This window comes from Mucilaginibacter sp. P2_A4 (assembly GCF_056405015.1).
In genome coordinates, this window is record NZ_JBFUCX010000019.1 from 57,672 (window position 1) to 115,342 (window position 57,671).

Genomic DNA, 57,671 nt, shown 5'->3' on the forward strand with positions numbered 1-57,671 from the left:
GCAGGCAAGAACTTTGGTTGCGGCAGTAGTCGCGAGCATGCTGCCTGGGCCATTGCCGATTATGGCTTTGATGCCGTGGTAAGCAGTTTTTTTGCCGATATTTTTAAAGGCAACGCCCTAAACAACGGCTTGCTGCCGGTACAGGTGAGCGATGACTTTTTAAAGAAGATCTTTGATGCGGTTTATGCCGATGAGCATGCCGTGGTTGAGATTGATCTGGTTGATCAGTTTATTAAAATTGTAGCAACCGGCGAGCAGGAAACCTTTGAGGTTAATCCCTACAAAAAAGCCTGTATGACCAACGGCTATGATGATATCGACTACATCCTGAGCAAAAAGGAATTGATAGCCGAATTTGAAGCAAAGAGATAGTCGATGGTCAATGGTCGATAGACCATGGAAAAAATACCATGGACCATCGACTATGGACCATGGACTAAACTAATAAACCTGTGAACTAATGAACAAAACAATCCAACGAGAAGGAAAAGGCACCGCTAAGTTATTTGACGAGCGAAGACTGGAGGCTGATTACGCAACGTTATCGCCCCTCCTCACTCCTGGCCTCAGGGTTTTGGATGTGGGTTGTGGTACGGGTGCTATCTCTAAGGATATAGCTGCTAAGGTTGGTTCTGCCGGTCATGTAACGGGGATTGATAACACCGAGTATTTTATCCAAAGCGGTAAGGAAACTTATGCTGATGTTAAAAACCTGGAGCTGATTTATACCGATCTGTTTGCCTATGAGCCGGAAGAAAAGTTCGACCTGATTGTAGCGGCAAGAGTTTTGCAATGGCTAAACAACCCTGTTGAAGCATTGAAAAAAATGTACTCGTTGTTGAAACCGGGCGGAATAGTATCTATATTAGATTATAACCACGAGGCGCTGGAATGGCAGCCACAACCGCCGCCAAGTATGCTGCGGTTTTATGCTACCTTTTTAAGATGGCGCGGTGATGCCGGTATGAATAATCACATAGCCGAGGATTTGCCCGGTTATTTTGAAGAGGCCGGTTTTACGGGCATTGTTTCACTTGATGCGGATGAGGTTTATAAAAAAGGCCAGCCGAACTTCGTCAATAAAGCAGGTATCTGGGCAAAGGTAGCCATGTCAAAACAAATGGTTGAAGAAGGCTATATTGATGATGAGTTGCGCCTGCTGGCGATAGATGAGTATACCGAATGGGTAGAAAATGACGCGGAGCGCATGACAATGAAATTAAAAGAAATACGCGGCACAAAACCCGCGTAACAATATCTAATTATAACAAAAAAATTCCCCCTTTAGGGGGTTAGGGGGCTCATGAAGAAACATATTTTAGTAATACCCGGCGACGGGATAGGCCCCGAGGTTACCACCTGGGGTAAAGCGGTTTTAGAAAAAATTGGTCAGGATTTTGGCCATGAGTTTACCTTTGACGAAGCCCTGATGGGCCATGCAGGTATCGAAGCTACAGGCAATCCCCTGCCCGATGAAACGTTAGCAAAAGCAAAAGCCAGTGATGCCATATTATTTGGCGCTATTGGTCATATTAAATATGATAATGATCCATCTGCAAAGGTGCGCCCGGAGCAGGGATTATTGAAGATACGTAAAGAACTGGGCTTGTATGCCAACCTTCGTCCCATCATGTTATTTGATGAGCTGCTGGATGCTTCAAGCCTGAAACCGGAAATTTTGAAAGGAACCGACATTCTTTTCTTCCGGGAGCTTACCGGCGATGTTTACTTCGGTGAGAAAAAACGCAGCGAGGACCGCAACACGGCTTCCGATCTGATGATCTATTCCCGTTACGAGGTGGAGCGCATCGCTATAAAAGCATATGAAGCTGCCATGGTACGTGGTAAAAGATTATGTTCTGTTGATAAAGCCAACGTGCTGGAGTCGTCACGCCTGTGGCGCGAGGTGGTTCAGGAAATGGCCAAAAACTATCCTGAGGTTGAAACCGAGCATATGTTTATTGATAATGCAGCCATGCAACTGGTTAAAAACCCTAAAAAGTTTGATGTGGTATTAACCGCCAACCTTTTTGGTGATATTTTAACTGATGAAGCATCGCAGATTGCCGGTTCAATGGGGATGCTGGCATCGGCATCAATTGGCGATGGCACGGGCTTTTTTGAGCCTATCCATGGTTCGGCACATGATATTGCGGGTATGGATAAGGCCAATCCACTGGCATCTATATTATCCGTAGCTTTGATGTTAGAGATCAGCTTCGGGCTTAAAGATGAAGCCAAACTGATCACATCGGCTATTGATAAAACGTTGAAAGATGGTTACCGCACCGGCGATATTGCTGATGCCAATACCGATAAAAGCAAAATTTTAGGCACCAAAGCCATGGGGCAAAAAGTGCTGGAGTACTTATAGGTTAAAGGCAAAAAGTCAAAGGCGAAAGGTTAAAACCCTGCTAAGTAAATGACTTAATTACCAATAACATAATGACTAATAACATGAAGTGGAACGCTGATCTATACGACCAGAAACATGCCTTCGTATTTCAATACGGAGAAGATGTATTGGAATTATTGAATGTTAAACCTGGTGAGCATATCCTCGACCTGGGCTGCGGTACGGGTCATTTAACCAAGCTAATACAGGATAAAGGCGCCATAGTTAAAGGTACAGATCTATCGCCTGATATGATTCAACAGGCAAAAGAAAAATACCCTGATGTTGATTTCGCGGTTGAGGATGCTGTCGACTTTTTTGCCGATGATAAATACGATGCTGTGTTCTCCAACGCCGCCCTGCATTGGGTAAAAGATCAAAATGGCATGATGCGCAGTGTGTACAATGTGCTTAAACATGGCGGTCGTTTTGTTGCCGAAATGGGTGGCAAAGGCAACGTGGCCAAACTGGTTGAAGCAACGCAATTGGTGCTGCATAACCATGGCTACCACGTGCAGGCAGATACCAAAGTGTGGTTCTTCCCTTCTACCGGCGAATATGCCAAAATGCTGGAAGAGCATGGCTTCAGGGTAACGTTTGCGGCGCATTATGATCGTAAAACACCGCTTCAGGATGGCGACCAGGGCGTAGCTAAATGGGTAACCATGTTTGGCGCACAATATCTGGAAGGCATTGCCGAAGACGAAAAAGAACAAATACTAAAAGAAATAACCGACAAACTTGAACCTTATTATAACGAAGGCGGCCAATGGTACGCTGATTATAAACGATTGATGTTTGTGGCGGTTAAAGAATAATATTAGTAGTTAGTATCAGGTATCAAGACTTTTAATTGATGCTTGAATTAACGATATTTATAGATTAATTAAACACACAACGGTAGTTATATACACATACAAAGCAAAAAATCTTGTTACTTGATACTTGCTACTATGTACTAACAATAACTACCTGCTACTAAAATAAAAAGATATGTTACACGATCCCAACCGCGTTTATGTTTTTGATACCACGCTTCGCGACGGCGAGCAGGTACCAGGATGCCAGTTAACAACACCCGAAAAGATTGAGATAGCAAAAGAACTGGAATTACTGGGCGTGGATATTATTGAAGCCGGTTTCCCGGTTTCAAGTCCGGGAGATTTTCAGAGTGTTGTCGAGATTTCGAAAGCAGTAAAGAACCCTACCGTTTGCGCCTTAACCCGTGCCAACAAAGGTGATATTGATGCCGCTATCGAATCATTAAAATACGCCAAACACCCACGCATCCATACGGGGATTGGTTCATCAGATATGCACATCAAGCATAAATTCAACAGCACCCGCGAAGAGATCCTGGAGCGTGCGGTTGAAGCTGTAAAATATGCCAAACGCGCCGTTGAAGATATCGAGTTTTATGCCGAGGACGCCGGTCGTGCCGATGTGGTGTTTTTGGCACAGATGGTCGAGGCCGTTATTGCTGCCGGAGCCACCGTAGTTAATATCCCGGATACCAATGGTTATTGCCTGCCAGATCAGTATGGCAGCAAGATCCGTTTCCTGAAAGAGAACGTTAAAAATATTGATAAAGCCATCATCTCGGTACATTGCCATAACGATTTAGGTTTGGCAACCGCCAACTCTATAGCCGGCTTACAAAACGGCGCCCGCCAAATTGAGGGTACCATCAACGGTATTGGCGAACGTGCGGGCAATACCGCTATTGAAGAAGTCGTGATGATTTTGAAAGTGCACCAGGTTTTGGGCTTACATACCAATATCGATGCAAAAAAATTCTTCGAGCTGAGCCATATGATCAGTACGCAGATGCGGATGCCGGTACAGCCCAATAAAGCTATTGTAGGCGCCAATGCATTTGCACACAGCTCTGGCATTCACCAGGATGGTTTCCTGAAAATGCGCGAGAACTATGAAATTATTCGCCCTGAAGATGTAGGCTTTCCGAGCGCCACAATAGTGCTAACCGCGCGCAGCGGCAGGCATGCTCTGAAGTTCCATTTGGAACGATTGGGTTTTGTTTTAGATAAAGAAGAACTGGCCAACGTATACAGTAAATTTTTAACGCTTGCCGATGTCAAGCTTGATATCAATGACCTCGACCTGCAGGCTTTAATGAGCCACAGGCTGGTAAAAAATTAATAATGGAAACTGAAACTAAAAACCTGCTTGATTTCGAGTCGGCTTACGAACGATTGAAAGGGGTTGTTAAGCGCACACCGCTGGAGTATAACGCGGGCCTATCGGCAAAATACGAGTGCGAGATATATTTAAAGCGCGAAGATCTGCAAATTGTACGCTCGTACAAACTGCGCGGCGCTTACAACATGATCAGCCAGTTAAACGAGGAAGAACTGAGCCGCGGCGTAGTTTGCGCCAGTGCCGGTAACCACGCGCAGGGCGTGGCTTTTAGCTGTAGCCGACTGGGCACCAAAGGCGTAATTTTTATGCCCGAGATTACCCCGAAACAAAAAGTTACCCAAACCGAAATGCATGGTAAGGGTAATATCGAAATTATATTAACCGGCGATACCTTTGATGATTGTCTGCGTGAGGCTTTGATATATACCGAAGCCCACAAGATGACGTTTATCCCTCCCTTTGATAATTACCGCATTATTGAAGGCCAGGGCACCGTAGGTGTGGAGATATTGCAGGACCTGCCCAATGTAGAAGCCATTATTATGCCCATAGGTGGCGGTGGCTTAGCAGCCGGAACAGGCAGCTATCTCAAGCAAAACGTACCCGGTATTTACCTTGCCGGTGTTGAACCCGAAGGCGCCCCCTCCATGCTGGAAGCATTTGCACATGGCGGCCCCATTACCCTGCCCGAGATTAACCGTTTTGTAGATGGCGCTGCGGTAAAACGCGTAGGCAGCCTAACCTATAACCTTTGCCAGGAAGTACTTGACGATATGCTGCTGGTACCCGAAGGTAAAGTTTGTACCACCATATTAAAGCTATACAACGAAGATGCCATTGTTGTTGAGCCCGCAGGCGCGTTATCTGTAGCGGTGCTTGATGCCTGCAAGGATAAAATCAAAGGCAAAAGAGTAGTGTGTGTGATCAGCGGTGGTAACAATGATATTGCCCGCATGCAGGAGATTAAAGAAAAATCATTGCTGTATGAAGGCCTTAAACACTATTTCATCGTCCGCTTTCCGCAACGACCAGGTGCCTTAAAGCTGTTTGTGAACAACGTATTAGGTCCGCATGATGATATTACCCGGTTTGAGTTTATCAAAAAAACCGAGAAAGAGAACGGCCCCGCCCTGGTAGGTATCGAACTAAAAACCGCAGATGATTACCCCGCTCTGTTACAACGCATGGCAGCCCACCGCTTCAATGTAATTGAGCTGAATAAAGATCAAACGCTGTTTGAGTATTTGGTGTAAGGGCGAAAGGTAAAAGGTGAAGGGAGAAAGGTAAAGGGTGAAAGGTAAAAAGGACCGGTCATGCTGAGCCTGTCGAAGCACGCGGGCAAAGGCCTCTGCACCATGCTTAACCGCCATACCTTCCCCACCCATCATTGCGAGGAACGAAGCAATCCCCGGCTATACAGAGCGAATTTGCAGGTTAACCATTACCTCCCAACTATAAAAGCCTCCCGAAGCTAAAAACTCCGGGAGGCTTTTTGTTTTGCCACATGCCCTTACTCACCCCTAAAGTCATGCCGAACTTGTTTCGGCACCCCACAGGACAGGTAAACCGCATGCAATGTTCGCAGCCTGGCATCACCTACTTGATACCAATTACTTGCTACTAACAAGGGCGTTCCCTGCGGGCCGGGTTTTACGCTCATACTGCACAGGCCTTAGCCACATTGGCCGGTATCCGCTGCAACCCCTAACGCGAGAATGTGCGGTAGAATTGAACTTTTTGCGCTTATAAGACCCTCGTGATTTGCATGTGGGGGTATGCGGCAGGTGTGCACTAGCTGCGGTAAAACATTTCATTAAAATGGCGAAAGGGAGTTCACATTACTGCTTGCTCCCTTTCTGAATGATCTCATTATATAGTGTTTATCTTGTTTTCAAATAAGGTTTGTGCCTTATTTCCTGTTGTTATACAGGACTATCCACGTCGTCGCCAGTTGAAGAACCGCACAAACGGCCCCGGCGACTATACACGTTGTAATCATCGTTCGCGAAAGTATGAAAAAATCAGATAGTACAGGATGAGCGCCTCAATTATTAAATCAATAAGTATTGTCATAATATTTCACAGAGAGCGTGAAGCTGATTCTACATGTTGTAACTGTGATTAAATAGCCGTCTACAACTTTGAACTATTGCTCATTGGTAAATTGGTTGATGTGTATCTCAATTGGTATAGCAGTACAGGTAAAGCTTACGTGCGATGGTTCGATACCACCCACAATCATCAAAATGTATAGTAATCTGAATTCGGCTCGACGCAACATTTTAAAATAAAGGCGTAAACAGTGGGGTATGGTGTTCATTGGTCTTCAGGCACGAATAAATCATGACAGATGTATAATGTCGCACGTAAAAGGCATTTCTTAAAAGAAAAAATTTACGTGAGGGTTTTCTCTGGTTTCCGCAATTACCCAGGCTGCAATTGTAGTTATCAGTATAATACCTAACCTGATAATGCGGGGGATAAACTACCTCGCTATCTGAAGTATTCCCCGCTGTTCGAATGTCTCTGACTTCAAACGACTATGCCTGTAATTTAGAACTACTTTATATATAAGCTAAGGCCACGGCACAAGTAGCCTAGAGACTACCTAACATATTAGTTCGAAGTCGGAGGTTTCGAACAGCTTGGGATCGTAAGTTATTTTATAACATCATCTAATAAGTCTATTTTCTTTAAAAGAAAGCCTAAATTAAAGCTTTTTTTATCTGTAGTTTTTAAATTTATTAAGGCATTTAGAAGCTGTTGATCCGAATCTTCATTTTTAAAGCCAGATGTAATTAACAATAAATCTTTGCCATGTTCATCCCTTTTAAGAAGGTTAGATATTCGAGATTGCTCAGAATAATAATTATTGTAAAATTGCAAAAAGTTGGCTTCTTGATTTATAAAATAACTTATATCATAAGCATCAATATTCGCTGGAAAAAGCTTTATTAATTTGTCAGCTACATCTTGAATAGTAAGTGTCTTATTCACTATACTTTCGTAGAAATCTCTCTGTGAGTCTCTTATAAAAACCAACAGAAAAAAAGTACCGGGAAATACGTAATTATTAAGTTCAAATAAATTTAAAACAAGCCTGGCATGAGCGAAGATTTTCTCTTGTTGCCTCAGTGTAGTTTTGGCCTTTTCAAATATTTTTGTTGCAATGGTTATAAAGTTCTCGTTATCATTTCTTAATTCTTGAAATGAACTTCGTTTTGGGGAATTAAAAAACTCATTAAAGTTATAATAGCCGTGAAGATATTTACAAAACACCCCCGTTACAGGTGCAGGGATTGAATATTCAATATCAATAAAACGTCTAAGATATTCATTGGCGTCAATAAGGTCACTACCGTAAAATCCTTTTATAGCGCTACTTAGTTGTAGCTTATCTACTGCTAAAACAAAGATGATCCCAGGTACATTGAAAAAGTGTTTTACCTGTTCTAATACTTGTACCCCGTAGTTAGGTCTGCATCTGTCCAATTCGTCAATTATAAATACTAGTGGTTTTCCATCGGTATTCTGCACCACAAATTTTTCTAACTCCTCCCTAAATTCGATAAGACCTTTCTTTTTATTTGTGTATTCATCAACCTCGTCTTTTAGAATATCCACTGCTGACTCAGCTAAATTTCCTATGACTTCGTTTAGTACTTTTGTATCGATATATTTTTCTGCTATTGCCTTTACAAGTCCAGGAACCATCTTTTTAGTTATAACGGCTCCCTTTTTTAATAATGATTTAAAAGTTTCATCGCCTTTGCCGGTAGCTATTGTTTTTAGTTCTGCTAATAATGCCACCAAGGGGCTATTATCAAAATCATTTGCCCAAGCATTAAAATATAAAGTCTTGTAATCTTGATTTTCAATATGCTGTTTCCACATTTTAACAAATGTTGTTTTTCCTGTTCCCCATTTACTATCAATAGCTAACACGAAACCATCTGAATAGGAACCGATAATATCAGTTAAAATTTCACCATATTTCTTCCTATCCAATTTGCAAAATTTGAAAGGTTCATTTTCAGGAATATCTATATCGTTGTGTTTAATTTTCATACTTTTTTTTTTAAATATAACACTAAAATCCATCTGCCCCATCCGTTCCCCCTGCTCCCGCAAGCATTTTTCGCTGCCGCAAGCCTCCAGGCTTGTGTGCCCGCATGCAAGGTATTGAATATGCAAATCCCGGATGTTTATTTTGATCCGGGATTTTGTATTTTTAGAGGGACGCATTAATTTGAATTGTAGCCGACTGTATCGGAACATGGCGTATACTTAGCATCCGGAACACAAGGGTGGGCCCTTAGCGCGATAACAGCATTAAACATGGAACAATACGAAATATTAATTCAATTAATAAAAGAAAAACCAGACGATATCAATTTCGGAGATTATGGAAAAGGGGCTTCTGATGAGTGGATAAATAAAGCCCAAACCAGACTTAATACAAAATTCCCTCCATCATATATTTGGTGGTTAAAAAATTATGGAGGAGGAGAAATTTATGGTGAAGAAATATTTAGTGTTTATGAAATTGATTTCGATGAGGTCGTCGGAGGGGATATTGTTTATGTAAATGAATTAAACAGAAACAATAAGACTTTTACGGACAGTCAATTAGCCATTATGGAGAATAATCAGGGCGAAACTTATTTTTTCGATTTAAACCAAAGTAATGATAAAGGAGAATATCCTATTTATAGTGACATGACATTAAAAAGATATGCTGACAATTTTATTGAATTTTTGATCTCAAAAATAGCGCTTGCTATCTGAAGTATTCCCGCTGTTCGAATGTCTCCGACTTCGAACGATTTAAAACTCCCCCCCGCTCCCGCAAGCATTTTTCGCTGCCGCAGCCTCCAGGCTTGTGTGCCCTTACACTTTTACAGTTTATTCTTCATCGATATGGATAAACTGTAAAACCGATAAATTTTTTTATCCAACATTTGTATTTTGAAAAATTAAAGTTAATTTACAATTAATTAGAAATCAAATTGTAAATTATAAATTAATGTTGAGAGGTGAAGCTTTCTGGTAAAGTTATCTTTCTCAATTGCTGGCCAGCCAAATGTGATTTTTAAGAGGGAAACTTTATGAAAATAACTTAACACAAAAAATCATGAAAAAAAAGGTATTACTAACAATTGCTTTAGGTGTAGCTTTTGGTGCATCTATGTTCTTTTCCTGTACAAAGAACAACAGCAAACCGGCTCCAAAGAGCGACGAGGTTTCGGCCGATGTATTAAAAAGCATAGCCAACCTTGGGTTTAGTACTGATGAGGTCAAAAAACGGGACGGTGGTTATTTGGTTGAGGGCGATATTCTCTTAACAACAGCCAACTTATCTGAAACCAGCACCAGCCCCAATTTAAGGATTGCCGAAACAGAGCAATACCGAACCACAAACCTGGTTAAAAGCCTGCCAAGAACAATTACGGTCTCTGTTTCTAATTTACCAACAGTTTACGCAACGGCTACCAGTAATGCAGTTGCCCGCTACAATGCTTTAGGCCTAACCATCACTTTTCAGATAGTAAGCAGCGGCGGCAATATCCAGGTTATTGGGTTTAACGAAGGACCAAGCGGTGGTTATATCACATTGGGCTCTTCGGGTTTTCCTACATCATCAGGCAATCCTTACAACCAAATTCAAATGAATACCAATGCCCAGGCTTATGGCACCAACCCGGATGTAAATTACCTTACCTCGGTTTTGCAGCACGAAATAGGGCATTGCATTGGTTTTAGGCATACCGATTACATGAACCGCGCATTTAGCTGCGGCGGACGCAGATCAAATGAAGGAAGCGCTGGTATTGGTGCAATTAATATCCCAGGCACCCCAACTAAAGCTGATGCGGCGTCATGGATGCTGGCTTGCTCTGACGGTACCGACCGTACTTTTAATCCAAACGATAAAATTGCTTTAAATTATTTGTATTAAAAAAGTACTCAGCTCATACATTTGTACAATATGATATACTATAAGGGAGGGCATTGCCCTTCCTTATTTTTATTTATTAAAGCATGGGTAAAAAGTTCCTGTTTTGCGTTATTCTAATTTTATGCTTTAAATATTCCTGGTCGCAAAAACCCATCAGCGATAAAATGGTTATTGATCTTTACGCATCGGCAAATAAAATACCAGCAGCCGATTCGCTTAAATATTATGTTGTTAAATTCTTAAAACCGACAGTCGCCGGGCTGGAAAGAAGTCGTATTGTTAAAAGAATTTCATATAACTATTACATAGTAGCCTCAACTATACCTGTTGAGCCAGGCGGGAATGTGGCTGCCTCGGCACCGGCTAATTCCTTATGGAAAGCATCAGATAACCTGGTTCTGTTTTCTCAAAAACGTCCAAACAGCAATAAGCGGATTGATGTTGATATTACCGTAAGTAGTATTGCCGCTATCAACCAGGTGGCGCAGTATGGTAATATAACAGCCACAAATGGAAATAGAGTTAAAGTAAGCATTCCAATAAATAGGTTAAAGGAAATATTGCAGCAGCCATATGTGGTTTTTGCAGATAATAACCGGAAGGCACATGAAGAACTGTCAATAAGCGATATTGACCTGGGTGCCAACGCTATAAATGCTATAGGCAGTAATTATCCCGAAATTAATGGACAGGGGATAAATGTAAGTATTAAAGAAGACAGGTACGATGATGATCTTGATTTGCTTGGAAGGTCATTTGATTCTTTTCCGGCATCTGCAACAAATTCGGGGCATGCCACCACTATGGCCACACTCGTTGGCGGTAATGGAAACTCATTTATAAAAGGACTTGGTGCTGCACCCCACGTGCGCTTTACATCTTCAAACTTTAGCAATTTATTCCCCGATAGCACAGCCATTTTTAATGCATTTCATATCAGTCTGCAAAATCACTCCTATGGAACAGGCATAGAAAACTATTATGGAGCCGAAGCCGTAGCCTATGATAAACAGGTAGCAGATAATGACACCATCATCCACGTATTTTCGTCTGGAAATGTTGGTACAACGGCGCCATCAACCGGGGTTTATAGCGGTTTAGCGGGTACAGCAAATTTATCGGGCGATTTTAAACAGGCTAAAAACGTTTTTGTAATAGGCGGAACAGGTCGTACCAATGTACCGGAGGACCTGAGTTCTGCCGGCCCGGCTTATGACGGCCGTATAAAGCCCGAACTGGTGGCCGATGGTGAAGATGGAACCTCGGGCGCGGCAGCGCTGGTATCGGGTACTATTGCCTTATTGCAACAGGCCTATAAATTACAATATGGGCGCTTGCCTTCGGCTGCTTTAATTAAGAGTGTACTTATTAATGCAGCGGATGATATTGGCAATACGGCGGTTGATTTTAAAACCGGCTACGGCAGGCTAAATGCGCTTGAAGCTTTGCGTACCATAAAGGAGAACCGTTTTGGCAATGGCCCGGTAACTAATGGCCAGCAAAAAGACATCAGTATAACGGTGCCATCAAATTGCCGTGAACTTAAAATATCAATTGCATGGACTGATTTGCCTGCGGCGCTCAATGCGCCCAATGCATTGGTTAATGATCTCGACCTATCTGTTTCAACTCCCGATGGGAAAACTATTTTACCCTGGACGTTAAGCTCCTACCCCGCTATTGACTCCCTGCAAAAGCCAGCGCAACGGCAGCGGGACACATTAAATAATACTGAACAAATATCCATTATAAACCCAGCAGCCGGTACATATACCATACATGTAAAGGGAAGCAAAGTTCCTTCGGGTTCGCAAATGTTTTATTTTGTTTACCAGGCAGCTCCAGCCGATAAGTTTGAGTGGATATATCCGACCATCAACAGTCAGTTTTTTGCAGCTGATGATAATTACCTGCGCTGGCAAAGCACATTTACCACCACAACCGGCAAGCTTAGCGTAAGCTATGATCATGGCTTAACCTGGCGGGCCATCAATACAATCAATCTAAAAAACAATAATTATACCTGGACAGCTCCAGATATATTTAGCACTGCTATGTTTAAAATGGATATTGATGGTAAACCACTGGTGAGCGCAGAATTTAACATTTCAAAACCCATAAATCTTAAGGTGGGTTATAATTGCACAACCGGAACCTTACTGCACTGGTTGCCCCAACAAGGCAATACAGGCTATGTTGTTTACAGCATAAAGGATAACCTGTTACAGCAACTTAAAACAACAACCGATACTATGCTCATTATTCCGGCAGAGCAGCAAACCTCAAAATATTTTGCGGTAAGCGCTAAAGGGAATGGTTTTGAAGGCTTAAAAAGCTATACCATAGATGCTACGGTGCAAGGTGTTGGCTGTTATGTTAAAACATTGCTGGCAAACGTTGCTGATAATAAAGTGTTGCTAAACCTTAGCCTGGGAAGTGTGTTAAACCTTAAAACAATCACCTGGGAAAAAATGACCGGGGCCAATACCTTTACAGCAATAGGTACAACGCCCATAGTAACCAACCAGCTTAGCTACCAGTTTACAGATGCGGCACCAAAGCATGTTCAATACTACCGGGCCAAATTAACAACAACAGATAACCAGGTTATTTATTCGGACCTGGTGAGGGCCATTGTTTTGCAAAGCAGGCAATTTGCCGTTTTTCCCAATCCGGTAAACACAGAGTTTACTGTTTTAAGCGGCGATATTAACAATTATGATTTTAAACTTTATGATGCAAGTGGTAAGCTTAGCATGACCAAAGTACTCAATAACCTTCAAAATGTTATTCCCGTAAATCTTAATCCCGGCATCTATGTTTATGTAATTGCCTTAAACGGGAACGTTGTGTATAATGGCAAGATGATTAAGCTTTAAGCTTAAAAAGAATGAACAGTTCCCTGCTCCCGCAAGCATTTTCGCTACCGCAAGCCTCCAGGCTTGTGTGCCCACTTACAAGGTATTGCAGATGCAAAATCCCGGATGTTTATTTGATCCGGGATTTTGTATTTTTAGAGGCTATTGGTACGCATTACTAAGATACAAGGCTTTGCATTGGAGTTGATAGACTACCCATTTTATTCGTTTCAGATAGTTGAAACAAGGCTGTAATTTGGCTAAAGAGTGTTAAGTTTGTTCAAACTATATGCGTACAAAGTCGGCAAAAAAAACTCTTTATTTACCTTATCTTGATGGCTTAAGGGCAATTGCCGCGGTATATGTCGTTCTTCATCATACAATCTCACAATTTCATTTTGATTACGCTAACTTAACAAGGCTTGAAAAGTATAGTATAATATGCTTTTTTTACGGTCATTATGCAGTTAATTTCTTTATAGTACTATCGGGCTTTTGCTTAACAATTCCACTAATAACGCATAACAGCTTAAATCTAAAAGGCGGTATTTTGTTGTTTTACAAGAAAAGATTTAAGCGAATTGCAGTACCGTATTACTTTGCTTTGGGATTGTCGCTTTTGCTAATTGTAAGTGTAATCGGCGTAAAAATGGGAAGGCATTGGGATCTTAGCTTGCCGGTAACTGGTAAGGATATTATAGCACACATATTGCTTATTCAGGATGTGTTTAGCGATACAATGTTTAAGATCAATCATCCGTTTTGGACTATATCAATTGAATTTAGAATTTATCTGTTTTTTCCGTTGCTTTTGTGGATATGGCGTAAGTTCGGTGTGTTTGCTACTTTGTTATCAACCGTATTTATTTCAACATTGATTTTTGGTATTGCTACGTTCGCAAACAAGCATTTTAATTGGGGAATTGAGCAAGGTTTAGACGGCGTAAACCCTTATATAATTTTGTTCGCTTTAGGTATGTTAGCCGCGTACATATCGTTGTCAACCGATAAGAGAGTGGTTGAATTGAGAAATAATTTACCCTGGATTGCAATTTGTGTTGTCCTGCTAATCTTAGTATTTATCATACCGCGTCTATCTATAGTTGCCGATTGGCCTTACTTCTTTGAATTTTCCGACGTGTTGTTCGGTTGCTGGTCGTTAGCCCTTTTAATATTAATAAGTGGCGATAAAGTGCCTATTATTAAACGTGCCTTATCCATTCGGCCTTTAGTTTTTGTGGGGACATTTGCTTTTAGTATCTATCTTATTCATGCCCCGCTTATACAGCTTATTTGGCAATATATAATCAACCCTATCCGTTTAAGCGAAGTCGCTTCGTACTATCTTATGGTATTTGTAGGTACTCCGTTAATTGTGCTTGCGTCCTATCTATTTTACCGACTTTTTGAACTGCCTTTTATGAACCACAAAAAGCCAAATTAAAAATCTTTTAAAGTGTATTTAAAACCGACTAAAACGGGGGCCTTTGCCCACATGCTTCGACAAGCTCAGCAAGACAGCCCTTTTTAAAACGTCATTTCACCTTCAGAGTTTCTCTCAGCTGCCGCAAGCCTCCAGGCTTGTGTGCCCACATGCAAGGTATTGAATATGCAAATGTAAATAAAGGTGTCCGCAACCGTCCGCAAATGTGCCGACACCCGGAAACGGACGGACACCCGGACGGTGGGGGCAATTCTTCGCAATAGGGATGGAAATGGGTACCGGCCCTGTGACTAAGGCCGGTGTAGTATGAATGTACAGCCCGGGCCACAGGCATTGCCATTGTTTTTGGACAAAGGACTTTTGGATGAAGGACTTTTGGACAAAGGATTAAAAGCTGTGTTATTGCTGATTTTAAAATGGGGTCACCTCCGAGCCAAATGCCTTTAAAAAGGTGTTATCCTGAGTTGATAAAATTCAGAATTTTCGGAAGGAGAAATGGCAAGCGGCGAAAGACTTACGAAGTTTTTAAAACTTCGTAAGTCTGGGATTCTACAACTTGTCATCCTGAGTGGCAAAATCCGGTGGCCTCTGAAGGGGAAATGACGTAACAAAACTGGCTGTCATCCTTAGCCTGTCGAAGTATAGCGGGCAAAGGCCTCTCTGCGCGAGTCTTCGACAGGCTCAGACTGACAGGCCGACACGCCTCAAAATCCAATACGTCATGGGTAGGAACGAAGGATCTATTCATAGACTATACAGGGCGAACAAGCATAGCGTAGAATAGATCCTTCAGTCCGTTCAGGATGGCAAAAAGTTTTTTAGCAAATGCAGGTGGAATGACAAGCGATAGCGTTTCTTTTATCGCAACTCTAATGCATTGATTCTAATTTTTCTTCTCCCTAAACCGCTTATAAATCTTCACCGCTATCATCAATATTACCGCGAAAGCCACCAGCCCCACAACGCCAAATATCCAGCTGATTCCGTTTTTGAGAACTGCGAGGAAAACTATCGCGAAGAGAAATATAGTAGCCAACTCATTCCAGAGGCGTAACTGGGTTGAAGTCCATTTAAATACGCCCTTGCGCATTTGCTTCATTTTGTTTTCGCAAATGTGATGGTATACGGCTAAGCCAACTACAAAAACCAATTTAATTTGAAGCCAGGCCATGAGTAGCCAACCTTGTTTAAGGTACACCATGGTTAAACCCGCAATAATGGTGATTAACATGGATGGCGTAGCGATGATATACCATAGCTTGCGCTCCATGATCTCGAACTGGGCAGATAGGATACTGCGGTCGGGTTCGGGCTTGTTCTGCGCTTCGGTATGGTAAATAAAAAGGCGCACCATGTAAAACAGCCCCGCCATCCAGCAGACTACAAAAATGATATGAATGGCGAGAACGTATTGGTACATGAAGCAGAGCCCCCTAACCCCCTAAAGGGGGAACTTTTTGATTTGCATTATTTATTTTACCCCAACGATAACTCCCCCTTTAGGGGGGTCGGGGGGCTTAGTTCCTGTATTCCTTTATAATTTCTACCGCGTACTTTACATTATCAAAAGGGATATCGGGCATAATGCCGTGACCCAGGTTGAAGATGAAGCCGGGCTCGTCTTTCATACGGTCGAACAGGCGGTAGATGCGGTCTTTAATTACTTTTTTATCGGCGTATAATATATGCGGATCAAGGTTGCCCTGTACAGCTATGCCGGCAGGTAAACGCTTTTTAATATCCAGCAGATCAACATTCCAGTCTATCGAGATCACATCGGGTTTGGCTTCGGCCATTAAGGGTGCAAAAACCGAGCTGCCTTTACAGAAGGAGATCACCGGGATATCTTTCCTGTTCAGCTTGCTGATGATCTGTTGAATGTAATAATGACTAAATTCTTTATAATCATCCCATGCCAGGGCTTGTGCCCAGCTATCAAAGATCTGTACGGCATTTACACCGGCTTCAATTTGCAGGTTAAGATAATCTGCCGTAACGGTGGCAATTTTTGATAACAGCTGATGGGCCATTGCAGGCTCATTATGCAGCATCAGTTTGGTAAGTTTAAAATCTTTTGATGATCCGCCTTCAACCAAATAACTCATCACGGTAAATGGCGCGCCTGCAAAACCTATAAGCGGGATGCTGCCATTTAAACGCTGCTGAATTACTTTAATGGCATCGGCCACGTATTGCAGCTTGTCGCCCACATCGGTTTGCAGGTTATCGATGTCTTTTTGAGTACGTACCGGGTTGGCAAACTTAGGGCCAACACCCTGGTTAAAGCTCAGATCGCCACCCATGGCTTCGCCTGTAACCAATATATCCGAAAACAGGATGGCGCCATCAATACCCAATAAATTAACCGGCAGCATAGTAACATCAGCAGCAAGCTCTGGTGTTTTGCACATTTCCAAAAAGGAATACTTGTTTTTGATATCCCAATATTCTTTCATGAAACGGCCAGCCTGGCGCATCATCCATACTGGCGGGCGTTCTGTTTTCTCGGAAAAAGCTGCCTTTATTAATAACGAATCTCTCATATTTTTTAAAAGAGAGTCAAGAATTAAGAATCAAGAGTTAAGACTTTTTGTAAGGAGCGATCATGGCCTGAGCCTATCCGCTATACATTTTCCAGTCTTTATTCTTGACTCTTGATTCTTAACCCTTATTTTTTGTTTTAATTTCCTTGTGAAGCTTGCTGATCACATCCTTCATTTTGGCTGTAATTTTATCATCGTGCTGCTCGGCCAGTAGCAGGTAGGCATTGGCTTTTTCATAGTCGCCATGCCTTATACTAATATTGGCTACGGTAACCAATGCCGCCACATGATCATTTAATGACTGTAGCGGATATTGCGCCGCTGTTTCATAATGCTTTTCGGCGGCTTCAAAATCCTGTTTATTAATGCAGATACCACCGTAGATATACTCATAATAACCGCGACGTTTTTTGCTAAGCCACCGCGGGTTACTCATCTCCTTCAGCAAGGCCTCGGCCCTGTCAAAATCCTTATGGTGAAAAAACTTAGCCGCAACCACCAGGGTGCCTTGCCTAAAGTAATCCCAGATCAATAAAATAATCATCAATACCGCTACCGCGGCCAACTCATAAATACCAAGGTACAGCAGTAAACCCAACGATAACAGGAAAATAAAGGCGATGAATATACGTGTCCTGTTACTGAACATTAATGCTGATTATCTGTAAATTTATAGCCCACACCGCGGATAGAGTGAAAATAAACCGGGTTTTTAGGATCTGGTTCAAAATACTTGCGGAACGTAAGGATAAAGTTATCAATGGTACGTGTTGACGGATAAACGTCATAGTTCCAAACAGTTTCCAATATTTGCTCACGAGATACCGCGTCATTCCTGCGCTCAATTAAAAGCTTAAGCAGCATGGTTTCTTTTTTGGTAAGCGGAGTGATTGATTCATCTTCATTAACCAGTTCAAACGAGTTAAAGTGAATGGTTTTTTCACCTATCTTATAGCTGTTAAACTCTTTAAGGTCATCACCTTTCAGGCTGCGTTTTACCAGGTTGTTTACCCTTAGTATCAATTCTTCCAGGTTAAACGGCTTGGTTAAATAATCGTCGGCACCTTTTTTAAGACCGGCAATTTTATCCTCGTTGGTGTTTTTAGCAGTTAAAAACATGATAGGCACTTCGGTATTTTCCAGCCTGATAGTTTCAGCCACAACAAAGCCGTCAATCTCGGGCATCATCACATCCAATATCACCAGGTTAAAGCGCTCTTCTTTAAATAACTGTAAAGCTTTTTTACCGTTTTTAGCTGTAGAAACTTTATAACCTTCCAGCTCCAGGTTAAGTTTGATGGCTTCTAACAAATGCTCTTCGTCTTCGGCTAATAAAATTCTCTTCTTGTTTTGCATATACTATAATTTAGGTTAATCCAAAAACAACTTCAAAAACGCTGCCTGCCGGGCGGTTGTCTTTCACTCTGATGCTGGCATGGTGCTTATCAAGCACCTCTTTTACTATATAAAGGCCCAAGCCGGTACCCTTGGTATTGCGGGTATCTTCACTTCCTACACGGTAAAACTTGTCGAAAATACGGGGTTTTTCATCATCTGCTATTCCAATTCCATGATCGGCAACTTCAAGATAAATTTTATCGTCTTTGGAGAAGAGTTTTACTGCAACGGCCGAGCATGGGCTTGAGTATTTAACCGCATTTTCGATTAAATTGGTCACTACCGATGTAAGCGCGAACTTATCGCCGGTGATCTCAATCTTAGGTTCAATTTCGGCATCGATGATCTGCTGGTTGCAATCGCACTTGGTTACCTGCAGGCGGTTTACAATGCTATCTACCAATACCGACAGGTTAAAACTGGCTTTTGGAAAACTATATGAGCGGTTATCAATTTTTGATGCCAGCAGCATATTCTCAACCATATCATCCAACCGCTCTACATCATTCAGCGATTTACCAATAAAATCGAGTATTTGCTCTTTGGAGAGATTGCGTTTCTGGATAGTTTGCAGTAATATTTTGATAGATGCCAGCGGCGATTTCAACTCATGCGTTACCGATAACAAAAAGTTCTTTTTTTGCTCAGATAGCTTTTGCTGGCGGTTAAATGATTTGTGCAGGTTATAGGCCCCAATTACAAATACAGTGATAAACATGCAACCTTCGCCCAGTATCATACCGGTACGCTTTGGCTGCAGGGAAACCAGCATATATCCCCACCAAATCAGCTCGGCAACGGCATATATGATAAGCGCATAAAAAATTACAAATGTCCTTTTCATTACTTTGTTTTATTAGTTTGCGGTTTGCGGTTCTCGGTTTGCAGTTTGCAGTTGGTAGTATTCAGTTGGCAGTTTGAAGTTCTGTTTTTTTTACGAACTGCAAACTGAGAACTGCCAACTGAAAACTGCCCACCAGCTTACTTCCCGTTAAATACCAAATCAAGACTATCAAAAATAGCTCTTTTTGTTTTCTCTAAATCAATTTTAGTATGTGCCGATGATATAAAACCAACCTCATAACCCGATGGACCGAGGTAAATACCGCGGTTAATTAATTCACGATGAAACTTTTTAAATTTCTCCATACTGGAGGCATCAATATCTTCGGCTTTACGAATATACTCTTTATCTGTAAAAGCAAACCAGAATATCGAACCGATGCCAAATACCTTAAATTTATAATTGCGGGCGGTAGCAAAACGCTGTATAGCCTCGGTAAATTCTTCAGTTTTGTTATTGAGGTCGCGGTAAAAGCCCATGCGTAACAACTCACTCAACTGCGCAATACCCGCCGCCATAGCCACCGGATTGCCCGATAGTGTACCAGCCTGGTAAACTGAACCTTCTGGCGATACATTACTCATGATAGCTGCCGATGCGCCATAAGCGCCTACAGGCAAGCCACCTCCTATAATTTTACCATAGGTTATAATATCCGGCTTGATCTGGTAATAGCCAGCCGCGCCTTCAAAGCCAACACGGAAACCCGATATCACTTCATCAAATATCAACACGGTGCCGTTTTGGGTACATAGCTCGCGTAAAAATTGCAGGTATTCTTTTTCCTGTAACAGCAAGCCGTTATTAGCCGGTACGGGTTCAATAATTACCGCGGCTATCTGGTCTTTAAAGTCCTCGAAAGCTTTTGTCAACGCAGCTTTATCATTTAGTGCCACTACGATGGTTTCATCGGCAAAGGCTTTTGGTACGCCTGCCGAGGAGGTTTCGCCAAAAGTTACCAGGCCCGAGCCTGCTTTAACCAGCAGCGCATCTACGTGCCCATGATAGCAGCCTTCAAACTTTAATATCTTATCGCGTTTGGTGTAACCCCTGGCCAACCTGATGGCCGACATTACGGCTTCGGTACCCGAGCTTACAAAACGGATCTTTTCAATAAATTTATTGTTCTTCAGTATCAGCTCTGCCAGTTCATTCTCCAGGGCCGTTGGCGCACCGAAAGACATGCCATGTTGCATCACCTCAATTACCTTTTCCCGTACCTTAGTGTTGTTATGACCAAGGATGAGCGGTCCCCATGAACAGCAAAAATCAATAAACTCGTTACCGTCTGCATCCCAGATATGGCTGCCATCGCCCTTTTGAATAAACAGGGGTGTACCATATACTGATTTAAAAGCCCTTACCGGTGAGTTAACCCCACCAGGGAAATAAGTTTTGGCTTTCGCATACAATTCGGCAGATTTTTCCCTGCTGATATCTGGTTTACCGGTACTGTTTACAGGCTCATTAGTATCCCCCGAAAACATCTTTTTTATTGAATCTAACATCTTTTTAAACTCTAAATTCTAATTTCTAAACTCTAATTTTTTAAAATCCTAAAGTTTAAAATTTCCGTCATTGCGAGGTACGAAGCAATCCCCGATTTGCAAATCCGCTCTGGATAGTTTGGGATTGCTTCGTACCTCGCGATGACGGGTTTATTTAATTTTTTATTTTAACCTTTCACTTTTGGCTTTTTCCCTTTGGCCTTTTGCCTTTCACCTTCAACCTCAATTAAATCCATTTATTCTCCAAAACTTCCTTGGCATGATAAGTCAAAATAGCTGTGGCGCCCGCTCTGCGGATGCTGGTAAGCACCTCGGTTATGGCACGTTGCTCATTAAGCCAGCCGCGTTGTATGGCAGCTTTAATCATGGCATATTCGCCGCTTACATTATAGGCAGCTACCGGAAGTTCGGTATTATCTTTTATTAGTTTTATTACATCCAGGTAAGGCAGGGCCGGTTTTACCATTAAAAAGTCGGCGCCTTCCAGCTCGTCCAAATTGGCTTCTATCAGTGCTTCACGCTGGTTGGCGGGATTCATCTGGTAGGTTTTTTTATCGCCAAATTTAGGAGCCGAATTTAATGCATCCCTGAAAGGGCCATAAAACGCGCTTGCATACTTGGCGGAGTAAGACATGATAGAAACGTTTGTAAAGCCGTTTTCGTCCAACACATTGCGAATATATCCTACACGACCGTCCATCATATCTGATGGAGCAATAATATCCGCGCCGCATTGCGCATGAGCAAGGGCCATTTTACCCAAAACTTCCAGCGTTTCATCATTCTGGATCTCGCCGTTTTTAACAATGCCATCGTGGCCATCGCTGCTGTATGGGTCCATCGCTACATCGGTAATTACACAAGCCTCCGGAAAGTTCTTCTTTACCTCGCGGATAGCCCGCAGGTACAAACTTTCTTCGCGGTGACTTTCGGTAGCCATTGTATCTTTTAAAGATTCATCGATATTAGGGAAAAGATCAAACGAATTTAAACCCAGTTTAAGGCAGCTCTCGATCTCGCGCAGCAAATTATCAATAGAATAGCGGTATATACCCGGCATGGAAGCAACTTCTGTTTTCTGGAATGTACCATCAACAATAAACAGCGGGAAAATCAGGTTAGCCGCGCTAACATGCGTTTCCTGCACCATTTGGCGTATTACTTCACTTTTACGATTTCTACGTGGTCTTTGTAACATTTTTTGGTTCATTAGTTCATTGGTTCATTAGTTTATTGGTCTTTTCAGGCTGATCCTGCATAAACCACTGAGCTAAAGAGCCAACGAGCATTATATGATTTTTTGTTCCTTAATTCATGGATCCTAACACATTGGCAAGGCTTCTAAAAGCGATACCAATGAACAAATGAACCAGTGAACCAATGAACGTCTTATAATCCAAACACTGCTTCTGCCAGTCCAACTTCATCGGGCGAGTAAGGCAGCGTGTATTTTACACCCATTTCATCAAACTTTTTGCCGGTTGATTTACCTATCGCCACCACTTTTTGGTATGGATCAAGCAGGTTGCCGGCAAAATAAGCCTCTACGTTTGATGGACTGGTAAACACCATTACATCAGCGCCGCTGGCTTCCACATCTTCTTCAAGCACGGTTTCGTAAACCGGCAGGTCAATAATTTTTGTATCGGCAGATAAACCCTGCTGGATACTCCTCATCGGGCTTTCGGCACCGGGGAAAAGTACAATGGAACCATTGGCCAGTTTGGCAAATTCTTCGGCTACGTCGGCAGTATCGGTACCCTCGCCTACATAGTTGGTAAAGTAACCTTTACGGCGCAGCATCTCTTCAGATCCGCTGCCCATAACGCCAAACTTTACCTTTTTAGGGAATTGCGGGTTCAGCTGGAAGAAATACTCCACCGCGTTTTTACTGGAGAAAAATACCCAGTCGATATTTTTTAATATATAGGAGTCGAGTTTGGTCATCACCGGTACGGTGCGGATCAGGGAACGGGCTTCTATCTGGATGCCACGGTTTTCCATCGACTTTTTAAAATAACTTTGATCAGATAGTTCTCTCGATATGAAAACTTTAAGCGGAAACTTCCTGTCTTTAGCAAACTTGGCTACTATTTTTTGAGCCAAACCTTCGGTAGTTGCAGCTTCTACAAACAAACGATCGGGAAATTCATCGCCCTCGTTGGCTTTAGATGTAAATACCTGGAACATGCCCTCATCCCTGCGGCAATAAACGCCCAGGGGTAGGTGGCAGCCACCACCAAATAATTTAAGTACAGTACGTTCAACAGCTAATTCCTCGGCAACATCCGGGTGGTGCAGGGCTTGCAGGGCCTCAAAAAGTTCATGATCTGTTTCGCGAATCTGGATAGCCAAAGCGCCCTGCGCAGGTGCAGGGATCAACTCGGCGGGGGTAAGCTCTTCTACATGAAACTCGCTCAGGTCGATCCCTAAACGACTAACACCGGCTTTGGCCAGCATAATGGCATCATATTTTTCATCGCGCAGTTTGCCAATACGGGTAGGCACATTACCGCGCAGCTCCTCTATCTCCAGGTCGGGACGGTAAGCCAGCAGCTGGGCCTTACGCCTGTTGGATGATGTACCCACGGTAGCACCGTATTTAACCGATAGCTTTTGGTGCACATCAACACAATCTTTCAATATCAACAACAGTTCAGAGGGGTCTTCCCGTTCTGAAACTGCTGCGATTATGAGTCCCGGAGGGTTTTCAGTTGGCAGGTCTTTATGCGAGTGAACCGCAAGATCAATAGTGCCAGCCAGTAATTCTTCTTCTAATTCTTTAGTGAAAAAACCCTTCCCTTCCAGCTTATCAAAGCTGAGGTTGAGTATGCGGTCGCCCTGGGTTTTAATGATTTTTAGTTCGGCTGTTATGTTTAAAGCAGCAAGGCTGTCTTTAACAAAATTAGCCTGCCATAGCGCTAAATCGCTACCTCTTGTTCCAATTATCAGTTTTCTGTCCAAAAGAATGTTTGTTTGCAGGTGCAAATTTAATTTTTTATAAGGATGATATAAACATCTATTACACTTATTAGTGGGAATTATAACAATATGACCTTTTTATGTGGGTTTCTTTGGGGGAAAGGGGGGAGGTGAAAGGGGAAAGCGAAAGGTTAAGGAGGTTAAAGGGAATTTGACATTTTAGAAAGTTTGTCATCCTGAACAATAGTGAAGGATCTATTATTCACCATGCTTCTTCGCCCTGTAAAGTCTGCTAACAGATCCTTCACTATCGTTCAGGATGACAAAAAGTTTTTTTGTGAATCATCCCAGATAGCCTACCACAAAAAGCACTTTCCCCTCTTACCCCACCAACGGCCTCGTCACTTTTTGCAGGCCGAATATAAATTCTATTTGTTTTTCCAGGTGACCGGTTAGTGTTTCCCATTCGCTAAACCGCTCGGGGCCTAATAAAATCTGGTTAGTTTCGGTATTCCAGTAGCCGGCGCTTTGGGGCAGCTGTGCCGACTCGGCAACCTGTATGCTGATCACCTGTTTACTTAGCTTATCAAAAAAAGAGATCGTTTGCCGTAACGCCATAGAGTTTTGTGAAGTATGAGCGAAGATAGGGTTTTAGATAGTCTGGTTACTCCCTAAAATCACCAATCCATAAATCGGTTGCACATATTTTAGTAACCATAATTCTAAAAGTAACGTATACCAATCCGAAAAACAGAAAAACCCGAAATATGCTGATGCTTTGCATTCGGCATATTTTACTTCTACTTGAAATTTATAGATGACAAATAAAAACTCCCTGATCCGCATTATAGCCGGTGCACTGGTTTTATCATCCTTCGCGATGTGTACCAAAAGCATTAATAAAATTGATCAACCGCTTAGCCCGGCTCAGGGTGCCGAAGCCTCCAATTTACAAACCCAGGCCACTGCCATCGCTACATATACTGTTCAGCCTTCTGAATGGATGGTTGATGGCACTAAGATAGCCGCAGGAACCATAGTGTATATCCCCGCAGGGAAAAGGGGTGCCTTACTGCTTAAAAATTTTAAAGGAACGGCGGCGGCCCCTATTATCGTTGTTAACAAAGGTGGTAAAGTAACTTTTTCTACAGCTATTACTGCTTCGTACGGGTTTAAAACACAAAATTGCCAATATTTTAAGATCCTCGGAAATGGGGTTTCAACTATTAAGTATGGCTTTGATGTAAACGGCGGCAATATCGGGATGACGATGGATGACCTGAGTACAGATTTTGAGATCGCCAATGTGGAAGTTCGTAACAGTGGCTTTGCTGGTATTATGGCCAAAACCGACCCATCGTGCGACCCTGCAACATGGCGTGGTCATTTCACCATGAAAAATGTAATCATCCGCGATAACTACGTACACAAAACAGGTGGCGAAGGCTTGTATATAGGCAATTCCTTTTATGCCGATGGGGTATCGATTTCCTGCGGTAAGGTTTTACCTCATGATGTGGTGAATGCCAAGATCTACAGAAACCTTACCGACTCTACCGGCAGCGAAGGTATCCAGGTGGGCAGCGCCACTTCCGGCTGCGAAATTTATAGTAACTTAGTTAAAACTCCGGGAATAAGTCCTTTTTCGGCCTACCAGGATAACGGTATCCAGATAGGAGAAGGTACCGGCGGAAAATGCTATAATAACCAGATCAGGAATGCGCCCGGTAACGGCATTATCGTTCTCGGCCTTGGCGATAACCTGGTATTTAATAACTATATCATCAATTCAAAAAGCTACGGCATTTTTGCCGATTCAAGGTACACCCCCGGTCCACATTTTCAGTTTATTAACAACACCATCGTTGCTTCCGTTTTGGGCGGTATCAAATTAAATTCCGAAACCATCCCCATGAATACCGTTATCAACAACGTTATTATACAGGCAAACACCAGCCTCGCCATCATCAGAAAAAGCACCAGTGTTAAACTTACAGCCTCCAATAATTATGTAAATGCAAATGTAAGCACCTGTAAATTTGTGAATTACAATGCCGGCGATTTTCATTTGCTATCCTCATCCCCGCTTATCAACAAAGGCGCAAACGTGTTATCATACGGTGTGAGTTTTGATTATTATGGCATCAAACGCCCTAATGGGACTGCTTTTGATATTGGGGCTACGGAGTATTGATATACAAGGTATATGACACAATTGGCAAAAATCTAAAAGTAATGCCGGATACTTGTTTCAGCATCCCATAGCACAGCTTACCGTTGTAACTTAGCACTTATGAGTTGTCTCACTCCTTCACCATAACCCCACCCTTCATAACCAGCTTCACCACCTTCAAAACCTTTATATCCTCAACAGGGTTACCAACAACAGCAACCAGATCCGCAAGGTAACCAATCTTAATATTTCCCACATCGGTCAACCCAAACATGGCAGCATTGACCGATGTTGCAGAACGCAGCACATCCAATGGTTTCATGCCATATTCGGCCATTAATATCATTTCCAGTGCATTATCGCCGTGGCTGAACACACCAACATCGCCACCCATACAAATGGTAACACCGGCCTTTAGCGCTTCGGTAAAAATGTAGTGTTTTTGTTTAACAGCGGAAGGATCAGGGTCGATACCCTTCTTCCAGCCATGGTAACCCAATATCGATTCGGTTGCGTTTATGGTTGGACAAAGCGCTATGCCTTTTTCCTTCATCAACCTAAATAGTTCCGGGGTGCCGCCATCGCCATGCTCAATGGTGGTTACACCTGCAGCAATAGCCCGGCGCATGCCTTCTGTAGTTGATGAATGTACCGCGACTATACGGCCGCTGCTTTTGGCTACCTGTACAGCTACTTTCAGTTCATCTTCGGTAAAAGTTGGGGCGGCAGTATCGTTCAGTCCCCAATGGTAATCAACGTATATTTTTACCACATCGGCACCATGACCAATTTGCGATCGTACAACTTTGGTAATGCCATCTACCCCATCCGCTTCTTCCGCCCCTTTTATGATCTCAGCTTCAGCAACTTCGCTTTTAGGACCATAACTACCTGTTGCCACAATAGCCCGGGTAGCCACCAGCATCCGCGGACCAGGGATTATACCTTTATTTATGGCTGTCTTTAATCCCACATCATCATAAGCAGCTCCTTCGGTACCCAGATCACGCACCGTGGTAAAGCCAGCCATTAAAGTTGCGCGGGCGTGGTTTACTGCCCTTGCAGTACGCTCGGCACGGCTTTCGTTAAGCACTTGGTCGTTCCATGGGGTTTCATTATAGGGGTGTAAAAAAAGATGCGAATGGCCTTCTATTAAGCCCGGCATCAGGGTGGTGCCTGCCAGGTTGATCACCCTGGTATTTGATGGTGCTTTGATAGCAGCGGGCTCACCTACTGCTTCAATATGATCATCTTTTACCAGTACCCACCAACCGCTGTGCATCTGTCGGCCGTCAAAAACACGATCGGGTTTAAGGAGGATGTAAGTTTCATTTTTATTAGTTTGTGCGAATAAGGGTAGGCATAGTATGATGAGTACTATTATGGTTAGTATTTTCTTCATTATAAATAAAGATAGCTTACTTTATAGAAGATTTAGACAGCAGTCATCATAATTAAAAAATATTTCATACCCCATGCAACCATTTAGCCTCTGTTTCCATCTTACTTTTAAATGATGTTTTTGGAACCTAAATATACTCTTGAACAATTGGTGGACCGTTGCAAAACCGGCGACCGCAAAGCACAGGAATTGTTGTATAAACAATTGGCTGGCAAAATGCTGGCTGTGTGTATGCGCTACGCTACCGACAGAATGGAGGCCGAAGACATGTTGCAGAATGGGTTTATAAAGGTATTTCAAAAAATGGTTGACTATAGAGGGGAAGGTTCGTTTGAAGGCTGGGTAAGGCGCATTATGGTACACAGCTCCATTGAATACTATCGCAAGCATCATAAAATGATGCAGATGGTTGATATGGGCGATGCAGGTACAGAGCCTTCAGTTAACCCGATAGCCGCTGCAAACCTGGATGCCAGGGTGCTGATGGGACTGATACAACAACTGGCGCCGGGTTACCGTATTGTATTTAACCTGTACGCGTTGGAAGGTTATTCGCACAAGGAAATTGCCGATATCATAGGCATCACCGAAGGCGCTTCAAAATCGCAGCTATCAAGGGCTCGCACAATATTAAAAGAACAAATTGCAAAAATGGAGGGTAAAAGTTATGGATATGCAGGATAAGGATCTGGATAAATTGTTTCAATCGGCATTGGATGGTTATGAGATAGAGCCATCTGCAAAAGTGTGGGCCGGCATTACCGAAGAATTAAATGCAGGTAAACGTAAAAGATCACTGGCACCTTTCCTGAGCGTTGCCGCGGGTGTAATATTATTGATAACCGCCGGGCTGCTATCTATCCCGAAGGAAGTTAAGGTAACCAAATCAAAAGCTGATGGAGTGGCTGCTATTAAACAATCATTAAAACCCGCTGCCCAGGTTGCTGAAACTGTTGCTGATGCACAGCCTGCTAATCAGCCAAACAAAAAGAACGTGATTGCAGTTATAGCCCCGGTAAATAGTTTAGCAGGCATCAAAATATATAAAGCACGCAGGAAACCGGTTATCGAAAAAACAATCATCGCCGGGCCGGCGCAAACACAGGATATAGTTAAGCAGAATGATCAGCCGGTGTTAGCTTCGGCTACGCATAAGCAGGAAGTAATAAAGCCCGTTGTGCCGGATACGGCAACCAAAATAATGGCAAAACATATTGAGGAAGTCCCGGTTTTTGCAAGTACACCACAGGTAATACCAACACAGGTTGCTACTGCCAATAAACAAGCACCTGCCAAGAAACACAAAATCCGTAGTTTGGGCGATGTGTTTAATGTGATGATAGCGGCTGTTGATAAACGCAAAGACAAGATTATTGAATTTAGCAATACCGATGGCGACGATGCTACCATAACAGGCGTAAACCTGGGCATCATTAAAGTGAAAAAAGAAAAATAAAATCTAAAGAAAAATATATACACAAATAATATGAAACGCCTTATTTTCACAGCAATGCTATGCATTGCCGCAAGCTATAGCTTTGCCCAAACCACCCCAACCGACTCAACTAAAAGCACCACAGATACTGTTGTTACCAAAAAAGGATTAAAAGTAAAATTTGGTGTTGGCCAGGATGTGCCTTATGTATCGGTAAATGACAATGATACTACCTACCACCAGCACTCAAAAGCACCCGGCTTTTCCTTTGGTATTACCTTTTCAAGGATCGACCTCGGTTTTGCCACTTTGATTGATAACGGCAGCTTTACGTTATCTGATAAAAACAAGTTCCTGAGTTATCGCCAGGCCAAAACCGCCAACTTTGGGTTTGATGTGGTACAGTTCGGCTATCGTTTTAACAGCGCCTTTAAGATCTATGTTTCCGGCGGGTTCGACTGGACCAACATCCGCCTGCGCCAGGATATTACCATACAACGCAACGCGCCGGTTTTAACCTTCGTTCCGGATAGCATCCACTTCAGCAAAAACCGTTTTTCGTCAAGCTACCTGCGCATACCGCTGTCGTTTTACTACCGCAGTCATGAGGATAGCCGGGGTAACTATTTCCGCCTGGTAGCCGGGCCCGAGGTTGGCATCTTACTGAACGGTCGGGTAAAACAGATAAGTGATGAACGTGGCAAGCAAAAGTTTGATGATGATTACCACTTTGCCAAACTGCGTAAAGGAGTGTTCGTCCGCATGGGTTATGGCATCATGGGTATCTACGCCAAATACTACTTTAACGATATGTTTGAGAACAGCCCCGATCAACAAGGCTTAAAGAACTTCTCATTTGGATTGACGCTGGGATTCTAATACACACGAATTTGATTAACACGAATTTCACGAATGGTGTCGAATGTTCACAAATCCGCTTGTAGCTAAAATTTGTGAAATTCGTTTTGGTTCGTAAAATTCGTGTTCATCAATTCGTGTCAATAAGATTTGTGTAATTCGCCTCAATTCGTGCCATTAGTGTTTACTATCTTTGCCTACGATGTCAGACACTCCTTTTTTGCAGGCAATTGCGGTAAGTAAAATATATCCCGGTAAACAAATGGCCGGTGTTAAAACCACGGATATAACTATTGAGCCGGGCAAAATAACGGCTATTATAGGCGAAAGCGGCAGCGGAAAAAGCACTTTACTACGGTTACTTTACGGCTTGCTTTCCCCGGATCAAGGCACGGTTCTGTTTAAAGGTGAACGTATCTGGGGCCCCGAAGAAAAACTGATTCCCGGTCATGATGCCATGAAAATGGTTACCCAGCATACCGATGATTTGAACCTGTTTGCCAAAGTTTGGGATAACGTTGCAGCTATGTTGCCGGCAACCGATCTGAAAGCCAAACAGCAAAAAACCGAACATGTATTAAAGCAGCTTAATATGGCCCACATGGCCGATAAGCGCGTGGCCGACTTAAGTGGCGGCGAGAAGCAAAGGGTGGCCATTGCAAGGGCTATAATCACCCGTCCGCAGGTGTTATTGCTCGATGAGCCTTTTAACCAGGTGGATACTTCTTTTCGTGAGGGATTGCAGCATGATATCAGGCAGATAGTAAAGGAAATAGGCCTTACTGTGATCATGGTATCGCATGACCCGGCAGAAGTGCTCTCCATGGCTGATAAGTTGGTGGTCATCAAAAACGGTCAGATTGTAGAGCAGGGTCCTCCCAAAACACTTTATCAAACTCCACAAAACCTGTATACAGCGCAACTGCTTAGCAACTGCAATATACTTACTGCCCCCGAAGCCAAAAGCTGCGGCATTAAAGCCACTAAAGATTATGTGGTGGTTTACCCCGAATGGATTAAAATAAAGCTCATCACCAAAACAAAAAACTGGACCATTAAGGAGGTACTCTTTAAAGGTTCTTATGAAGATCTGATCCTCCAAAATGGCGACATTCTGCTGCGCGTTATAAACGACGTGCCTGGTGGTTATAACGAAGGGGATATGGTATCTGTACGGGTTGGAAAGTGGCTGGAATATTAAATTGATTCATGCAAGGTCCTGCTTTTTTCACTTCTACCCCGATAAATTCGTAACAGCTTTTCGAGTTCTCTCTTATTGATACCAAATTCATTAATAGCCAACTCAGCATTGCCGCCCGGATACTGGTATATAAAATAGGTTGTACTCGATTTACCCCGCCGTCTGGTAATAACATCTTCTCCCCAGGCTTCCTCCCAGGAGTAAAATTGTACAGATGCTGTTTGAACGCCGCTATTACTGATAACTATTTGAGGAACCCTGTTGTTATAATGCGCAAAACCTGTATAAGTAAAAATAGCGCTCACCACGCTTACAATCCCGCCAAAGATGTAAATGTTTTCCTGTATTATTAAATACAAGCTGCCCGCAAAAACTAACATCATAGTCAACGCCTGGAGCAAGCCCTTAATTTTTGAGTAGTAAACTATAGTTTCAGGAGGTATCGAATAATCGTCATTGAAAATATCTGGCCTGCTAAACTTATTCTCTAAATTAAGAAGGCGTTGTATTTGATCGGCAGACCGTATTTCAGTTCGGTTAAAAAAACTATCATCAGGCCAAATAAGTTTCTCCTTTATTGCCCGCTGTTTTAACTCGTGAACATTTCTTACGTTTTCAAATGCCCATAACCGCCATTTGGTAATGGCAAAGCTCCAATACAGCCAGGCAAAAACAAATCCCCCTGTACCACCCGCAGCATTATACCAACCGGAAAAATTTTGCACGGACACAAAAGAAACAGATATCCCGATCATACCGAATAATATTATATAAATTGGAATATTTATGGTACGTTTTCCTTTTCGCAGGGCCTCGTCAACGGTTACAGTTTCAAACATAGATCAAAAGGGTTTAGGCTGTGAAAATAGTAAGATTGGAATAAAAAGGGGAATAAATTATGCAAGGGATTGCATTTATTAAAGCACCATTAACCGCTGTATGGCATCTATCAAAACAAGCAGGACGCCCCTTTTGCAAAAAAGCCGTTAGTAACTAAAAGGAATAGCCGGAGAATAAACGGTACATCTGCTGATAATCTCAGCACACAAATTTAATTTGAGCAAAAGTTTACATTAAAAAAATCGGGTATAAAAAGTAAGGGTAACCTATCAATTCTCGTTGATCAATATATCCTTAGCCATAATCATAGGCACACTGATATATTTTTTCTCCATGTAATTGATCACCTTCTCCAGTATCTCGCGCGATTGCTGATCCATACCCTGTACCTCATCGGCAAATACGGAATTGATGGCGGTGTTGCGGATCTCCTTAATTTTTTCGGGTACCTGGCGCATGGCCACTTCAATACGGCGTTGTTTTAACTGGGTTAAAAACTCCGCAATATTCTGTTCAATAATACCTTCTGCGTGTACCAGTTCATGGTAGCGTTCCTGCAGGTTATGTTTGGCAACCTCGTTTAATGAATGTACCTCGATAAAGTTAACCGGAAATTGTTCCAGCACTTCGGGAGCGGTATCGTTAGGAATGGCAAGGTCAACTATCGTTTTTTTGCCAGCTTCACCGTTTAACAGTGTTTTGTATATTTCGGTAGTAATGATAGGCTCAACTGCCGATGTGCAGGTGATAATAGCATCAAAACCTTTACTATATGTTTTTAAAGCCTCTAAATCAAAAGCTTCGCCGTTCAAATCATCAGCCAGTTGCTGTGCTTTTGATACCGTACGGTTAAAAACAGCAAAGTTGCTGAATTTATGCTTTTGCAGGTATTTTGAAATATTGCGGTTGGTTTCGCCGGCACCAATAATAAGTACGCGGGCATTTGAGCAAAGATTAAGATCTTTAAGCTTGCGGTAAGCTAATGATACAACCGAAATTGGATTTTTTGAAATATTGGTATGGGTATAAACCTCTTTTGCTGTTTTTACCACACAATTCATGATCATGCGCATGCCATCACCGGTTAAACCAGCCTCTTTGCAATGCTCATAAGCTTTACGCAACTGAGCAAGTATCTCCTTTTCGCCAACTATCAAACTCTCCAATGAGCATGAAGTACGCAAAAGGTGAACCATGGCTTCCTGGTCTTCATAAATAGAAGCGCCATCCATAAACGTACTTAACGAACTTTCACACAGCTCGGTATTAAAGGCTTCAATAAACCGTTTAGCAAAATCCTTATCAACCACCTGTGGGGTAGTCATAACAAATTCCACACGGTTACATGTAGCCAGATAAAAGATTTCTGGTATCCCAAATTGAGTTTTAACCTGTTGAAGTTTTTCCGTCAGATTTTCCTGGCATACCACCAATCTACCTATTTCCTTCAGTTCAATCTGTTTGTGTGTAAAAGCAATAACCTTTAAATACTTCAAAGCAGTTTTAAATTTGACCGAACAAAAATATCACTATAAAAGCGGAGCAATGTCAACACTTTGTCAAAGAGGAGTATTTAGAATTGTTATAAATTAGGAGAAATGACCCGAAAACAACATTAAAACTGCTTAAAACAATATTTAACAAAATATTGTATATTGAGTAATGCGTTTGATAAAAAATATGAGCCTTTTGATACTGATAATTGGCTATACTTTTACAGGCGTTAATCATTTCAGAAATCCGGCTTCTTATTATCCAATTATTCCGCATTATTTGCCCTACCCCGTATTGATAAACATACTGGCAGGTGTATTTGAAATAGTATTTGCCATGATGCTGATATCACACAAAACAAGGCTATGGGCTGTTTATGGTATTATATTAATGCTGGCAGCTTTTTTGCCGGTTCATATTGGGATGGTAGCTGATGCGCCTTTTAAATTAGGTAACATAACCGTAACACCATTTATTGCCTGGGCACGTTTAACTTTACAACCGGTATTGATGTTGTGGGTTGCGTGGCATACAAAAACATCATTAAACTAAATAATTAACCTATGATTTCCCGCACATACGCTTGCTGATTTTCATTGAATCTTCTCGCCCTTACGGAAAAATCAAGATATATATACTATTATGGATCTGCAAAGTGTTGAAATGCGTAACCTGGAAGTACAGGATTACCAGGAATTAAAAAAATCGATGAAGTCGGCCTATATAGATATGGATGAGGACTATTGGGACGCCAATTCCATAAAAAAGCTCATCAGGATATTTCCCGAAGGGCAGATCTGTGTAACGGTTAACGGGGTTGTGGTAGGTTGCGCGCTTGCCATTATGGTTGATTACCAAAAATTTGGCGATAACCATACCTACAAACAAATTACCGGGGATAGTACATTTAAAACCCATACCGATAAGGGCGATGTATTATATGGTATTGATATATTTATACATCCCAATTATCGCGGCCTGCGTTTAGCCCGCCGCCTTTATGATGCCCGCAAGGCCCTGTGCGAAAAACTGAACCTGAAAAGTATCATTGCCGGCGGCCGCATCCCCAATTACCAAAAATTCCAGAACGACCTTACACCGCGCCAGTATATTGATAAGGTAAAGTACAAAGAGATCTATGATCCCACCCTGTCTTTTCAGCTGGCGAATGATTTCCACGTGCGTAAAGTGCTGAAGAATTATTTACCAGAGGATAGCCGGTCAAAAGGTTTCGCTACGCTGATAGAGTGGAACAATGTGTATTATGAGGAGATCAGCTCGGCCATTAATCAAAAAACAGTAGTACGCATTGGCCTGGTACAATGGCAGATGCGCCCCTATAGCAACATTAGCGAATTGCTGAAACATGCCGAATACTTTGTTGACGCGGTGAGCGATTACCAGGCAGATTTTATACTATTTCCGGAATTGTTTGGTACACCACTGATGGCCGATTACAACCACATGGATTCGGCCAAGGCCATGCGCGAGCTGGCCAAGTACACCCAGCCCATTATAGAGGAGTTTTCAAAACTGGCGGTATCCTACAACGTGAACATTATCGCGGGCAGCATGCCTACAATTTTCGAGGAATCGTTGTACAATGTATCCTATCTTTTTAGGCGCAACGGTAGCATGGAAGAGGTTTACAAGATCCACCCTACCCCGGCCGAGATCAGCTCATGGGGTATCCGGGGCGGCGATGAGGTGAGGGTTTTTGAAACCGATGCCGGCAAAATAGGTATCCTGATCTGTTATGATGTGGAGTTTCCTGAACTATCGCGCATATTGGCCAGCCAGGATATGCAGATCCTGTTTGTTCCGTTTTTAACCGATACGCAGAACGGCTATAACCGCGTTAAATTTTGCTCGCAGGCCCGCGCTGTTGAAAATGAATGTTATGTAGCCATTGCCGGCTGCGTAGGTAACCTCCCCAATGTAAACAACATGGGTATCAGCTATGCGCAATCAGCAGTATTTACACCATCTGATTTTGGTTTCCCGACCAACGGCATCCAATCAGAAGCCACACCCAACAGCGAAATGATTGTAATTGCCGATGTGGACCTATCCTTACTGGATGAGCTTCATGAGTATGGCAGCGTACAAAATTTAAAGGACAGGCGCACCGATCTTTATAATATTACTTTTAATGGAAAAAAGGTGTAATATTATGGCATGAAACTATCCACGGTAACCTCAAAAGCATATATCAAATTACGAATACTGGCCACACTGATAGATTACAGCATTTATGGTATTTTCTTTTTTGTTTATGTATACACGTTAGGGCACCCCACTCAGAATGGTAGTATGGAGGTTACAGGAGTTGCGGCATTGCCTGTATTCCTGGTTTGGTTTCTTTATTTTGTGGTGTTAGAATCAGCAAATGGCACACCGGGTCATGACATTTGCAAATTAAAAGTGGTTAAATCCAATGGATCAAAAATCAGTATAAAAGATGCATTAAAACGCCGCATTTGCGACCCTGTTGACATTTTCATGTACGGAATACCTGCTGTGATATGCATCTCCAAAACAGAAAAACATCAAAGAATAGGCGACCTATTAGCCGATACCATGGTGGTAAAAACAAGTGATATTACCAAAACTAAGATTACCTTTTAATGCTATCCCCCATTTGCAAACGAGCGCATGTTGTGATTGGCTGTTAACTTAGCGTAATTATTATACTTCCACAGCCATTTTAGCCTTCTTTTTGTGATGCCTGTAAACACGTTTAAATCTTGGAGTCTTCGCTTCAACTTTGGAATATGATGTTAAAACCCCACCTTTTGAGGTGACACTAATTAATAATCCACCCGATAAAAGCACTATGTTTTTTATAATATATTGACCAAGTAAAGTTGGCACAAAAATATGGGTAAAGGTTTCGTGGGGGAAAAACACCAATGGTAAAAAGGTACCCATCATCTGGAAATACAGCAAAACCAATGTTAAGCTTAGCCACCTTTTTAAAATAAAGCCCAGGCCTATGGTACATTCCCAAACAGCTAATAGGGGTAATGCGGCTGCCGGCTTCACCAAACCGAGGGTAAGCGTTTCAATAGTTCTGCCTGCAATGTCTTCAGCCGGACTTAGCCCCGGGAAAAACTTAAGCACACCAAACCATATAAATACCAGGCCCAATGAAACCCTGAGGATGGTTAATCCATTCCTGGCTTTCCAATCTGCCATTTTTATTTCTGCCTTAACAAAAAAATGTATCAGCTTCTTTATCATCTTACTTAATATTTGGGGCACAACTTCATTTAGGCTGACGGCATTTGTAACAAAAATGTTCAGTTGCTAAATATAGTTTAAAACATGAGGTTTTATAAAAATAATACAATTGCCTAAACCAGCCCTTGTTGCCCAGTTACATCATAAATATCTTTATGGCTTCTGAGTATCCGTCGATTTTTTGGAAAGAAGATCTTTTTGCTTAAAATAGAGTTTCAGCAAGTCGTCAAGATCGCCATATTTATATTCCTTGTTTTTTATCTTCTCTGCCAGGTCCGGGCGATCATCAAGTAAGGAACTTACTACCTCAGCAAAGTTCTTTCGGTCCAAATTGGTTATATGGTCAGGATCGGGTCCATAATAATAATCGATATCATAACGGTTAGCCATGTAAACACCGGCAGGTCCGTTAAAATTTGTAGTCCGGTACCGGGCGTAAAGTTTTACAGCTTTATCAAAAACAACTTTCAGAATAGGGTACTGCTCTGTTTCCTTTGCGTGAGAAACAACAAAACTGTCAGCTTTCATCACAAAAGAACTGAACTGCGCGGTCTTTACCTTTTGTCGCTGATCGTCGGGTGTTAACTTAAAAAAAACATGATCTCCAACGGTGGTGAACGGGCTTATGGTTGGCGGCGTCCATTTAATTAAGCCTATCGATTTCACATTTTGCAGGTCGTAAATACAACCGGGAATATAATCGCCATATTTTTGGCCGTACGTAGTAAGCGTTATTGTGCAAAGTAAAATGGTGTATATGATATAACGACGCATAAAGTTAGGGTTGTTTAAACTTGATAAGATGAAGATATTATTATTTATCAATAAATAAACATGCCTGCCATACATTCTGTAAATCATTATAGGCTATTACAGTAACACATGCATTTGCTTATCAATTCACTATCTTTGCGGCATAATGCAATTAACAGGAGAAACAACATCAACGTGGGAGAAGGGCTATAACAACTATGGCCCGTGGCTTAAGGAGAAATATAAAGGCCATCGTGTATTTAAGGTAATTGTTGATGGCGGCTTTACCTGCCCCAACCGCGATGGCAGTAAAGGCTATGGTGGTTGCACGTATTGCAACGTAGATTCTTTTACCCCATCGGTTAGCCGCAATGCCCCTACTGTGCGCGAGCAGGTGATACAAGGGATGGAGCGCGCACGCACGGGTAACAAGGCCGATAAATTTATTATATACTTCCAGCCCAACACCAATACCTATGCGCCAACGCATTATTTAAAAATGATGTATGACGAGGCCCTGAGCTATGGCACCGAAGATATTGTTGGCCTGAGCATTGGCACCCGCCCGGATTGTATTGACGCGGAAAAAATAGCCCTGCTGGAAAGCTATACCGACAGGTTTGATGTCGACCTGGAAATGGGTATGGAATCTATTTATGACGAAACCCTGGGCCAGATCAATCGTGGATGCAACCACGAGGAATTAGTGAAAGCCCTAAAACTGGTGGAGAACAGTAAACTTGATGTGTGTGTACATACCATTTTTGGTTTCCCATGGGAAACGCATGAAATGATGCTGAAATACGCCGACGAGATTAACCGTTTCCCTCAGATAAAATTTGTAAAATTCCATCACCTGCATATTGTAGAAGGCTCGGTAATGGGTGTTAAATATAAGCGTGAACCTTTTAAGGTATTCAGCATTGATGAATATGCCGACTTTTTGTGCGAGTTATTACCACGCGTTCGCCCGGATATCGTGATTCAAAGGCTCTTCGGTCTCAGCGATCGTGAACTGCTGATAGCCCCCAACTGGGGATTAAAAAAATCAGAGATCCAATACTATATCGACCAAAGAATCTTGAGCCGGGGAGTGGTGCAGGGAAGTGCATTATAATAAATAGCTGCCGGAGTTTAGCGCAGCGTAACTCGTGGCCAACCTAATTTAAGCTTTCAACTTAAATTAACCTATCATTGATTATACTTGAGTTAAGCATTTGCAAATTAAGCTGAAAGCTTAGTTGTAAATACCACGGATAACAATTACTTATGGTAGTAGTATTTATACATTTTCTCCATTTTTTTATTGACATAAAAAATAGAAGTGTACAGGGTGCCATCAGTATTATAAATTAATTTGTCTGTGTATTGGGTTTTCTGAAATCCAACCGTTTCAAATCCAATGATTTCAACACATTGATTGTACCGGTTGAATTTATAGGTGCACCAATATTCTTCCTCCTGCCTCGGTTTTAATTTGCTGATATTGATGATTTTATCACCATTGGCTGTACTGTCTGTCTGCATGTTAAAGCTGTAGTCGGGAGTATCTTTTTTATAAAAATAATCTATAGTTTCCAGCTTGTTTTCATCATTATACCTTGCCATATTGGCAACGTAAGGAAGCTGATTACCTGTTGTTTTAGTGATACGATATAATCTTCCTATGGCGTCGTATTCTCTTTTCTCTTTGTTAACAAATAAGGTATCTGTGGTGTAGTTTACGTGGTTTTCTAACCTTCCTACCGTATCATAGGTATATTCATGAATAGGGTTAAAGCCTTTGCGATAAAACTTATTCTTCGAGTAAAAATATTCTGCTTTTTTATTTATCAAGCCGAAATCATAATAGGTGTACACATTTTTCTTATCTAAAAAATTCTCCTTGTCAAAATGCACCTGATCTGTTAATTGGCCTTCTTTGTTATAGTTAAAATTTACTGCGCCTATATAGGTTGAGTCGGCGATGCCTTTGCGGTTCAGCCTATACTCGTAACTTTCCCTGCGTACAATTTTGTTTGCTATTATAAATTTATCAGGAAACTGGTCTATCCCCAGAAATTGTTCAATGATTTCCTGCGCCTGCAGGTTATTAAATAAAATAATGAAAAACAGCGAGAGTAAAGTTTGGCGCATAAAGTTTGGTATGCCGCAAAATAATGAAATTTCAAGTAGTTAAACAAAGTCATTTGAAAAACTTATTCCCCGCTTAGTCCGTTTAAGGGCATTGTAACCTTTGGTATTAGTTTTGTTAACTTATGGTTGAAAAAACTGATTGAATTTTCTAATTTTATAATTATTTTGTCACAAAGAGCGCAACAAAATTATATTCCGGCCTTAACTGGCGTACGTGCAATGGCTGCCTACCTGGTGTTCATATCGCACTTTGCTTACGTTTTTGATGAAAAATTTCCTCACTCTGTGCAACGCTTTTTTAATGAGTTCCACATCGGGGTTACTATTTTCTTTGTGCTTTCTGGCTTTTTAATCGCTTTCCGTTATTTCGATAGTTTTAAACTTACTAAAAACTGGTTTAAGCAATACCTAAAAAATAGGGTGGCCCGTATTTACCCCATGTACGCTATTTTAACCATTGGGGCTTTCATCGCCTATTACTTTACCAATAACCAAATAGTTACCGCCGGGCACAACCCTATTGTGATGTTTTTGATGAACATTGTTTTTTTAAGGGGCTTTTTTGATCAGTTTAAATTTACGGGAATTGCACAGGGCTGGTCGCTCACGGTAGAGGAATGCTTTTACTTTTCGGCACCGTTTATTTTCCTGGTGGCCACCAAATACAAAAAGTTTTATATCCAACCCATTGCGGTTACCGGTTTAGGCGCGGTACTGGTATTGATATGCAGTCATGTAAACTGGTATGGCTTTTTCGGCAACTTTACATTTATGATGCTTTACACCTTTTTGGGCAGGTGTTTTGAGTTTTTTGCCGGGATACAGCTGGCGCTCATTGTGCGCAAACAAAAACTGGATGGGAGCAGTAAGAAGAAATTTACCTACCTGGGTTTTTTCATGATCTTCTTCTGCGTTTGGATCATGTCTACCCTACCTATCCCTGCCGGGCAGGAAGCTGGTTTACATAACCCATTTGGCATCATCACCAATAATTACTTGCTGGCTTTATCAATTGCGCTGTTCTTTTACGGCATACTTACCGAAACCACCGTACTTAAAAAAATATTGGCCAACCCGCTTGTGGAGTTGCTGGGCAAAAGCTCCTACATATTTTACCTGGTACACCTGGGTTACATGTATAACTTTTTGCATTATAGTTTTAACTGGCTAAATGATTACACATTTGAGCTTTATGATAAGTGGGGGCTTAACTGGCACTCGCCCTTTGAGTACGATAGTTTAAACCTTCTGTACGCTTTTCTCGTTTTAAATGTAATATCAATCACTTTGTTTAAACTTATTGAGGAGCCGCTCAACCATTATATTCGCAGATCAGATTTCCTGATCAGGAATAAGCGGTATAATCCCGAAAATGAGTCGGCAAAGATCAGTGCATAATCATTATTTATGGCGATCAATTTAAAAAAATACATACTCGTTGCTTTGGCAATAACCGCCTTTCAGCAGGCTTTTGCTCAGCATGATTCTCCGAAGGTTAAAGCCCCGGCAGTAGTTAAAGAAGATGAGGGAACTGTATCAACCGTATTAAACATCAATAATAAAGAAGGCATTTTTAGTTCAACCGCATCATTTACTTTTGATGTTAAAAACACTTATGATACCGAGCAGACGGGCACCATATCATACGTGCTTACCGACGAAAAAGGTGTAAAAGTTAAAGCCCTGAATAAAACGGTAAAAATTGGCAGGAACAGCGATGAGCGCTACAATTTTGAGATACCAACATTAAAAACTGGGTTTTATAAGCTGAATATGATGATCAACGTATCTGATTATGATGATACTACCCGCCGCGCTTTTGGTATCAGGGCCGATGATATTAAGTCGGCTTACCCAAAACCAGCAGATTTTGACAGCTTTTGGAAAACAGCCAAAGCCGAACTGGCCAAAGTAAAACCTCAGTTTAAAGTAACCGAGCAGCCATCGCAAAACACCGATAACCGCCGGGTTTTCCTTATCGAGATGAAATCATTAGACAACCTCACCATCCGCGGATGGATGACCTTGCCTAAAACAAGCAACAAAAGCAAAAAATTTTCGGTACTGTTAGGCTTGCCGGGTTACCAGGTGGTGCTTAAGCCCATTGTTGGTAAAGATGATGACCTGGCTATCATCACCCTCAATACCCGCGGCCAGGGTAACAGCCGCGATGTGATCCATACCGAACGCGATGCCTTTATCTCCTATAACATTGAGGATAAAAACAAATATGTAATGCGTGGCGTAATTATGGATTGCATACGTGCCGTTGATTTTATTTACTCGCGCCCCGAGTTAAGGCATGACCAGATCCTGGCCACAGGCGGTAGTATGGGCGGGTATCTGGCTATAGCGCTTGCTGGGTTAGATAACAGGATAACTATCTGCTCGGCACAAAACCCCATTTTAAGCGACGTACACAACCTGGTGGGCACCACTGAATGGCCTATGAACGATATCAGAAAATATGTTGCCGGAAAGCCCGATGTAATATTCGACCAGGTTTTACACAACATGGAATATTACGATACCAAAAACTTTGCTACAGATGTTAAATGCCCTACACTGCTGGGCTTAGGCCTGCTTGATCCGTATGTACCACCCAGCAATGGCTATGCTGTTTATAACTCTTTAAATACCGATAAAAAAGTGATGGTTTATAAAGACCTGGGGCACGAGGTGAGTCAGAAATATAAAGATTATGAAGGCAGCTGGATGCGCGACACCTTTGGCTTATTTTAACCTACACCTATGAATAAAACTATGACCATTAATAAAACCTTATCCAAATACCTGTTTGCCGCTGTTATACTGCTAACGTTAACGCATAACAACAGTTTTGCCGATGGCTTCCCCGTTAGACCGGGCAGGTTCTCCTTATCACCATCAGCAAGTTACTTTTTTGCCAACAAGCAATGGGATAGCGTAAGCCATAAAAAAGCTTTTGATGATGGAGGTCGTTTCCAATCATTCAGCTATTCACTATACTCAGAATATGGCTTGAGCCGTAAGTTTACGCTCTCGGCTTTGGTGCCTTTCATTATGAACGATTTCCGGACCAACACCAATGGCAGCTTTAAAAGCTCGGGGTTCCAGGATATAGAAATTGGTGTAAAATACTACCTGGCCAATATTAATTACAAATACTATTTCAGCATAAAAGCATCGGGTATTATACCAGCATACACCAATACAAACCTTGGCTATCAGCAAGCCGGTGCCGAACTTAAGCTGGCCTTTGCAGGCAGCGGGCATTTATTTGGCAAGCAAAGTTATTTTGTTTTAGAAAACGGCGTACGTGAATATTTTGGAACCGAATCTGTTTTTCAGGATAGATATAATGCAACCTACGGTTTAACACTGGATAAAAACTTTCATGAGCAAGTATCAGTAAGCGTCGGCGGTTTTTATGCAACCAGCCAAAACAAGCAGTTTGATTTAACAAACCCCAATAACAGTAAAAACTTTGCCTTTAACCAGGTATCGCTAAGTTACGGGCATGCATTCAGTAAAAGCTTATCGCTGTTTTTAACCGGCGGCACTTTTATCACCGGCCGTAATACAGGCGCGGGCAGCAGTGCCTCCGTATCATTAAACTACCGTATTGATACCAGGTAAGCTGGTATTGATTACCTATCACAATAAAATATCATGACCAGCCTAAAACCTTACATCACTGTACTTGGCTTAACCTGCCTTTTAATTATCAACCGGGCCGACGGCAAAACTCCCGTTCATAAAATTGATGACGAAGTTTCAACCACGCTTATTGCAGGCAGTAAAGATGCCATTTTCAGCAGCCGGGCCAGCTATACATTTAATGTAAAAAATGCAACGGATGCCCCGCAAACTGGCACGGTATCATATATTGCTACCACCCCTGCCGGCGTTACTGTGGCCAAAGAAACAAGGCAGGTAAAATTATCAAAGCACAGCAGCGCGGGTTATGATTTTACAATACCAGCCCAAAAACCAGGGTTTTATAAAATAAATTTCATGGTGAACGTATCTGATTATGACGATACTACCCGCCGCGTTTTTGGCATCCGGCCAGATGAGATCCAGTCGGAGCACGGTCGTCCGGTTGATTTTGACAGCTTTTGGCAAAGCACCAAAGCCGAATTAGCAGCGGTTAAGCCCGATTTTAAAATGATCGAAAAGACCGATCAATCGACAGAGAACCGCAGGGTATACCTCATCGAGATGAAATCATTGGATAATATTACTGTTCGCGGCTGGCTTACTATCCCAAAAACAACGGTTAAAAATAAACGGTTCACCACGTTTTTAGCTTTGCCCGGTTACCAGGTTGATTTAAAGCCCATGCTGGGTCAGGATGATGACATTGCCATACTTGCCCTTAACGTACGCGGGCAAGGCAACAGCCGCGACGTGATACACCCTAAAAGACTGGAATTTATCAGCCTTAATGTAGAGGACAAAAACAAATATGTGCTTCGCGGCGCCATTATGGATTGTATCCGTGCGATTGATTTCATCAACTCGCGCCCGGAGCTTGATCCCAAACGCGTTGAAGTATCAGGTGGCAGTATGGGTGGTTTCCTGGCGGCGGCCGTAGCCGGCCTGGATAGTCGCGCCCAACTCATCTCCTCACAAAACCCCATCCTCAGCGATATCCGTAACCTTACCGACCAGGACGATTGGCCGATGTATGACCTGCGGAAGTACGCCGGCGAAAAGGGATATAAATTTGATAAGATCCTGGACAACCTGGATTACTTCGATATCAAGAACTTTGCCCAGAATATACAAACCCCTATCCTTTTAGGCATCGGCCTGCTTGATCACCTGGCGCCACCCAACAACGAGTACGCCTTCTACAACCTCATCAACAAAAAATACCGCGACATCATGGTTTTTAAAGACCTTGGCCACGAAGTACCCATGGTTTATGTTCTTGAAGAAGGACATAGGATGAGGGACAAGTTTGGGTTGTTTTAGGATTTAATAGCTATATTAATACCATCATTATAGTAAGTCTGTTTTAGAATCTGAAGAAGAAACGTTTAAAAAGTTTGTCATCCTGAACGCAGTGAAGGATCTATTCGCAGACTTTACTGGGCGAAGAAGCACTTCATGAGCCAACTGCAGCCCAACACAACCGGACGGACGGACAAAACAATTTTCCGCTCCAACTTGCAGATGCCTGCCTTGATTTATTTTTGACTATATAATTCAAATTCTTCACTAAAGGATTCGCCTACTTTTGTTGCCTGCGAATTATTAAATTCTATCAAGAATCTATATCTGTAATTAAAGATATTTACTGAAGAATTTCGCAATAATAAATCTTTTTTAGTCCATTTCAGTTGGTATTTTACAATGGCTTCGCCATTCGCCTTTAATTCCTCAAAACGCAGTATCTCAGATTTTGGAATGCTGATATTAGGAATGAATGTAACCCATCCATCTTTTTTTTTAATTTGTTGTTCAACTACGAACCATAAGCGTCTTTTTGATCTATTTTTTATTGACAGATTTATCTTATCGGTTTCTAAATACCTTTTTTGGGGAGTCACGATATGAATCTCCATTAAGCTGTCCCCATTACTCACCTGAGCAAAAGAGTTAAAGGAGAAACTTATCGCTATAATTAATGAAAACAGTGTTTTTGTTTTAAAATTTTGTCCTTCCACGTGTCGAACTTTATAGTATTTAACCGTCCCCTGGTGTGATGGTTTATTCCGACAGTGGACTCTTTTAGTTTTTAAATATAGTTAATAATAACTTGCTGTTTTTTATGAACTACGCCGCTACCGCAATGGTCCACCCTTTGTAGAAACTTTTTTTTGCAAACACGTCATTGCGAGGTACGAAGTAATCTCTATACTATACAGAGCGAACAAACAGGTGTTAAACTTTTGAGGCGGACCTGCCTGTGTAGAGATTGCTTCGTACCTCGCAATGACGGGTATAGAAGATGCTTCGCTATTTTGAACCTTTTACCTTTTACCTTTCACCCCTTTACCTTTCACCTTTCACCTTTTACCTTTCACCTTTCACCTTCCCCCTCCTACAACAAATCCTTCAGGTGCTTATAATTAGCTTTAACGGTATCTAACACCTCGTCCATATGTCCGTTGAGCATGAGTTTGGTCATTGATACGGCCATGCCTGCAACTTGTTTAAGTTCTATTTTGGGTGGCATGGCCAGCGCGTTAGGATCTGTGAATATGTTGAGCAATGCAGGACCGTTAAAAGCCAGGGCATCGCTGATAGCCTGCTTTACCTGGCTGGGCTCTGTAACGTTGATGCCTTTAATACCCATGGCCTGGGCAACCAGCGCAAAGTCGGGATTATACATGTCTGTCTGCCAATCGGGCAGGCCGGCCACTTCCATTTCCAGCTTTACCATTCCTAATGAGCGGTTATTAAAAACGATAATCTTGACAGGTAATTTGTATTGAACGATAGTTGCCAGGTCGCCCAGCATCATTGATAAACCTCCATCCCCACAAAGCGCGATAACCTGCTGCCCGGGGCGTGCCAGGGCTGCACCAATAGCCTGCGGCATGGCATTAGCCATGGATCCATGATTAAAAGAACCTATCATTTTGCGCTTACCCGTAGCGTTAATATAGCGGGATCCCCATACGCATGACATACCTGTATCTACCGTAAATATGGCATCATCGGCGGCAAACTTATCCAGTATGCTGGCCACATGCTCGGGGTGGATCTTATCGGTTTCCCCGCTATCGCTAACATAGGTTTGCATTTTATCCTTTACATCAGCGTAAATTTTTAACTGCGCCTTAAGAAAGCTGTCGTCTTCTTTTTGGCTAACCAATGGCAGCAGGGCGGTAAGGGTATCTTTTATGGTTCCGCATAAACCTACATCAACTTTGGCCCTGCGCCCAATGCGCTCTGGTTTGGTATCAACCTGCACAATTTTGCAATCGCCGGGCATAAATGGCGTATATGGAAAATCGGTACCCAAAAGAATCAGCAGGTCCGACTCATGCATACTATGATAGGCCGATGGTAGACCCAGCAAGCCGGTCATACCCACTTCGTTAGGGTTATCATATTGAATATCCATCTTGGCCCTAAAAGAGTAAGCTACCGTTGCCTGCAGCTTTTGCGATAGTGCGACTACTTCGTCATGGGCGTCGGCCGCGCCAATACCACAAAATATGGTGATCTTATAAAACTGGTTAAACATTGAGGCCAGTTGCTGCAAATCTGCATCATTTGGCCTGATAACCGGGATAGGATTAAAGTTTTGAGTGGCAGAATCTATTTCAACGGCATCCATGCTCGTTACATCGCCTGGCAAGCCAATTACCGCGACACCCTTTTGATGTATTGCGCTTTGTATCGCAGCCTGCAGCATCCGCGGCAATTGCCGGGGCGTAGTAGCTACCTGATTATAGTAACTGCAATCTTCAAATAGCTTAATGGTATTGGTTTCCTGGAAATAGCCGGTACCAAACTCAAAGCTGGCTATAGTTGAGGCGATGGCAATAACCGGCGCACCTGAACGATGTGCATCATACAAACCATTAACGAGATGTACATGACCCGGCCCGCTGCTGCCAGCACAACAGGCAAGACCGTTCAACTGTGCCTCGGCACCTGCGGCATAAGCCCCGGCTTCCTCGTGCCTCACGTGGATCCATTGAATACTTTCTTCGCGCCTTACCGCGTCATTTACCTCGTTCAGGCTGTCGCCCGTAACCGCGTATATTCTTTTTATACCGGCATTTACCAGCATCTCTACCAGTTGGTCTGCAACTTTCTTTGCCATGTTGTTTTGGTTATTGTTATAAACCAAACCCGGTATTGCTATAAGAGTTTTTAAAATTGTAAATTGCTTCGTCAAATAATCAAACCCATGGGACGCATAGTAATAGTAGCTTACAAACCCAAACCCGGCAAAGGCGAAGCGCTAAAGGAATTGACCAAAACGCACGTACCCCGCCTAAAGGCAGAAGGGTTGGTAACTGACCGTGAAGCAATAATTATGGAAGCTGCTGATGGCACTATAGTAGAAGTTTTTGAGTGGCTATCTGCCGAAGCTATACAACAAGCTCACCAAAACAAAGTAGTGCACCAGCTGTGGGCAGAATACGCCGAACTATGCGATTATGTAAACCTTAGCAGCCTCGCCGAAGCTGGTAACATGTTTGCAGAGTTTAATAGTGTGGATTAACCTATCTATTAAAATGCATCATGCTTTTATTAACATACGGCCACAACAAAGCTGTTATCTCGTTGTTATTGGGTTTCCGTATTTACAAACAACATCGATATCATCAAACAAATATTACATACCATGAAATTTAAACTTGTACTAATTGGGGTAATTTTTACCTTTTGCGGGTCGGAACTGCGGGCGCTGGTCCAAACAAAAAAAGATACGGCCAACACAGCGGTTTCTGCGCCGCGTAATGAAGTATTACCGGAGTTTCCGGGAGGGCAGGGAAAACTTGCTGAGTTTATCAAATCAAAACTGCACCCGGTAAAAGGATTAGCCGGAAAAAAAGTAGTCGTTTATTTTGTGGTGGAAAAGAGCGGCAAACTAAACCACGTTAAAGTTATAAAAGGACTTACTCCCGAAGCGAACAAAGAAGCGGTACGGGTTATTAAGCTTTCGCCAAAGTGGAAACCAGGTTCGCTAAACGGTGTTATCCGCAGAGCATCCTTCAGCGCACCGGTTGTTTTTATTTAGCAAAGTATGGAAAGCTAAAAAGGCAAACTTGTAGTAAGTCTGCCTTTTTTTCATATGTCCATATATAGCGAAGCCTGCAAAGGCTGGTAGTTTTTATATTAAATTAACCGCTGAAAGAATAATATTTTCTTTGGGTCAACAAAATTTCGGTGTTTCCGATGGGTGCAAAATAACGATGCATTTGCGATTGTAACCTACCCCAAAGTAATCCACTACTTCATAGTATTTGTTTAAATATATAATTTGCGTTTAGTCGAATCCTTAAATTAATTACCTGTAAATGATGGTCAAAATTTGATAGGTTTCGAAGTAAATTTGTAGTAACCTACTTTTTATTAACTCGATGCTTTGCTTTTTCATGTCCCTTGTGTTGATTTGATACATCAAAGGTACGGTCGATATGGAGGCCCATCAATCTCAATAAATCGGTTTTAACAACCAATTTTTCCGAATGGATATTATTACCGTCAGGCAATAGTCATAACGGGGGTTTTGAACTTTAAAACAGGAATATTTTTATTGAAGTTGCTTAAACTCCGAAGGATTATTACCGGCAAAGCGTTTGAAAAAACGACTGAAGTGCGAGCTATTGTCGAAGTTTAATCGCTCGGCAATTTCCTTAATACTCAGGCCCGATGACGATAACAGGTATTGTGCTTCCAGGTACAGGCGGTTGTGGATAACATGCAAGGCATTTTGCCCGGTTTCGCCCTTTACTATCTCGGTTAAATACTTGGCAGATATAAATAAGGCATCCGCGTACTCCTGTACCGTTTTAAGGGTTAAAAACTGATCTTCTACCAATTTTTTAAACTTGTAAACCAATTGATACTGCTTACTTAAATGGCGGGTGGAGTGTAGCAAACAATTTTCGCAGGCGCGGTTCATTTCATACAGCAGATCTGTGAGTAACAGCCTGAGTATCTGCAAATGGAAAGCACCTTTTTCCCGGCTTTCGTCGCTCATTTTTTCGTAAAGCGATTTTAGGGATGCACAACTTTTTTGCGAGAGGCCATATATTGGCGGATACTCGGGGTTTACCTCCAACAGATTATTCAGAATGTTTTCTTTAAGAAGATTATTGAGCAGGAACTCCTTTTTAAACATTACCTGGTACAACAGCAGATCGGCAGAAGCATCTTCAAAAGAAGTGATAAATGCAGGCGACACCAAATGAATAGAATTTGGATAAACCTCAAATACAAAATGCCCGATTGTTTTTTTACAACTGCCCCTAAGGCATAAAATAACTGAGTAGTAATCTGTTTTAATAGGTAAACCGTGTGTTAAACCCGGCTCGTTGCTTACTACAGCAAAGTCATCCTGGTTCCAGCCATCATTAACAATTCCAAAATCAGCGTTATTATTAACCAATTCCAGGTGCCGTTTAAGGGTTAAGGGAATGGTTGAAACAGTGATCTTGTCGCTCATAAATTATGGTTTGCCCAATTATTCCTGCTCTATCCAGTTACCATCTTCTTTAATGATACCAATCAGTTCATCAAGCGCGTTGGCCGCGCTAATGTTTTTCTTCACTGCTTCTTTACCACGGTAAAGGGTGATCTTATCGGTACCAGAGCCTACGTAACCATAATCGGCATCGGCCATTTCGCCGGGACCATTTACAATACAGCCCATAATACCAATCTTCAGGCCTTTTAAGTGACTTGTACGGCTGCGGATCATCTGCGTAGTGATCATCAGATCAAACAAAGTACGCCCACAACTTGGGCAGCTGATATATTCTGTTTTGGAAATGCGCGAACGCGTAGCCTGCAAAATGCCAAATGCGGTAGAAGTAATGATGTTGGATGGAAGTTCGGGCGCATCAATCCAGATGCCATCGCCAAAACCATCAACCAGCAAAGCACCTAAATCGGTAGCTGCGTACAGTTGTAGTTTAGTAGTGAGGTTCGTTGTGTTTTGTCCATGATCCATAGTCGATGGACCATGCTCGCTTTCAAACTTATAGCTTCTTTTCACTATCACCGGTACATCTAGCCCCAGCTCTTCCAGTTTAAAGAAAAATGCACGCTGATCGGCCATGCCATTAAGCGCGTTTGTTTCCAGTACAAATACCAGCGAATGATCAAAAGGCAATGCGCCAAACTCGTCCGAATCAATATCGGCAGGTAATATCCTAACCAGGTTTAATGTGGATGTATGATCTGTTGCCTCAATATATTCCTTTAGCGTGAATAGCGGATGACAGTTGGTTTTATCGGCTAGCTTTTGCCAGGTGTTAAAATTATAAAGCTGCTTTAAGTTACCGGGTAGGTTAAACGATGGCAATTCATCGGCCAGGTAAACAAAATCAACCGACTGCTCGGCCATGTTGTATTTATCCAGCAACGGAGAGTACAGGTATCCGGCATCAGCCAAAATAGATGGATCCTTCAGGTTCTTTTCCGATAGATCGATCACTACCCTGGGTACCATATGGCCACCAATGAAAGCATTAGCCTCGTAGGTATGGCGTTTTTTGTATTCGTAAGGGTTGTGGATTGCGGGTTGCGAGGTGCTCGTCTCGGGTGTGCTTTGCCCATAGTTCATAGCCAATCCCGCAAGCTCTTCTTGACTCTTGATTCTTGACTCCTGATTCTTTCTTTCCGTGTAACGGCGAACTAATTCAATAGCCACCGGTGCTTCGGCTTCGGGTTCTTCGGTTAAAGAAACGCGAACTGTATCGCCCAGGCCATCTTCTAACAAAGTACCTATGCCTACTGCTGATTTGATGCGACCATCCTCTCCATCGCCGGCCTCGGTTACGCCAAGGTGCAGCGGGTAGTTCATACCTTCGGCAACCATGGTTTCAACCAGTAAACGGTATGCCTGCACCATTACCTGCGGATTGCTCGATTTCATGCTGATCACCAGGTTATAGTAGTTCAGCGCCTCGCACATCCGCATAAACTCCATAGCCGATTCAACCATACCTTGCGGGGTATCGCCATAGCGGCTCATGATCCTGTCGCTCAGCGAACCATGGTTGGTACCAATGCGCATTGCGGTGCCATATTCTTTACAGATGTTTACTAATGGCGCAAATTTCTGGTAAATGCGGTCCAGTTCGCCCTGATATTCCAGGTCGGTATAATCTATCTGGTCAAATTTCTTTTTATCGGCGTAGTTGCCGGGGTTTACGCGTACCTTTTCAACAATACGGGCGGCCACTTCGGCTGCGTTTGGCGTAAAGTGAATATCGGCAACCAGGGGTACATTATACCCACGGGCACGAAGCTGCTTTTTAATTTCGGCCAGATTTTTAGCTTCCTTAATGCTGGGCGCGGTAATGCGTACATATTCGCAACCGGCATCAACCATCCGGATAGACTGCTCAACGGTACCCATGGTATCCATAGTATCGGTAGTGGTCATGCTTTGTATGCGGATGGGATTATTACCCCCCATAGGCACATCGCCAATGTTCACCTCGCGGGTAACAAAACGCGAATATTCGGTTAACGAATTACAATAACGGCCTTGCAGTAATTTAACAGCATCAGTATTCATGCAGCGGATAATTAATAAGCTGCAAATTTAATGATTATGTTGGGGATTAAGTTGTTTGGATGTAAATCATCAATTAATAGGCGGTTAATTCTTTTATAGAAACAAGAAGTTCATGTATTTTATTTTGAATACCAACGTTACCAATTTGTCGCCATTCATCAAGATGAATCAAAGCTTTGGGAGTAAAACTACTTCCATAAATTATCAATATCCACCTTAACTCCTTTTCCGACTTTTAAATCTTCTTCTCCCTGAAGAATCATTGCCACAAATTCAGGATCGTACGGCTTCTCTTCTTCAAATGAAATTTTAAATGCTTTCATAAATATTTTTAAAGCATCCAGTTGTTCTTTATTTTGGGGATGTATAATTAACGTTTCCATAATCAAATTTAAGCATCAACCTCCCTCAAAACAACCGTTCCTTAATCACCACTGTACCCGCCATCATATCATGCAGGCATTGCTGCTGCTTGTTAAAAAAGGCTAACAGGTAACCGATAAAAAACGTCATTACCGAAAATATTTTGCAAAGGTTACGGGCTATGGCCTTGCCTGCGCTGATGCGATCTCCATGCATATCTACTACTTTTATTTTAAGCATCTGCTTGCCAAAAGTGGCCTGGCTTGCCGAGCTTTCCATTACAACGTGGTAAATGAATTTGGCGACGGGCACACAGGCCAGCAAGCTAAGGCTAACTACAATACGGTTCTCTTTATCCTGCATAAATACAATCACTACCACAAAAATGATGATCACAAAAACACCGAAAACAATAAACCAATCTAAAAACGAAGCCAGCAACCGCTGATCAAAACTGCCAAAGTATTGCATTAGCAACGGTGGTTTGGCAAAGCCTAAAAGCTCCCTTAGTTCGGCAATTTCCTGGGCTTCTTTGTAATCATCCATTTCGGGAGTTTTCACAAAGTCGCCCGGCTTTATTTTTTTAGCCTTGAGCTCATCCATGCTGAACGGACCTTCGGGTTTGCCATTAATAACTAATATATAGGACTGGGGCATTTGCTTTGGTTTATTGTTGGAATGCTGAACGGGAGAAATGTTACAATATCGGGATTATATAACAAAGTTTGTATGCATGGCGGCTACGACTCACCCCGACCAGGCTTCGCAGGTCGACCCTCTCTTCAACTTCGTTGGAAAGAGGGTCAAAACTTTTTTTGTGCCGAATTTTAAATCCCCTCTATGCGCGAAGCGGAGAGAGGGTGACAAGCGCAGCGATGTCGGGTGAGTCGACTCATCAATTTGAAGGTTTTGGCTCGAGCCTACATAAACCTCTTCCACCACTCAGAATTGTACTCTCCCTTAACCTCGGCAGGTTTGCCAGGCTCAGGTACAAAAAGCTTGATGTTTTTATCTTGGGCTAACTTCTCCAGTCGTTCGGCCGGTTCATACCAGGCATGGGGCGCCAGGTTGAAAGTGCCATAATGTATAGGCATCATCAGTTTGCCTTTTAGAGCGATATGGGCGTTTGAAGCATGATCTGGCCCCATGTGAATATCCGGCCAGAATTTTCCGTAGGCGCCAACTTCAAGCATAGTCAAATCAAACGGACCAAAGGCATCACCAATCTCCGCAAAACTTGGCGACCAGCCAGAATCGGCACCAAAGTAGACATTATGCCTTGGCCCTTTTATTACAAAACTCGCCCATAAGGTTTCATTACGGTTAACTACCCCCCTGCCCGAAAAATGCCTTGCCGGAACCGAGGTTACCACAATATCATTATCTATCATTACGCTATCGCCCCAATCCATCTCAGTTATAAAGTTTTTAACAATCCCCCATTGTTCAAGGTATGTACTTACGCCTACAGAGCAATAGAATGGTATGGTTCTGCCGGCAAAGAATTTTATAGTTTCCTTATCCAGGTGATCATAATGATCATGCGACAGAATAACCGCATCCAAGTGCGGCAGATCATTTAACGCGATGGGCGGTTTAAAAAAGCGCTTAGGCCCGAAGAATTTGGAGAAAGATGCCCTATCACCCCAAACAGGATCCGTAAGGATCCGTTTACCATCAATTTCAATTAATATACTGGAATGGCCTACCCATGTAATGCGCAGGCCGCTTGCAGGCCGTGTATTATAAACGTCCACATCGGTTTTAAAAGGCCCTATTTGATTCTTGGGTGAGTTTTCGGCCTTGTTGCCCATGTACTCCCTCAAAATAGGAATCAGCTTGCCAAAACCGGCTTCATCCGTAGGGATAACGTTGATATATTTTCCAGCCTTTTTGTTTGATCCATCTAAACTCATAAAACAATTATAGTACTAATCTTTATTACGATGTAATTAACGCAATAAAGTTACGTTTGGTTGGACCCATGCTGTTTTTATTTACGCAGGAATGATATTTATTTCGATATAAAGGGATTTATCAGCAATCGTTTCAAACGGATGCCATAATAATAATTACACCTATATTTAATAACCAAGTACCCGCCCCATCGCAAGGATGACCACGCCCCCTTGGTAATGGGTCATGAGACATAAGATGGTACGAGCATACAATTACATGCCCGGCTTTTTTGCAGAACTAATTAGATTTACATCAATAAGTTCTAAAGATTTAACCATGTATTGAACTGCCTCTTTGTATTTCTTAAAATGCGGGGTTTCTATATGTATTTTGTATGCGGCGGTGTCGGCATATATTTCAAGGATGGTGATATGTGAGGGGTTGCTTTTGTCAGCAACAGCGTAATACGTTATCACACCAGGCTCAACACGTACAGCCGTTGCCATTTGTTCTTTTAACGCAGTGTTATATTGTTCCAGCTGCAATGGATCAACTTGAATTTTCGCCAATCTAACCATTTGATTTTTTTGTTGGGCCATAGCTTTTATACTAAAAGAAAGCGTAGCTATACAGATGGTAACAATCCAAATTAGTCCAATTTTACTATTTAACCGCATTTTAATAATGTTTTTAAACGCTTTAATATTATGGAGCGCATTTTCTTTTATAAATATAATCATAAAAATTAAACTGAGGCAAACCACCTTATGTTATAAATTAAACCATCAAAAGCCCAGGTACGAGCAAGGTTTATAAAATCTTTTTTTTGATCGGCCCATAAAATGCCCCGATCTTATAGATTTGCAAAATGCAACACATCGAGGACGAAACTTTTACCAAAACCCCGGCCACACAGCTCACCGGCCGCAACCGCACCTATGAAAACTGTAAATTCATTTCCTGCGATCTCTCCCATGCCAACCTCAATGGTGTAATTTTTATCGATTGCGTGTTTGATGGCTGCAACCTGGCCCTTGCCGATGCAGGCGATACCGGTTTTCAGAACATCCAATTTAAGCACTGCAAACTCGTTGGATTGAACTTTGGCAAGGCCCGCGATTTTTTGTTTGAAGTACATTTTGAAGGCTGCATTCTTGATAATGCCATCTTTTATAAAAAGAAGAACAAAAAGGCCCTTTTTAAAGATTGCTCCATGACCGAGACAGACCTCACCGAAGCCGACCTCACCGAAGCCAAATTCATCAACTGCAACCTTAACCGGGCTTTTTTTAGCCGCACCATATTGAAAGCTGCCGATCTGCGCAGCTCCTACAATTACACTATCGATCCGGACGATAACATGATTAAAAAAGCCATGTTCTCTATCCACGGTTTGCCTGGCCTGCTGGCTAAATACGATATTAAAATTGAGGGATAATATTCTGAAGTATATTTAGTTATATTTATTCTTCAGGATAAACCTTATGCGAAAAATTGTACTGCTTTTTGGAATGTTAATTGGTGTGCTTGCGGCCCACGCTCAAGACGATAAAGCCATTTGTAACCACATTAACGAACTTAATACTGCCGTACTAAACGGATCGATTAAAAGAGCAGATGCTGCTAAACAATTTAAATTACTAATCCGGCAACTTACTCAAAACAGGCATGTGCCTGAGGCTTTGGATAACTGGGCATTTCCGCTCCGGGGTTATAACTATCATGCCATAGGAGGCAATGGAAGCGGCTATTCCGATAAGGGTTATAATTACCTGGATGGAAACAAACATGCGGCACACCCGGCCCATGACATATTTATTAACGATAAAAACCAGGATTGCATAGACGATAAAACCGGCAAAACTGTTGATGTAGTAGCTGTTGATTATGGCATTGTGATAGCTTGCAGCGATACCTGGCAAACCAACAGCAGCTTACGTGGCGGAAAATATATTTGGATATACGATAATTACGGTGACATTACCTATTACGCCCACAACAACAACATTTTTGTAAAGCCCGGCGACGAAGTTAAAGCAGGCCAAAAAATTGCCGAAGTCGGCCGTACCGGCTACAACGCTTATAAAAAACGGTCTCCTACGCATTTGCATTTTTCAGCCTTTAAACTGGTGAATGACTTACCAGTCCCTTTCAATCCCTATCAGCAACTAAAAAAAGCCAAAACATTATGAAAGTTTTTTTAATGCTGATACTGTTTGGGTTGGTAACAGGCCCGGTAAAAACGGATAACGTGGTAACCCGTTTTAAAACGCCTGCAGGTTACCAGCAAAGCCCGGCAGCACCTGGTAGTTTTGGTGCATGGTTACAGGCTTTGCCCCTTAAGCCCTATGGCTCGCAATGTTTAACCTACCAGGGTAAAGTGGCGCGTACAGAAGCCTACACCGCCGGCATTGTGGATATAAGTGTGGGCAAATACGACCTGCAGCAATGTGCCGACGCTGTAATGCGCCTGCGTGGCGAATACCTATATAGCCAAAAGAAATACAAAGATATCTCCTTTAATTTTACCAGTGGTTTCCGCTGCGATTTTGTGCATTATGCAGATGGCTACCGTTATAGTAAAGATCGCTGGATACTAAAAGCAAAAAAGGATTACAGCTATCCTAACTTTTTAAACTATATGACTTTGGTTTTCAGTTATGCAGGTACGCTCTCCCTGCAAAAGGAACTAAAAACTGTTCAAAACCCCAACAACGTTAAAACCGGTGATGTGTTTATAAAAGGAGGTTCGCCGGGGCATTGCTTTATGGTGATGAATGTGGTGGAGAATGCCGCTCATCATAAAAAATTCCTGCTGGCCCAAAGCTATATGCCCGCCCAAAGCATCCAATTGCTGCAATACCAGGAAGATCCCTGGTTTAGCCTTGATGAGCCTGCTTATATCCTGTATGGCGCACTTGTTAGCCCCACTTATTTGAAACAATTTTAGTAAGCCTGCTCATTTATTGCTTTGCATTTTGGGTAGTTTTACCAGGGAGCCGGTTATCCTGATAAAACATTAAAATCCACTTATCCACGGCCGTAGCTAAAACGGCATAAAGATTGCCGTTGTGAATACATTATATTTATTGATATCTATCATGATAGAATTCCTGACCGACGGCCTCCATATTTTTGTTATTGTAATGATTGCGGGCTTCATTATATTTGGCACAATGGCCCTAAACGGAAAGTTTGACCATTGGGATTCCCGCTTTATTCAGAAGTCCCAACACATTTTTAACCGGGTAGGCCGGTATTTTTACAGAAACCGTAAACGGGAAAAGCTCCACAAAAAGGATGATTACGAGGACCGCCGCCATGAGCACCACAGAACGAAGAAAATTGGATGATAAAATTACCAGGTAAATTATAATTATCCAGTTTAAAGGCTACATCTATACTATCCGGGCGAATGCATCAATATTGCTCTCAACATACCCTCTGATGATTTTGGTTTCGTCGTCCATTATTTCATAAAACTCGTTGTCGATACTTTCAAACTCAGGGTACTGTTTATACATATTTGAGAAATCTTCATTAGTATTCAGTTTAAGTAATTCGTCCTTTTTAAGCAAAAAAAAGTGTATGGCTTTATCAACGGTTGCAGCAAGCTTCTCGGCCCCCCAAAGCCG

The 57,671-nt window shown here is 42.3% G+C and carries 54 protein-coding genes (2 of these 54 cut by a window edge); 29 read left to right on the forward strand and 25 right to left on the reverse strand.

Annotated elements, in window-relative coordinates:
* The 6 genes from leuD to ilvA form a co-directional block, all read left to right on the forward strand.
* Window positions 1-372, forward strand: partial view of a 3-isopropylmalate dehydratase small subunit gene (gene leuD / locus AC1DYB_RS26650; RefSeq protein WP_477439512.1) — the 3' portion only. It extends 219 nt beyond the left edge of the window; only the last 372 of its 591 coding nucleotides appear in the window; the start codon falls outside the window, past its left edge; its stop codon occupies window positions 370-372.
* Between the two features lie 88 nt (window positions 373-460).
* Complete coding sequence (locus AC1DYB_RS26655) at window positions 461-1,252, forward strand: class I SAM-dependent methyltransferase (RefSeq protein WP_477439514.1); 792 nt, start codon at window positions 461-463, stop codon at window positions 1,250-1,252.
* 51 nt (window positions 1,253-1,303) lie between these two features.
* Window positions 1,304-2,374: a 3-isopropylmalate dehydrogenase gene (gene leuB, locus AC1DYB_RS26660; protein WP_477439516.1), complete on the forward strand. Its 1,071-nt coding sequence runs from the start codon at window positions 1,304-1,306 to the stop codon at window positions 2,372-2,374.
* Window positions 2,375-2,457: 83 nt separating this feature from the next.
* Window positions 2,458-3,213 carry a class I SAM-dependent methyltransferase gene (locus AC1DYB_RS26665; protein ID WP_477439518.1) on the forward strand — a complete coding sequence of 252 codons (756 nt, stop codon included), beginning with the start codon at window positions 2,458-2,460 and terminating at the stop codon, window positions 3,211-3,213.
* 175 nt (window positions 3,214-3,388) lie between these two features.
* Window positions 3,389-4,555, forward strand: a complete 1,167-nt coding sequence (locus tag AC1DYB_RS26670) for a 2-isopropylmalate synthase (RefSeq protein ID WP_477398271.1) — start codon at window positions 3,389-3,391, stop codon at window positions 4,553-4,555.
* 2 nt (window positions 4,556-4,557) lie between these two features.
* Window positions 4,558-5,808, forward strand: coding sequence for a threonine ammonia-lyase IlvA (gene ilvA / locus AC1DYB_RS26675; protein WP_477439520.1), 1,251 nt, complete (start codon window positions 4,558-4,560; stop codon window positions 5,806-5,808).
* A gap of 1,405 nt (window positions 5,809-7,213) precedes the next feature.
* Here the strand turns inward: ilvA and AC1DYB_RS26680 are convergent.
* Window positions 7,214-8,749 (reverse strand): KAP family P-loop NTPase fold protein, encoded by a 1,536-nt coding sequence (locus tag AC1DYB_RS26680; RefSeq protein WP_477439522.1) that lies wholly within the window; start codon window positions 8,747-8,749, stop codon window positions 7,214-7,216.
* Between the two features lie 144 nt (window positions 8,750-8,893).
* On the opposite strand from AC1DYB_RS26680, the gene AC1DYB_RS26685 reads away from it, so the two are divergent.
* The 4 genes from AC1DYB_RS26685 to AC1DYB_RS26700 all read left to right on the forward strand — a co-directional run bounded on the left by AC1DYB_RS26685 (window position 8,894) and on the right by AC1DYB_RS26700 (window position 14,816).
* A complete protein-coding gene (locus AC1DYB_RS26685) occupies window positions 8,894-9,343 on the forward strand; it encodes an SMI1/KNR4 family protein (RefSeq protein WP_477439524.1) in 450 nt (149 codons plus the stop codon).
* A 346-nt stretch (window positions 9,344-9,689) separates the two neighbouring features.
* Window positions 9,690-10,514, forward strand: a complete 825-nt coding sequence (locus AC1DYB_RS26690; RefSeq protein WP_477397847.1) for a M57 family metalloprotease — start codon at window positions 9,690-9,692, stop codon at window positions 10,512-10,514.
* 83 nt (window positions 10,515-10,597) lie between these two features.
* On the forward strand, window positions 10,598-13,393 hold the full coding sequence (locus AC1DYB_RS26695) for a S8 family peptidase (protein WP_477439526.1): 2,796 nt from the start codon (window positions 10,598-10,600) through the stop codon (window positions 13,391-13,393).
* Between the two features lie 268 nt (window positions 13,394-13,661).
* On the forward strand, window positions 13,662-14,816 hold the full coding sequence (locus AC1DYB_RS26700) for an acyltransferase family protein (protein WP_477439528.1): 1,155 nt from the start codon (window positions 13,662-13,664) through the stop codon (window positions 14,814-14,816).
* 883 nt (window positions 14,817-15,699) lie between these two features.
* On the opposite strand, the gene AC1DYB_RS26705 is transcribed toward AC1DYB_RS26700, so the two are convergent.
* The 9 genes from AC1DYB_RS26705 to AC1DYB_RS26745 form a co-directional block, all read right to left on the reverse strand.
* The gene (locus tag AC1DYB_RS26705) at window positions 15,700-16,236 is read right to left on the reverse strand and encodes a CopD family protein (protein ID WP_477439530.1); all 537 of its coding nucleotides are present in this window, start codon (window positions 16,234-16,236) and stop codon (window positions 15,700-15,702) included.
* A gap of 97 nt (window positions 16,237-16,333) precedes the next feature.
* Window positions 16,334-17,359: a uroporphyrinogen decarboxylase gene (hemE, locus tag AC1DYB_RS26710; RefSeq protein WP_295714318.1), complete on the reverse strand. Its 1,026-nt coding sequence runs from the start codon at window positions 17,357-17,359 to the stop codon at window positions 16,334-16,336.
* A gap of 118 nt (window positions 17,360-17,477) precedes the next feature.
* Complete coding sequence (locus tag AC1DYB_RS26715) at window positions 17,478-18,008, reverse strand: tetratricopeptide repeat protein (protein WP_295714321.1); 531 nt, start codon at window positions 18,006-18,008, stop codon at window positions 17,478-17,480.
* Complete coding sequence (locus AC1DYB_RS26720; protein ID WP_295714324.1) at window positions 18,008-18,715, reverse strand: response regulator transcription factor; 708 nt, start codon at window positions 18,713-18,715, stop codon at window positions 18,008-18,010. The genes AC1DYB_RS26715 and AC1DYB_RS26720 overlap by 1 nt, the downstream gene beginning before the upstream one ends.
* 10 nt (window positions 18,716-18,725) lie before the next feature.
* Window positions 18,726-19,601, reverse strand: a complete 876-nt coding sequence (locus AC1DYB_RS26725; protein ID WP_295714327.1) for a sensor histidine kinase — start codon at window positions 19,599-19,601, stop codon at window positions 18,726-18,728.
* Window positions 19,602-19,738: 137 nt separating this feature from the next.
* Window positions 19,739-21,109: a glutamate-1-semialdehyde 2,1-aminomutase gene (gene hemL, locus AC1DYB_RS26730; protein WP_295714330.1), complete on the reverse strand. Its 1,371-nt coding sequence runs from the start codon at window positions 21,107-21,109 to the stop codon at window positions 19,739-19,741.
* 226 nt (window positions 21,110-21,335) lie between these two features.
* Window positions 21,336-22,307: a porphobilinogen synthase gene (hemB, locus tag AC1DYB_RS26735; protein ID WP_477397836.1), complete on the reverse strand. Its 972-nt coding sequence runs from the start codon at window positions 22,305-22,307 to the stop codon at window positions 21,336-21,338.
* A gap of 191 nt (window positions 22,308-22,498) precedes the next feature.
* Window positions 22,499-24,073: a hydroxymethylbilane synthase gene (hemC, locus tag AC1DYB_RS26740; RefSeq protein ID WP_295714336.1), complete on the reverse strand. Its 1,575-nt coding sequence runs from the start codon at window positions 24,071-24,073 to the stop codon at window positions 22,499-22,501.
* A gap of 339 nt (window positions 24,074-24,412) precedes the next feature.
* A complete protein-coding gene (locus tag AC1DYB_RS26745) occupies window positions 24,413-24,649 on the reverse strand; it encodes a hypothetical protein (RefSeq protein WP_295714340.1) in 237 nt (78 codons plus the stop codon).
* A 199-nt stretch (window positions 24,650-24,848) separates the two neighbouring features.
* Here AC1DYB_RS26745 and AC1DYB_RS26750 point away from each other — a divergent pair, with 199 nt between their 5' ends.
* Complete coding sequence (locus AC1DYB_RS26750; protein WP_477439533.1) at window positions 24,849-26,225, forward strand: right-handed parallel beta-helix repeat-containing protein; 1,377 nt, start codon at window positions 24,849-24,851, stop codon at window positions 26,223-26,225.
* Between the two features lie 109 nt (window positions 26,226-26,334).
* Here the strand turns inward: AC1DYB_RS26750 and AC1DYB_RS26755 are convergent, their stop codons facing one another.
* A complete protein-coding gene (locus AC1DYB_RS26755) occupies window positions 26,335-27,606 on the reverse strand; it encodes a metal-dependent hydrolase family protein (protein WP_477439535.1) in 1,272 nt (423 codons plus the stop codon).
* Window positions 27,607-27,720: 114 nt separating this feature from the next.
* On the opposite strand from AC1DYB_RS26755, the gene AC1DYB_RS26760 reads away from it, so the two are divergent.
* The 4 genes from AC1DYB_RS26760 to AC1DYB_RS26775 all read left to right on the forward strand — a co-directional run bounded on the left by AC1DYB_RS26760 (window position 27,721) and on the right by AC1DYB_RS26775 (window position 31,100).
* A complete protein-coding gene (locus AC1DYB_RS26760) occupies window positions 27,721-28,290 on the forward strand; it encodes an RNA polymerase sigma factor (protein WP_477398445.1) in 570 nt (189 codons plus the stop codon).
* Entirely contained in the window at window positions 28,250-29,062 is an 813-nt protein-coding gene (locus tag AC1DYB_RS26765) for a hypothetical protein (RefSeq protein ID WP_477439537.1), read from the forward strand. Before AC1DYB_RS26760 ends, AC1DYB_RS26765 begins: the two co-directional genes overlap by 41 nt.
* 30 nt (window positions 29,063-29,092) lie before the next feature.
* Entirely contained in the window at window positions 29,093-29,920 is an 828-nt protein-coding gene (locus tag AC1DYB_RS26770) for an outer membrane beta-barrel protein (RefSeq protein ID WP_295714404.1), read from the forward strand.
* Window positions 29,921-30,101: 181 nt separating this feature from the next.
* Window positions 30,102-31,100, forward strand: coding sequence for an ABC transporter ATP-binding protein (locus AC1DYB_RS26775; protein ID WP_477439539.1), 999 nt, complete (start codon window positions 30,102-30,104; stop codon window positions 31,098-31,100).
* On the opposite strand, the gene AC1DYB_RS26780 is transcribed toward AC1DYB_RS26775, so the two are convergent.
* Both AC1DYB_RS26780 and hemA read right to left on the reverse strand, forming a co-directional pair.
* Window positions 31,097-31,939 (reverse strand): hypothetical protein, encoded by an 843-nt coding sequence (locus tag AC1DYB_RS26780; protein ID WP_477439541.1) that lies wholly within the window; start codon window positions 31,937-31,939, stop codon window positions 31,097-31,099. The two genes, AC1DYB_RS26775 and AC1DYB_RS26780, sit on opposite strands and share 4 nt — an antisense overlap.
* Window positions 31,940-32,209: 270 nt before the next feature.
* Window positions 32,210-33,436: a glutamyl-tRNA reductase gene (gene hemA / locus AC1DYB_RS26785; RefSeq protein WP_295714410.1), complete on the reverse strand. Its 1,227-nt coding sequence runs from the start codon at window positions 33,434-33,436 to the stop codon at window positions 32,210-32,212.
* A gap of 184 nt (window positions 33,437-33,620) precedes the next feature.
* Here hemA and AC1DYB_RS26790 point away from each other — a divergent pair, with 184 nt between their 5' ends.
* From AC1DYB_RS26790 to AC1DYB_RS26800, 3 genes are all read left to right on the forward strand, one after another.
* Window positions 33,621-33,986: a DoxX family protein gene (locus tag AC1DYB_RS26790; RefSeq protein WP_477439543.1), complete on the forward strand. Its 366-nt coding sequence runs from the start codon at window positions 33,621-33,623 to the stop codon at window positions 33,984-33,986.
* Between the two features lie 90 nt (window positions 33,987-34,076).
* Complete coding sequence (locus AC1DYB_RS26795; protein ID WP_295714416.1) at window positions 34,077-35,603, forward strand: carbon-nitrogen hydrolase family protein; 1,527 nt, start codon at window positions 34,077-34,079, stop codon at window positions 35,601-35,603.
* Between the two features lie 9 nt (window positions 35,604-35,612).
* Window positions 35,613-36,062, forward strand: a complete 450-nt coding sequence (locus AC1DYB_RS26800) for an RDD family protein (protein WP_477439545.1) — start codon at window positions 35,613-35,615, stop codon at window positions 36,060-36,062.
* A 60-nt stretch (window positions 36,063-36,122) separates the two neighbouring features.
* Here AC1DYB_RS26800 and AC1DYB_RS26805 read toward each other — a convergent pair whose 3' ends face one another.
* Window positions 36,123-36,677 (reverse strand): hypothetical protein, encoded by a 555-nt coding sequence (locus AC1DYB_RS26805; RefSeq protein WP_295714419.1) that lies wholly within the window; start codon window positions 36,675-36,677, stop codon window positions 36,123-36,125.
* Between the two features lie 153 nt (window positions 36,678-36,830).
* Complete coding sequence (locus AC1DYB_RS26810; protein ID WP_477439547.1) at window positions 36,831-37,451, reverse strand: hypothetical protein; 621 nt, start codon at window positions 37,449-37,451, stop codon at window positions 36,831-36,833.
* Window positions 37,452-37,596: 145 nt separating this feature from the next.
* On the opposite strand from AC1DYB_RS26810, the gene mnmL reads away from it, so the two are divergent.
* Window positions 37,597-38,547, forward strand: coding sequence for a tRNA modification radical SAM protein MnmL/YtqA (gene mnmL / locus AC1DYB_RS26815; protein WP_477397902.1), 951 nt, complete (start codon window positions 37,597-37,599; stop codon window positions 38,545-38,547).
* Between the two features lie 146 nt (window positions 38,548-38,693).
* Here the strand turns inward: mnmL and AC1DYB_RS26820 are convergent, their stop codons facing one another.
* Window positions 38,694-39,566 carry a hypothetical protein gene (locus tag AC1DYB_RS26820; RefSeq protein ID WP_477439549.1) on the reverse strand — a complete coding sequence of 291 codons (873 nt, stop codon included), beginning with the start codon at window positions 39,564-39,566 and terminating at the stop codon, window positions 38,694-38,696.
* Between the two features lie 165 nt (window positions 39,567-39,731).
* On the opposite strand from AC1DYB_RS26820, the gene AC1DYB_RS26825 reads away from it, so the two are divergent.
* The 4 genes from AC1DYB_RS26825 to AC1DYB_RS26840 are packed head-to-tail and all read left to right on the forward strand — an operon-like array spanning window position 39,732 to window position 44,528.
* Window positions 39,732-40,964, forward strand: coding sequence for an acyltransferase family protein (locus AC1DYB_RS26825; protein ID WP_477439551.1), 1,233 nt, complete (start codon window positions 39,732-39,734; stop codon window positions 40,962-40,964).
* Window positions 40,965-40,973: 9 nt separating this feature from the next.
* The gene (locus AC1DYB_RS26830) at window positions 40,974-42,308 is read left to right on the forward strand and encodes an acetylxylan esterase (RefSeq protein ID WP_477439553.1); all 1,335 of its coding nucleotides are present in this window, start codon (window positions 40,974-40,976) and stop codon (window positions 42,306-42,308) included.
* 9 nt (window positions 42,309-42,317) lie between these two features.
* The gene (locus AC1DYB_RS26835; protein WP_477439555.1) at window positions 42,318-43,184 is read left to right on the forward strand and encodes a hypothetical protein; all 867 of its coding nucleotides are present in this window, start codon (window positions 42,318-42,320) and stop codon (window positions 43,182-43,184) included.
* A 33-nt stretch (window positions 43,185-43,217) separates the two neighbouring features.
* Window positions 43,218-44,528: an acetylxylan esterase gene (locus AC1DYB_RS26840; protein ID WP_477439557.1), complete on the forward strand. Its 1,311-nt coding sequence runs from the start codon at window positions 43,218-43,220 to the stop codon at window positions 44,526-44,528.
* Between the two features lie 215 nt (window positions 44,529-44,743).
* Here the strand turns inward: AC1DYB_RS26840 and AC1DYB_RS26845 are convergent, their stop codons facing one another.
* Window positions 44,744-45,223 (reverse strand): hypothetical protein, encoded by a 480-nt coding sequence (locus AC1DYB_RS26845; RefSeq protein WP_477439559.1) that lies wholly within the window; start codon window positions 45,221-45,223, stop codon window positions 44,744-44,746.
* Window positions 45,224-45,600: 377 nt separating this feature from the next.
* A complete protein-coding gene (locus AC1DYB_RS26850; RefSeq protein WP_477439561.1) occupies window positions 45,601-47,337 on the reverse strand; it encodes a thiamine pyrophosphate-dependent enzyme in 1,737 nt (578 codons plus the stop codon).
* An 87-nt stretch (window positions 47,338-47,424) separates the two neighbouring features.
* Between AC1DYB_RS26850 and AC1DYB_RS26855 the strand changes: the two genes are divergently transcribed.
* Together AC1DYB_RS26855 and AC1DYB_RS26860 are read left to right on the forward strand one after the other, a co-directional pair.
* Window positions 47,425-47,742 carry a hypothetical protein gene (locus AC1DYB_RS26855; RefSeq protein ID WP_477439563.1) on the forward strand — a complete coding sequence of 106 codons (318 nt, stop codon included), beginning with the start codon at window positions 47,425-47,427 and terminating at the stop codon, window positions 47,740-47,742.
* A gap of 123 nt (window positions 47,743-47,865) precedes the next feature.
* A complete protein-coding gene (locus AC1DYB_RS26860) occupies window positions 47,866-48,261 on the forward strand; it encodes an energy transducer TonB (RefSeq protein WP_477439565.1) in 396 nt (131 codons plus the stop codon).
* 516 nt (window positions 48,262-48,777) lie between these two features.
* Here the strand turns inward: AC1DYB_RS26860 and AC1DYB_RS26865 are convergent.
* The 6 genes from AC1DYB_RS26865 to AC1DYB_RS26890 form a co-directional block, all read right to left on the reverse strand.
* Window positions 48,778-49,692 carry a helix-turn-helix domain-containing protein gene (locus tag AC1DYB_RS26865; RefSeq protein WP_477439567.1) on the reverse strand — a complete coding sequence of 305 codons (915 nt, stop codon included), beginning with the start codon at window positions 49,690-49,692 and terminating at the stop codon, window positions 48,778-48,780.
* An 18-nt stretch (window positions 49,693-49,710) separates the two neighbouring features.
* Complete coding sequence (gene ispG / locus AC1DYB_RS26870; protein ID WP_477439569.1) at window positions 49,711-51,774, reverse strand: (E)-4-hydroxy-3-methylbut-2-enyl-diphosphate synthase; 2,064 nt, start codon at window positions 51,772-51,774, stop codon at window positions 49,711-49,713.
* Between the two features lie 188 nt (window positions 51,775-51,962).
* A complete protein-coding gene (locus tag AC1DYB_RS26875) occupies window positions 51,963-52,157 on the reverse strand; it encodes a DUF2683 family protein (RefSeq protein WP_477439571.1) in 195 nt (64 codons plus the stop codon).
* Between the two features lie 25 nt (window positions 52,158-52,182).
* On the reverse strand, window positions 52,183-52,794 hold the full coding sequence (locus tag AC1DYB_RS26880; RefSeq protein ID WP_295714463.1) for an RDD family protein: 612 nt from the start codon (window positions 52,792-52,794) through the stop codon (window positions 52,183-52,185).
* 263 nt (window positions 52,795-53,057) lie between these two features.
* Window positions 53,058-54,053, reverse strand: coding sequence for an MBL fold metallo-hydrolase (locus AC1DYB_RS26885; protein ID WP_477439573.1), 996 nt, complete (start codon window positions 54,051-54,053; stop codon window positions 53,058-53,060).
* Between the two features lie 255 nt (window positions 54,054-54,308).
* Window positions 54,309-54,776, reverse strand: coding sequence for a putative quinol monooxygenase (locus tag AC1DYB_RS26890; RefSeq protein ID WP_477439575.1), 468 nt, complete (start codon window positions 54,774-54,776; stop codon window positions 54,309-54,311).
* Window positions 54,777-54,904: 128 nt separating this feature from the next.
* On the opposite strand from AC1DYB_RS26890, the gene AC1DYB_RS26895 reads away from it, so the two are divergent.
* The 4 genes from AC1DYB_RS26895 to AC1DYB_RS26910 all read left to right on the forward strand — a co-directional run bounded on the left by AC1DYB_RS26895 (window position 54,905) and on the right by AC1DYB_RS26910 (window position 57,389).
* The gene (locus AC1DYB_RS26895) at window positions 54,905-55,474 is read left to right on the forward strand and encodes a pentapeptide repeat-containing protein (RefSeq protein ID WP_477396876.1); all 570 of its coding nucleotides are present in this window, start codon (window positions 54,905-54,907) and stop codon (window positions 55,472-55,474) included.
* A gap of 46 nt (window positions 55,475-55,520) precedes the next feature.
* A complete protein-coding gene (locus tag AC1DYB_RS26900) occupies window positions 55,521-56,228 on the forward strand; it encodes a M23 family metallopeptidase (RefSeq protein ID WP_477439577.1) in 708 nt (235 codons plus the stop codon).
* A complete protein-coding gene (locus tag AC1DYB_RS26905; RefSeq protein ID WP_477439579.1) occupies window positions 56,225-56,986 on the forward strand; it encodes a DUF4846 domain-containing protein in 762 nt (253 codons plus the stop codon). Before AC1DYB_RS26900 ends, AC1DYB_RS26905 begins: the two co-directional genes overlap by 4 nt.
* A 121-nt stretch (window positions 56,987-57,107) precedes the next feature.
* Entirely contained in the window at window positions 57,108-57,389 is a 282-nt protein-coding gene (locus AC1DYB_RS26910) for a hypothetical protein (RefSeq protein WP_477439581.1), read from the forward strand.
* A gap of 45 nt (window positions 57,390-57,434) precedes the next feature.
* Here the strand turns inward: AC1DYB_RS26910 and AC1DYB_RS26915 are convergent, their stop codons facing one another.
* Window positions 57,435-57,671: the 3' end of a DMP19 family protein gene (locus AC1DYB_RS26915; RefSeq protein WP_477439583.1), read on the reverse strand. 270 nt of this gene lie beyond the right edge of the window; the window shows 237 of its 507 coding nt (coding positions 271-507); the start codon falls outside the window, past its right edge; its stop codon occupies window positions 57,435-57,437.

Bases quoted from the DNA above. Each gene is read 5' to 3' on its own strand.
- AC1DYB_RS26835 (WP_477439555.1), top strand. From the start codon at position 42,318: ATGAATAAAACTATGACCATTAATAAAACCTTATCCAAATACCTGTTT.
- AC1DYB_RS26760 (WP_477398445.1), top strand. From the start codon at position 27,721: ATGTTTTTGGAACCTAAATATACTCTTGAACAATTGGTGGACCGTTGC.
- AC1DYB_RS26865 (WP_477439567.1), bottom strand. From the start codon at position 49,692: ATGAGCGACAAGATCACTGTTTCAACCATTCCCTTAACCCTTAAACGG.
- AC1DYB_RS26900 (WP_477439577.1), top strand. From the start codon at position 55,521: ATGCGAAAAATTGTACTGCTTTTTGGAATGTTAATTGGTGTGCTTGCG.
- AC1DYB_RS26905 (WP_477439579.1), top strand. From the start codon at position 56,225: ATGAAAGTTTTTTTAATGCTGATACTGTTTGGGTTGGTAACAGGCCCG.
- AC1DYB_RS26665 (WP_477439518.1), top strand. From the start codon at position 2,458: ATGAAGTGGAACGCTGATCTATACGACCAGAAACATGCCTTCGTATTT.
- hemE (WP_295714318.1), bottom strand. From the start codon at position 17,359: ATGAGAGATTCGTTATTAATAAAGGCAGCTTTTTCCGAGAAAACAGAA.
- AC1DYB_RS26705 (WP_477439530.1), bottom strand. From the start codon at position 16,236: ATGTACCAATACGTTCTCGCCATTCATATCATTTTTGTAGTCTGCTGG.
- mnmL (WP_477397902.1), top strand. From the start codon at position 37,597: ATGCAATTAACAGGAGAAACAACATCAACGTGGGAGAAGGGCTATAAC.
- AC1DYB_RS26885 (WP_477439573.1), bottom strand. From the start codon at position 54,053: ATGAGTTTAGATGGATCAAACAAAAAGGCTGGAAAATATATCAACGTT.
- AC1DYB_RS26800 (WP_477439545.1), top strand. From the start codon at position 35,613: ATGAAACTATCCACGGTAACCTCAAAAGCATATATCAAATTACGAATA.
- AC1DYB_RS26860 (WP_477439565.1), top strand. From the start codon at position 47,866: ATGAAATTTAAACTTGTACTAATTGGGGTAATTTTTACCTTTTGCGGG.
- AC1DYB_RS26770 (WP_295714404.1), top strand. From the start codon at position 29,093: ATGAAACGCCTTATTTTCACAGCAATGCTATGCATTGCCGCAAGCTAT.
- AC1DYB_RS26750 (WP_477439533.1), top strand. From the start codon at position 24,849: ATGACAAATAAAAACTCCCTGATCCGCATTATAGCCGGTGCACTGGTT.
- hemL (WP_295714330.1), bottom strand. From the start codon at position 21,109: ATGTTAGATTCAATAAAAAAGATGTTTTCGGGGGATACTAATGAGCCT.
- AC1DYB_RS26855 (WP_477439563.1), top strand. From the start codon at position 47,425: ATGGGACGCATAGTAATAGTAGCTTACAAACCCAAACCCGGCAAAGGC.
- AC1DYB_RS26780 (WP_477439541.1), bottom strand. From the start codon at position 31,939: ATGTTTGAAACTGTAACCGTTGACGAGGCCCTGCGAAAAGGAAAACGT.
- AC1DYB_RS26875 (WP_477439571.1), bottom strand. From the start codon at position 52,157: ATGGAAACGTTAATTATACATCCCCAAAATAAAGAACAACTGGATGCT.
- AC1DYB_RS26820 (WP_477439549.1), bottom strand. From the start codon at position 39,566: ATGCGCCAAACTTTACTCTCGCTGTTTTTCATTATTTTATTTAATAAC.
- AC1DYB_RS26895 (WP_477396876.1), top strand. From the start codon at position 54,905: ATGCAACACATCGAGGACGAAACTTTTACCAAAACCCCGGCCACACAG.
- AC1DYB_RS26850 (WP_477439561.1), bottom strand. From the start codon at position 47,337: ATGGCAAAGAAAGTTGCAGACCAACTGGTAGAGATGCTGGTAAATGCC.
- AC1DYB_RS26880 (WP_295714463.1), bottom strand. From the start codon at position 52,794: ATGCCCCAGTCCTATATATTAGTTATTAATGGCAAACCCGAAGGTCCG.
- leuB (WP_477439516.1), top strand. From the start codon at position 1,304: ATGAAGAAACATATTTTAGTAATACCCGGCGACGGGATAGGCCCCGAG.
- AC1DYB_RS26695 (WP_477439526.1), top strand. From the start codon at position 10,598: ATGGGTAAAAAGTTCCTGTTTTGCGTTATTCTAATTTTATGCTTTAAA.
- AC1DYB_RS26840 (WP_477439557.1), top strand. From the start codon at position 43,218: ATGACCAGCCTAAAACCTTACATCACTGTACTTGGCTTAACCTGCCTT.
- AC1DYB_RS26720 (WP_295714324.1), bottom strand. From the start codon at position 18,715: ATGCAAAACAAGAAGAGAATTTTATTAGCCGAAGACGAAGAGCATTTG.
- AC1DYB_RS26745 (WP_295714340.1), bottom strand. From the start codon at position 24,649: ATGGCGTTACGGCAAACGATCTCTTTTTTTGATAAGCTAAGTAAACAG.
- AC1DYB_RS26685 (WP_477439524.1), top strand. From the start codon at position 8,894: ATGGAACAATACGAAATATTAATTCAATTAATAAAAGAAAAACCAGAC.
- ispG (WP_477439569.1), bottom strand. From the start codon at position 51,774: ATGAATACTGATGCTGTTAAATTACTGCAAGGCCGTTATTGTAATTCG.
- AC1DYB_RS26700 (WP_477439528.1), top strand. From the start codon at position 13,662: ATGCGTACAAAGTCGGCAAAAAAAACTCTTTATTTACCTTATCTTGAT.
- hemB (WP_477397836.1), bottom strand. From the start codon at position 22,307: ATGTTACAAAGACCACGTAGAAATCGTAAAAGTGAAGTAATACGCCAA.
- AC1DYB_RS26890 (WP_477439575.1), bottom strand. From the start codon at position 54,776: ATGATTATATTTATAAAAGAAAATGCGCTCCATAATATTAAAGCGTTT.
- AC1DYB_RS26775 (WP_477439539.1), top strand. From the start codon at position 30,102: ATGTCAGACACTCCTTTTTTGCAGGCAATTGCGGTAAGTAAAATATAT.
- AC1DYB_RS26725 (WP_295714327.1), bottom strand. From the start codon at position 19,601: ATGAAAAGGACATTTGTAATTTTTTATGCGCTTATCATATATGCCGTT.
- AC1DYB_RS26810 (WP_477439547.1), bottom strand. From the start codon at position 37,451: ATGCGTCGTTATATCATATACACCATTTTACTTTGCACAATAACGCTT.
- AC1DYB_RS26790 (WP_477439543.1), top strand. From the start codon at position 33,621: ATGAGCCTTTTGATACTGATAATTGGCTATACTTTTACAGGCGTTAAT.
- AC1DYB_RS26670 (WP_477398271.1), top strand. From the start codon at position 3,389: ATGTTACACGATCCCAACCGCGTTTATGTTTTTGATACCACGCTTCGC.
- AC1DYB_RS26830 (WP_477439553.1), top strand. From the start codon at position 40,974: ATGGCGATCAATTTAAAAAAATACATACTCGTTGCTTTGGCAATAACC.
- AC1DYB_RS26755 (WP_477439535.1), bottom strand. From the start codon at position 27,606: ATGAAGAAAATACTAACCATAATAGTACTCATCATACTATGCCTACCC.
- AC1DYB_RS26805 (WP_295714419.1), bottom strand. From the start codon at position 36,677: ATGATAAAGAAGCTGATACATTTTTTTGTTAAGGCAGAAATAAAAATG.
- AC1DYB_RS26715 (WP_295714321.1), bottom strand. From the start codon at position 18,008: ATGTTCAGTAACAGGACACGTATATTCATCGCCTTTATTTTCCTGTTA.
- AC1DYB_RS26690 (WP_477397847.1), top strand. From the start codon at position 9,690: ATGAAAAAAAAGGTATTACTAACAATTGCTTTAGGTGTAGCTTTTGGT.
- ilvA (WP_477439520.1), top strand. From the start codon at position 4,558: ATGGAAACTGAAACTAAAAACCTGCTTGATTTCGAGTCGGCTTACGAA.
- AC1DYB_RS26795 (WP_295714416.1), top strand. From the start codon at position 34,077: ATGGATCTGCAAAGTGTTGAAATGCGTAACCTGGAAGTACAGGATTAC.
- AC1DYB_RS26655 (WP_477439514.1), top strand. From the start codon at position 461: ATGAACAAAACAATCCAACGAGAAGGAAAAGGCACCGCTAAGTTATTT.